Here is a 56071-nt window from a genome sequence, read left to right as displayed (position 1 = left end):
TGCTGCACGCCGCGTCCGCCATGGCCACCGGCCACCTGGACTTCGGCTACGGCGATGACCTCCCCAGCCTCACCGCCGCACTGTTGCCGCTTCCCGGCGTCGGGCCCTGGACCGTGGGGTACGCCGCCATGCGCGTCCTGGGCGCCCCGGACATATTCCTCGCCAACGACGCCGCCGTGCGGAACGGCATCCGCGCCCTCGATAATGGGACCAGCGCCCCGAGCCCCGACTTCCGCGAGGCCAGCCCCTGGCGCTCCTACGCCACCATGCACCTCTGGCGCGCTGCCGCCCGGCCCGGCACGCCAACCACCATTCCCGCGAAAGGGACGCCATGAAAGCCCAACTGCTCCAGCTGTCCACGCCGGACGGTCCGTTTACCGTCCTCGCCAGTGATGGCGTGGTCCTTGCGTCCGGCTGGACGGCGGGGCTGGCCGAGCTGACCGGCCAGGTCCACCCTGCGCTGCGGCCCGACACCGTGGAAGACGTAACGGACCTTGGTCCGATCTCAGCTGCCGTGGAGGCCTTCTACGCCGGCGACCCCGCCCCGGCCATGGCAGTGCCGGTCCGCCAGCAGTCCGGGCCGTTCCGCGCCCACGCCTGGGATGTGCTGCGGCAGGTCAAGCCCGGCTCACCCGTCACCTACTCGGAGTACGCCGCCCTGGCCGGCAACCCGCGCGCCGTCCGGGCCGCCGCCAGCGCCTGCGCTTTTAACGCCGCAGCCCTGTTCGTGCCGTGCCACCGCGTCATCAGGACCGACGGCACGTTGGGCGGGTTCCGCTGGGGCCTGCGTATCAAGGAAAGCCTGCTGGCCCGCGAGGCCGCCTGACCGCTCCCCGGGCGAATGGCTACTTGGGGTCCGGCATCGCCGACGGCCAGGGAAGCAGACCGGGAAGATCGGCGCCGTCCCCGGCGGCGGTGGCCCGCAGGCTGTCCAGCGACGGCTGCCGGCCCGCAAGCCAGGCCGCAATGTCCGTCACCATCCCGCTGACGACGACGGTGCTGCCGCCCGTTCCGAGGGTCAGCGGCGGGAGTGCCACGGGCTGCAGGACCAGCCGGGTTTGCGCCGGCACCCGGGCGGCGAGGAAGTCGAAGAGGTGGGAGCAAAATGCCAAATTCCAGGTTTCGGGTCCCGCGCCGGTGTCCAGGTCCGCGGTGTGGATGACCAGTTCGCGCCAGAGGGCCAGGCCGGCGTCGAACATCACGCCGTCGCGGAAGGCGATGCGGGTCTGCCATTCGTCATGCCCCAGCGCATCGAAGGCCGCCAGTGCCCGCTGCAGCGCGGCTGCGACGTCCTCCCGGTGCTCCTCCAGGCTGTGGCCGGCGGCAAGCTCGATGGCCCGGTTGCGGCCGTCCACGCCGCCGTCGTACAGCTCCACCGTTTCGCCCCGGCGGCCGAACTCCACCTGCCGGGCCAGCGCACTGCAGATGCCGGCGATATGGGCCAGGAGGTGGCCGCGGCTCCAGCTGGGAAGGGTTGAGGGGGCCTTTTCGCCGCCGCCCGGAATCCGGTCCACCGCAGCGGTCAGTGCGTCCGCGGCCTTGTGCAGTTCAGCGGGGAGGGCGGCAGGGGAAGGTGAGGTCATGCGGCCAGCCTAGCCGAGCGGTCAGTCCAGGGGGCTTCCGTCCGGCCCGACACGGTGGCGGACGTGCCGGCGGTCGTTGCTGGCCTGCCAGAACTCTATTTCGGCCGGCTGGAGGGCGTAGAGCTGCCAGTCCGGGTTGTCGCTGCCATCGGCCCGGGGCCGCTCATGCCAGTCGACGGCGGAGGCCTCTGCGGAAAGCTCAACCACGGTGCCCACGACCCTTACCTGCCGGCCCAGGGCCGCCCAGTAGAAATTCATCGCCGCGCGCGGTGACCCCGACAGCTCACGGCCCTTGCGGGAGGTGCGGGACGTTGCGAAGTGCCAGCCGTCGTCGTCAATGTTCTTCAGGATGAGCATCCGAGACGAAGGCTGCGGGCCGCCGCCGGCCCCCGCACCCACCGTGGCGAGGCTGAAGGCGTGCGGCTGCTGCTCCCCTGCATCCAGTGCCTCGTCCAGCCACTGCTTGAAAAGCAACGCCGGGTCCTGCGGTGCGATGGCCGGGTCGAAGCCGGGCAGGTCGGATGGAAAGTCGGGCAGTGTGCGAAGGAACTTGCGGAAGGTTTCGCTCATGGCCCCAGCCTAGCCACAGACGCCAAGGGGGCCGCGGAACTTGAACCGGAGCCAAGGGCGAGGGGTGCCGGATGGGAACGCTACAAATCACATCCAGTCGCCCAGAATTTGCCTGTTGGCCTGCCGGAGTTCGTCGAAACCGTTTTCTGGATGGAGGGTGGGAGTTGTCCACCAGTCACTGGCATTGGGCGCGGTGAACATCCGCCGGCCGGCGCCCAAGGGGGTCACGTTCCAGAAGCCTGGAGGCTGGAGGTCAGGGTGGCCGGTGCCAAGAACCTGGGCACCAAAAATCCCAGGCACAGTTGTCTTCATTGAGTGGTGGTCAGCGGAAAGATCGATGGCCTCCGGCCCGGGGATACCGTGCTGAATCATTGCGCTGCGGGGAGTGGGAATTCCAAACCAGCCGCTGGTGACAGCAGCGTAATCGACATGAGGGGCCATGTCCGTAAGCAAGCCCGTCAACGACTCCCACGCCGCTGTTTCAGAACCCTTGATCTCGATTGATGGAAGAATCCAACCCTCCCAAGAGAAGATCACATATCGGTCGCCGTCCCGTGTCGGGAAAAGCAGTTCGGCACAACCCACATCTGCACAGCACTGCATAATCACGTCTGCCACCTGGTGGGCCTCGCAGCGCGCCAGCGTGAAGTGCAAGCCGGCGAGGACCGGCCCGGTGGCGTTCGCCATCGCCCAGCGTACGAACAAGTCGACTATGTCCCTGAACGTACGGCTGTTGACCGCCCAGCGGTCCAGGTTCTTCTTGGTTTCGCGAAAGGCCAACGGAGTCTCGCGGTGATCAAGCGCGGCATCAGCAGCGCAAATGGCAGCTGTGTAGCCCATCCGGCCCGTCCGAGGCCTGGGGCCCAGCTTGTCGGCGCAGGCCGTGATGGTCCCGCTGAAGCCGACCGCAGCGATGGCACCTGCGATCACTCCTGCCACTTCCACCGCATGGCGGGGGGAATCGATCTGCCAGATATAGATGGCACTGCCTCGGCTGACCTGGACGGCGTGATAGCGCTGGTCAGGGAGCTCGTCCATCCGGATCTCGGCGATGGCGGCGTCGATCTCACGGGTTGAGGGCTGTTGCCGGTCGGGAGCGGGCACGCACAGGTATCCCTGGTAAAACATGGCGTCAGAATTCACCGTTTTGATTTTCTGTGCGTCGATCTGAATGCCCGGACTGTTGTCCACCCAGTGCCCCCTTGAACTCCCTTGTGATACCCCGGAGTCTACGACCGCGTGTCCGGCCCGAGTAGGCCCAGGCGTGCAGCCTTGGGGCTGCTGCTCACTTTTCGGGGGTGGAACTTTCAGAAACGACAGAGGTCCCCCTCCACAATGGGAAGGGGACCTCTGCGGAAAACCGCAAGCCGGCCGCCAGGGTCAACAATGCTTCCTACCCGGCGTACTCCCGCACGCCGGCAAGCTCGCCTTCCAGCGCAGCCAGCTGGCGTTCGACGGCGGCCGGTGCCGTTCCGCCCTGGGAGTTGCGGCTGTTCAGTGAACCCTCGGTGGAGAGGACGGTGCGGACCTCCGGGGTCAGGTGCTCCGAGATCGCCGCGTACTCTTCGTCCGTCAGGTCCCACAGCTCAACGCCGCGGGACTCCGCCTGCTTGACGGCGGCACCGGACAGTTCGTGGGCTTCGCGGAACGGCACGCCCTGGCGGACCAGCCATTCGGCGATGTCCGTCGCCAGGGCGAAGCCCTGCGGGGCCAGCGATTCCATCCGCTGCGTGTTGAACTTCAGCGTGGCGATCATGCCGGACACGGCCGGGAGCAGCAGCTCCAGGGTATCGGCGGCGTCGAACACCGGCTCCTTGTCCTCCTGCAGGTCGCGGTTGTACGCCAGCGGCAAGCCCTTGAGCGTGGCCAGCAGCCCGGTCAGGTTGCCGATCAGGCGCCCCGCCTTGCCACGGGCCAGCTCGGCGACGTCCGGGTTCTTCTTCTGCGGCATGATCGAGGACCCCGTGGAGTACGAATCATCAAGCGTGACGAAGGAGAACTCCTTGGTGGCCCAGAAGATGACTTCCTCGGAGATCCGGGACAGGTCCACGCCGACCATCGAGCAGACCCAGGCGAACTCGGCGAAGACATCGCGGGACGCGGTGCCGTCGATCGAGTTGTGAACGGCGGAGAAGAAACCGAGGTCCGCCGCCACCGCTTCCGGGTCCAGTCCAAGCGAGGAGCCGGCCAGGGCGCCGGAACCGTAGGGCGAAACCCCTGCCCGCTTGTCCCAGTCCTGGAGCCGCTGCACATCGCGCAGCAGGGCCCAGGCGTGGGCCAGCAGGTGGTGGCTGAGCAGGACCGGCTGGGCGTGCTGCAGGTGGGTGCGGCCCGGCATGGCGACACCGTGGTGCGCCCTGGCCTGCTCCACGAGCGCGTCCACGGTGGCCAGGACACCGCGGGCGATGATCCGGGCATGGTCGCGCAGGAACATCCGGCCCAGGGTGGCCACCTGGTCGTTGCGGGACCGGCCCGCGCGGAGCTTGCCGCCCAGCTGGGCACCGGCTCGCTCGATCAGGCCGCGCTCCAGGGAACCGTGCACGTCCTCATCCGACTCGGCGGGCAGGTAGGCACCGGATGCCACATCCTCGTCCAGCTGCGTCAGGGCCGCGAGCATGCCTTCCAGCTCGGCGTCGTCCAGTAGCCCGGCCTTGTGCAGCACGCGGGCGTGCGCCTTGGAGCCGGCTATGTCGTAGCGGGCAAGCCGCCAGTCGAAGTGCGTTGACTTGCTCAGCGCAGCCAGGGCGTCCGCGGGGCCGCCGGCGAACCGGCCGCCCCACAGGGCACCTGCGTTCGTTGCCTCGGTTTTTTGCTCAGCCACGCGGGCTACTTCCCTGCGACGCGGATGTCGCGGCCGGAGGCAACCTTGGCAGACATGCCCCACAGCTCGATGAAGCCCTTGGCCTGGGACTGGTCGAAGGTGTCGCCGGTGTCGTAGGTGGCCAGGGAGAAGTCGTACAGCGAGGTGTCGGAGCGGCGGCCGTTGACGATGGCCTGGCCGCCGTGCAGGGTCATGCGGATGTCGCCGGAGACGTACTTCTGGGTGTCCTCGATGAAGGCGTCCAGGGAGCGCTTCAGCGGGGAGAACCACTGGCCGTCGTAGACCAGCTCGGCCCAGCGCTGGCCCACGGTGGCCTTGAAGCGGGCCTGCTCGCGTTCGATGGTGATGTCCTCGAGGTGCTTGTGCGCGGTGATCAGAGCCATGGCGCCCGGGGCTTCGTAGATCTCGCGGGACTTGATGCCCACCAGGCGGTCCTCGACGACGTCGATGCGGCCGACGCCTTGTGCACCGGCGCGGCGGTTCAGTTCCTTGATGGCCTGCAGCGGGGTGACCTTGACGCCGTCGATCGCGACCGGCACGCCGGCTTCGAAGGAGATGGTGACCTCATCCGGTGCCGGCGGGAACTCCGGGGTGGCGGTGTAGTCGTAGATGTCCTTGGTGGGAGCGTTCCAGATGTCCTCGAGGTAGCCGGTCTCGACGGCGCGTCCCCAGACGTTCTGGTCGATGGAGTACGGGTTCTTCTTGGTGGTCTCGATGGGCAGGCCCTTCTCCTCGGCGAAGGCGATGGCCTTGTCGCGGGTGAGGGCGAGGTCGCGGACGGGTGCGATGCACTTCAGGTCCGGGCCGAGGGTCTGGATGCCCACTTCGAAGCGGACCTGGTCGTTGCCCTTGCCGGTGCAGCCGTGGGCCACGGTGGTGGCGCCGAATTCGCGGGCAGCCTTGACCAGGTGCTTGACGATCACCGGGCGGGAGATAGCCGACACCAGCGGATAGTGGCCCTGGTAGAGGGCGTTGGCCTTCAGGGTGGGCACGCAGTATTCGTTGGCGAACTCGTCCGAGGCGTCGGCGACGTAGGCTTCGACGGCGCCGCAGCCCAGGGCGCGCTGGCGGATGGTTTCCAGCGATTCGCCGCCCTGTCCGACGTCGACCGCCACGGCGATGACCTCGGCACCGGTGGCTTCACCGATCCAGCCGATGGCGACGGACGTGTCCAGGCCGCCGGAGTAGGCCAGCACAATGCGTTCAGTCACTTTAAATGCTCCTTGTTGGGGTTGTTGGATGATTTTCTCTTCAAGCTTATTGCCCGGCATCTTCCGCGAGCTGCAGGAAACGGGCGGCGAGGTCCGGGCCGCCCAGCGGGTCGCGGGAGACCAGCAGGACGGTATCGTCACCGGCGATGGTGCCCAGGATGGACGGCATCACCGAGTGGTCGATGGCCAGGGCCAGGAAGTTCGCAGCTCCCGGCGGCGTCCGGAGGACCGCGATGTTGGCGGATGCTTCGGCGGTAACCAGCAGTTCGCTGCACAGCCGGGCCAGCCGGGCGTCCAGGATCTCCTGGGTGACGCCGCTCTTGGCGGCCCGTTCCCCGCCCTCGCCGGGGACGGCGTACACCAGGACGCCCTCCTTCCCGCGGACGCGGACGGCGCCGAGCTCCACCAGGTCCCGGGACAGCGTGGCCTGGGTGACCTGGACGCCGTCGTCCGCCAGGAGCGCCGCCAGTTCTGCCTGGGAACGCACGGACTGCCCGGTGAGGATGGCGATGATGCGCGCCTGCCGGGCGGTCTTGGTGGCCGGGCTGGAACCCGGGGAAGACGGCTGGGCGGACACTAGAACGTGCTCTCCCCGGTGCCTTCGACGGGGGAAAGTCCGTCCACGAAGGCGAGGCCGGAGCGGTGCATCAGCCAGGCCATCAGGGCCTTCTGCGCGTGGAGCCGGTTTTCGGCTTCGTCCCAGACGATGGACTGCGGACCGTCGATGACGTCCGCGGAGATTTCGTAGCCGCGGTAGGCGGGCAGGCAGTGGAGCACGACGGCGTCATCCGCAGCGAGTGCCATGGCGTCACCGTCGACGGAGTAGTCCCGGAACAGCTGCAGCCGGGCTTCCTTTTCGGCTTCCTGGCCCATGGAGACCCAGGTGTCGGTAGCGACGACGTCTGCCCCCTGCAGGGCTTCCTTGGCATCCGTAGTGATGAGCACGGAGCCGCCGGTTTCCGCCGCGCGTTCCTCGGCTGCTGCCACGATGTCCTCCGCAGGCAGGTAGCCCGCCGGCCCGGCGATGCGGACGTGCATGCCGGCCGTGACGCCGGCCAGCAGGTAGGAGTTGGCCATGTTGTTGGCGGCATCTCCGAGGTAGCTCATGGTGAGGCCCTTGAGCTCGCCCTTGTGTTCCTTGACGGCCAGCAGGTCCGCCAGCAGCTGGCAGGGGTGGTAGTCGTCGCACAGGGCGTTGATGACCGGGACCTTCGAGTTTTCGGCCATGGCCACCAGGCCTGCATGGGCGCCGGTGCGCCACACGATGGTGGAGACCATGCGTTCGAGGACCTTGGCGGTGTCCTCCACGGATTCCTTGTGCCCGATCTGTGCTTCGCCCGGGTTGATGATCAGGGCGTTGCCGCCCATGTCGGCCACGCCGGTGGCGAAGGAGACGCGGGTGCGGGTGGAGGTCTTGTCGAAGATCACGGCGACGGTCTTGCGGCCGCTGCCTTCCGCGGCGTAGGGCTGGACGCTGTAGGGGGCCGCCTTCATGCGGGCGGCAAGTTCCAGCACCTCCGCCTGCTCGGCGGGGCTGAGGTCGGTGTCCTTGAGGAAGTGCCGGGTTGCGGTGGTCACTGGGCGTCCTTTGCTGCTTGGAGGATTGCCGGGAAAGCGGAGAGGAAGGTATCGGCCTGCGCTGCGGTGAGGATCAGCGGGGGCGCCAGGCGGATGGTGCGCGGGCCCGGGCTGTTGACGATGAAGCCGGCATCCAGGGCGGCCTGCACCACGGCGGGGGCAACATCGGCGTCGAGGTCGAAGCCGATCAGGAGCCCTTCGCCGCGGACCTCGGTGACGCCGGGGATGCCGGCCAACGCGGAGCGCAGGTGCTTCCCCACGGCGGCAACGTTCGCGAGAACGTTCTGGCTTTCCAGGGCATGGAGGGTGGCAAGGGCCGCCGCGGTGGCCACGGGGTTCCCGCCGAAAGTGGTGCCGTGCTGGCCTGCGGACAACAGCGACGACGTCTCCTCACCGAACGTGATGAGGGCACCGATCGGGAAGCCTCCGCCGAGGCCCTTGGCCAGGGTGATGGCGTCGGGAACGATGCCTGCGTCCTCGCTGGCAAACCACTTGCCGGTCCGGCCGATGCCCGTCTGGACCTCGTCCAGGATGAGCAGGGCGCCCACCTTGCTGGTGGCTTCCCGGGCTGCCTTCAGGTAGCCCGCCGGAAGGGGCCGGACGCCGGCTTCGCCCTGGATCGGTTCCAGGAAGACGGCGGCAACGGTGTCATCCACAGCGGCTTCCAGCGCGGCGATGTCCCCGAACGGGATGTGCACCACGCCGCCGGGCAGCGGCTCGAAGGGTGCACGGTAGGCTTCCTTGGCGGTAAGCGCCAGCGCGCCCATGGTCCGGCCGTGGAACGCACCCTCAAGGGCGACGATCTTCGTGCGCTTGACCTGTCCGTCCCCCGTGTTGCGGCGTGCCAGCTTGAAGGCGGCCTCATTCGCTTCGGTGCCGGAGTTGCTGAAGAACACCTTGGAGCCGGCGGGAGCGTGCGCCAGTTCCAGGAGTTTTTCGGCCAGGGCCACCTGGGTGGGGCTGGTGAAGAAGTTGGAGACGTGGCCCAGGGTGGCCAGCTGGCTGGCGATGACCGACGTGACAAACGGGTGGGCGTGGCCCAGGGCGTTGACCGCGATGCCGCCGAGCAGGTCAAGGTATTCCCTACCGTCGGCGTCCCAGACCAGGCAGCCGGCGCCGCGGACCAGGACCCGCTGCGGCGTGCCGAACACGTTCATCAGCGAGTCCGAGTAGCGGGACAGCCACTCGGAGCCGGCGTGGCCCGTGGTTTCCACTAACTCATTCACAGATGGTTTTTCCATGGTGTTCATCCGTTGATCTCCTCATCCGGGACTACCTGGGTGCCGATGCCCGCGGTCGTAAATGTTTCAAGAAGCATGGAGTGGGCCAGGCGGCCGTCCACGATGTGTGCGCGTTCCACTCCCTCGTCGACGGCCTTGAGGCAGGCGGCCATCTTGGGGATCATGCCGGACTCAAGCTTCGGCAGCATCTTCCGCAGTTCAGAAGCGGTGAGGGACGAGATCAGGGAGGACTTGTCCGGCCAGTTGGCGTAGAGGCCTTCGACGTCGGTCAGGATCACCAGCTTGGAGGCTCCAAGTGCCGAGGCCACGGCGGCCGCCGCGGTATCGGCATTGACGTTCAGGACCTGGCCGGTGGGCTGGAACCGCGCAGCCCCCGCCACGCCCTCGCCGCCGTCGATGATTTCCGGGGCCACCGTGGAAATCACGGGGATGCGGCCCGCGGCGAGGATGTCCATGATGCCTGCGGGGTCGACGCCGACCACCTCGCCGACCAGGCCCAGGTCCACTTCTTCGCCGTCCACCACGGTCCCGGTGCGGACGGCGCGGAGCAGGCCGCCGTCTTCGCCGGACATGCCGACGGCGTACGGCCCGTGGGAGTTGATCAGCCCCACCAGTTCGCGTCCCACCTGGCCGGTGAGGACCATGCGGACCACGTCCATCGCCTCAGGGGTGGTGACCCGCAGGCCGCCCTTGAATTCGGATTCGATGCCCAGCCGGCCCAGCATGGCGTTGATCTGGGGGCCGCCGCCATGGACCACCACCGGGTGGATGCCCACATGGTGCAGGAAAACGATGTCCTCGGCGAAAGCACGCCGGAGTTCGTCGTTGACCATGGCGTTGCCGCCGTATTTGATCACCATGGTGGTGCCGGCGAACCGCTGGATCCAGGGCAGGGCCTCGATCAGGGTTTCTGCCTTGTCCTGGGCAGCGGACATGCTGGTGGTTTCACGCGTCTGGGTGTTCATGGTGTCACTTTCCACGGCGGTTTGGGCCTCGCAGGTCGTTCGCCTGCTGGGATTCCTAGCTGGAGTAGGCGCTGTTTTCGTGCACGTAGTCGTGGGTGAGGTCGTTGGTCCAGATGGTGGCTTCGGCGTCGCCTGCCTGCAGGTCAATTTCCACCAGGACTTCGCGCGGCTCCAGGTCCACCAGGGAGCGGTCATCGCCGATGCTGCCGTCGCGGCAGATCTGGATGCCGTTCATGGCCACGTTGAGCTTGTCCGGTTCGAATGCGGCGTCGGTGGTGCCGACAGCGGAGAGCACGCGGCCCCAGTTAGGGTCCTTGCCGAAGATGGCGGCCTTGAACAGGTTGGAGCGGGCGACAGACCGGCTGACGGTCTCGGCGTCGGCTTCGCTGGCGGCGTTGAAGGTCCGGATGGCGATGTCGTGGCTGGCGCCCTCGGCATCGGCGATCAGTTTGCGTGCCAGCTCCGCGCAGACCTGCGTCAGTCCGGCGCCGAACGCCTCGGCGGACGGCACAGCCCCGGAAGCGCCGGAGGCCAGCAGGACCACGGTGTCGTTGGTGGACATGCAGCCGTCCGAGTCCGCCCGGTCAAACGTGACGCGCGTGGCGTCGCGCAGGACGACGTCGAGCATCTCCGGCTGCACCATGGCATCCGTGGTGAGCACCACCAGCATGGTGGCCAGGCCCGGGGCCAGCATGCCGGCGCCCTTGGCGATGCCGCCGATGCTGAATTCCTGGCCGTCGGCGTCGGTGCCGATGAAGAGGGCGGACTTGGGCACGCTGTCCGTCGTCATGATGGCGGTGCCTGCATCCGGGCCGCCGTCGGTGCTCAGCGCCGCCGCAGCGGCCTCCACCCCGGGGAGGATCTTGTCCATGGGCAACTGCTCGCCAATCAGTCCCGTGGAGCAAACGAAGACGTCAGTGGCCGAAATGCCGAGGACCTTCGCAACTTTCTCCGCCGTGCTATGGGTGTTCTGGAAGCCGGTGGGTCCGGTGCAGGCGTTGGCCCCGCCGGAGTTCAGGATGACGGCGTCCACCCGGCCGTCGGAGACCACCTGGCGGGACCAGTGCACGGGGGCGGCTGCCACGCGGTTGCTGGTGAAGACGGCGGCAGCTGCCTTGGAGGGTCCGTCGTTGACGACCAGGGCGAGGTCGGGGTTGCCGGAGGCCTTGAGTCCGGCGGTGACGCCGGCGGCCCGGAATCCCTGGGGTGCGGTGATGGTCACGGGGCTACTCCCTGCAGGTTGAGGCCGGCAGTTTCCGGCAGGCCGAGTGCGATGTTCATGGACTGGACGGCCCCGCCTGCGGTGCCCTTGGTGAGGTTGTCGATCACGCTGGTGACGACGACCCGTCCCGTGTGGGCGTCGAAGGCCAGCTGCATGACGGCGTGGTTGGAGCCCTGGACCGATTTGGTCGTCGGCCACTGGCCTTCCGGCAGCAGGTGGACGAACGGTTCGTCGTCGTACGCCTCGGCCCAGGCCAGCCGCAGCTGCGCGGCCGTGGTGCCGGCCTTGACCTTCGCAGTGGCGGTGGTCAGGATGCCGCGGCTCATGGGGGCAAGGGTGGGCGTGAACGATACGGTGACTTTTTCGCCGGCGGCGTTGGACAGGCCCTGTTCGATTTCGGGCGTGTGCCGGTGCCCGCCGCCCACGCCATAGGGGCTCATGGAGCCCATGACTTCGGAACCGATCAGGTTCACCTTGGCGGCCTTGCCCGCGCCGGAGGTGCCGGACGCTGAAACGATGACGACGTCGTCGGGCTCCAGCAGGTGCGCGGCGAAGCCCGGTGCGAGGGCCAGCAGGGACGAGGTGGGGTAGCAGCCCGGAACGGCGATGCGCTCGGCGCCCTTGAGGGCTTCGCGCTGGCCGGGCAGCTCGGGAAGTCCGTAGGGCCAGGTGCCGGCGTGGGCGGAGCCGTAAAACTTTTCCCACGCGGCAGGGTCCTCAAGCCGGTGGTCCGCGCCGGCGTCGATGACTACCGTTCCCTCCGGCAGCTGGGCGGCGATCTCCGCGGAGGCACCGTGCGGCAGGGCAAGGAACACGACGTCGTGGCCGGAGAGGTTCTCCACCGTGGTGTCCTCAAGGATGCGGCTGGCCAGTCCGTGCAGGTGGGGCTGGAGTTCACCGAGGCGGGAACCGGCGTTGCTGTGGGCTGTGATGGCTCCAATGGTCACACCGGGGTGGCCGGCGAGCAGGCGGAGGACCTCTCCCCCGGCGTAGCCGCTGGCGCCCGAAACCGCAACAGAAATAGTCATGCTTCGACTATACAACAATATTTATGCATTGCTACCGATATTTATGCATAGACGAATGGTTCTTGATGACGGGCCGGCACTTGTCCTGCCATCCCACTGTGTCCCTAGGATGGTTTCGGCAGCCGGGGCCGGAGATGCCGGGACCCGCGAAAGGAGCGCCATGACGCACGCAATCGTCGCACGGCAGGCAGGCGGACCGGAAGTCCTTGACTACGCGGAGGTGGAAATCCCCACTCCCGGTCCGGGACAGCTGCTGTTCAAGGTCGGGGCGGCCGGCGTCAACTTCATTGACACTTATAAGCGCAGCGGGATCTACAAGGTCCCTTACCCGTTCACGCCCGGGTCGGAGGCCGCCGGCACGGTAGAGGCAGTTGGCGAAGGAGTGACCGGATTCAGCGTGGGCAGCCGGGTAGCTACTGCAGAAGGCATCAACTGCTACGCGGACTATGCGCTGGTGGATGAGGACGCCGCGCTCCCGGTGCCGAAGGGGCTGGACATCTTCACCGCCGCCGCCCTCCCCCTGCAGGGCGTCACCGCCCATTACCTGATGAACTCGACGTTCAAGGTGGAGCCGGGCCACAAGGTCCTGCTGCACGCGGGCGCCGGAGGCGTGGGGCTGCTGCTGATCCAGCTGCTCAAGGCCCGTGGGGCGGAAGTCATCACCACGGTCTCCACCGACGAAAAGGAACAGCTTGCGCTCGACGCCGGCGCGGACCACGTACTGCGCTACGACGGCTTCTCCGAACGGGTCAGGGACATCACGAGCGGCACCGGAGTGGACGTGGTGTACGACGGCGTGGGGAAGGACACCTTCGACGGCTCGCTGGCGTCCCTGCGGGTCCGCGGAATGCTGGTGCTGTTCGGCGCCGCGTCCGGCCCAGTCCCCCCATTCGACCCCCAGCGCCTGAACTCCGGCGGCTCCCTGTTCCTGACGCGGCCCACCATGGGCCACTACCTGCGGGACGCCACGGAAAGGCGCTGGCGTTCGGATGAAGTTTTTGCCGCCGCCGCCGACGGCAGCCTCAAGGTCCGGATCGGTGCACGCTACCCGCTCAGCCAGGCCGGGCAGGCGCACCGCGACCTCGAGGGCCGCAGGACCACCGGGAAGGTTCTCCTGGTGCCCTAATGTCCGGCCACGTGAACGGCGCGCAAACGCCCGGACGGCCCGAAGCGGCGCCTCCGGGCGCGCCGGACACCTGTTGTTCATCTTCTCTGCGGAAAATACGGGGGTGATCCAGCAGCAGGTCCCCTCCGGGGATGCACGTTCCCGCGAGGAGCCAGCCAGCACAATGACAGACGCAGCAGCAGCCCCGGACATGTCCCGGGCGTCCTACAGCGGCGGCGGGCGCCCTGCGGCCCACCAGCCCCAGCTGCCCGGCGCCCTCGCTGCACCGCCGGCCAGGACCCTGATTGACATCCTGCAGGAGACAGCCGCCCGTTTTCCCGAGGCGTCCGCACTGGATGACGGCCGCACGTCGCTCAGCTACGCCCAGTTGCTGCAGGCCGTCCGGGCCACCGGCCGGCGGTTGCACCACGCCGGACTGGGCGCCGGCGACAGGATTGGCGTGAGGATCCCCTCCGGCACCAGCGAACTGTATGTCTCCATCCTGGCCATCCTCCTGGTGGGCGCCGCCTACGTTCCCGTGGATGCGGACGACCCCGACGAGCGGGCCACGCTGGTGTTCGGCGAAGCGGGCGTGGCGGCCGTCCTCAGGGCCGGCGGCGCCATTGAACCGGGGCCTGGCAGAACCCTGCCCGGCGGTCCCTTCAAGGGTGCCCGGCCGCCGGGTCCCGGCGACGACGCCTGGATCATCTTTACGTCGGGATCCACTGGGACGCCCAAGGGGGTGGCTGTCCAGCACCGGTCGGCGGCGGCATTCGTTGACGCGGAGGCGAGGATCTTCCTTCGCGGGGATCCGCTCGGCCCCCAGGACCGGGTCCTGGCCGGCCTGTCCGTCGCGTTCGACGCTTCCTGCGAGGAGATGTGGCTTGCGTGGCGCCACGGCGCCTGCCTGGTGCCCGCGCCACGGGCGTTGATCCGCACCGGCATGGATCTGGGGCCGTGGCTGATCAACCACGGCATCACGGCCGTTTCCACCGTGCCCACCCTCGCGGCGCTGTGGCCAGCCGAATCACTCGAAAACGTCCGCCTCCTGATCTTCGGCGGCGAGGCCTGCCCGCCGGAGCTGGCTGAACGCCTTGCCGTGGAGGGCCGGGAGGTCTGGAACACCTACGGTCCCACGGAAGCGACGGTGGTGGCCTGCGCGGCGCCCCTTGGCGGGCCCGGCCCGGTACGGATCGGGTTGCCCCTGGACGGCTGGGACCTGGCCATCGTTGACGGGAACGCGGTGCCGGTGGCCGAGGGCGCGGTGGGCGAACTCATCATCGGCGGAGTGGGCCTGGCCCGCTACCTTGATCCGGTGAAGGACGCGGAAAAGTACGCGCCGATGCCGGGCCTGGGGTGGGACCGCGCCTACAGGTCTGGCGACCTCGTACGATACGAAAAAGCGGGCCTGGTCTTCCAGGGCCGCGCCGACGACCAGGTCAAGCTGGGCGGCCGCCGGATCGAACTCGGCGAGATCGACGCGGCCATGCAGGCACTCCCAGGAGTCGCCGGCGCCGCGGCAGCCGTGCAGACCACCGCCGCGGGCAACCAGATCCTGGTGGGCTACCTTGCGCCGGTATCCGGCCAGGACCTGGACCTGGCGGCTGCACGGGAACAACTGTCCGCCAGGCTCCCGGCGGCCCTGGTGCCGTTGCTGGCGGCTGTGGAGTCGCTCCCCACCAAGACCAGCGGAAAAGTGGACCGGCACGCCCTGCCGTGGCCACTGGCCGGTGCGGGCGCCGCCGAAGCGGATGCAGCTCCGCTGAACCTCCCGGACGATGCCACGTGGATCGTGGAGCAGTGGAGCAGCGTGCTGGGCAGTCCAGTCAGCTCGCTGGATGCCGACTTCTTTGCCTACGGCGGCGGATCACTGTCCGCCGCGCAACTGGTGTCCGCGCTCAGGGTGCGCTACCCCACCATCACGGTGGCCGATGTCTATGCCACGCCCCGGGTGGGCGCACTGGTGGAGCTGGCGCGGCAGGTCCACCCGGCCGGAGACTCCGGTCCTGCGCGGGAGCGCACCGTGCGGCCCACCGCCAGGAAGTCGCAGGTCTTCCAGACGCTCATGGGGGTGCCCCTGCACGTCCTGGTGGGCATGCGCTGGCTGACCTACCTCATGGCCATCAACAACCTGTTGGCCGGCTTCGCGGGATTCACCGCGGCGCCCACCGTTTCGTGGTGGTGGGTGGCGGCTTCCTGGCTGGTCTTCGTCAGTCCGGCCGGGCGGATGCTGCTGTCCGTCGGCGCCGCCAGGATCCTCCTCCGTGGCGTGAAGCCGGGGATCTACCCCCGGTCCGGCCGGGTCCACCTCCGGTTGTGGCTCGCCGAACAGATCCAGGACCTCGCCGGTGCCATCAGCCTCGCCAGTGCGCCCTGGGTGCCGTATTACGCCAGGGCGCTGGGGGCGAAAATCGGCCGCGACGTCCAGCTCCATTCACTGCCGCCCGTTACGGGGATGCTGACGCTGGGCAGTGGAGCCAACGTGGAACCGGAGGTGGACCTGTCCGGGTGGTGGATCGACGGTGACAACGTCCACATCGGCGCTATCCGGATCGGCCGGGGCGCCAACATCGGGGCGCGGAGCACGCTGATGCCGGGGTCTTCGATCGGGGCGGGCGCACAAGTGGAAGCCGGCTCCGCGGTGCTGGGGAAGGTGAAGGCGGGCCAGCTGGCGGCGGGGTCGCCGGCCCGGCGGCAAGGCAAGGCGAAGCACACCGTGCCGGACACCCCGGTCCCGGGGAGGCTGGCCGCACGGGCGTGGTTCGCCGGCTTTGCGCTGGCCTCCGCAGTGCTGTCCACCATCCCCTACCTCTCCGCGGCCGCAGGGCTCTGGACCGCGTACGCCTTCATCCAGGGCAGCACCTCGCTGACAGGGGCCCTGCCCCGGCTCGTGGCGGCCCTGGCTCCGGCGTCCCTGGTGTGGTTCACAGCGACGGCGCTCCTGGTCCTGGCCGCCACGCGGCTCCTGTCCATCGGCATCACCGAGGGCTACCACCGGGTCCGCAGCCGCGTCGGCTGGCAGATCTGGGCCACCGAGCGGGTGCTGGATCTGGCCCGGGACCTGCTCTTCCCCATCTATGCCAGCCTCTTTACGCCGGTATGGCTGCGCCTGCTGGGTGCAAAGGTGGGCAGGAACGTGGAAGCATCCACGGTGCTGCTGATACCGAAAATGACCACCGTGGGTGAAGGGGCGTTCCTTGCTGATGACACCATGGTGGCTTCCTACGAGCTCGATGGCGGCTGGCTGCGCGTGGCTCCGGCAAAAATCGGAAAACGGTCCTTCCTGGGCAACTCCGGCATGACCGCCGCGGGCCGCAACGTCCCGAAGAATTCGCTGGTGGCCGTCCTGTCAGCCACCCCGGCAAAAGCGAAGTCCGGCACATCCTGGCTGGGAAGCCCGCCCGTCCGGCTGCGGCGGACGGCCATCGCGTCCGACGACACCCGCACCTTCCAGCCCCCGCCCAGGCTGAAGCTGGCGCGCACCCTGTGGGAGCTCGGCCGCTTCCTGCCGGTCATGCTCACCGCCGGTATCGCGGCCGCCACCATGCTGGCCTTTGACTGGATCGCGGCAGGCTTCGGCTACGCCGTGGCGGCGCTGCTCACCGGCCTGGTGATGCTGCTCGCCGGTTTCGTGGCCGCCGCAGCATCCGTGGTGGCCAAATGGGTCCTGGTGGGACGGATCCGTCCCGGCGAACACCCCCTCTGGAGCTCATTCATCTGGCGCAACGAAGTGGTGGACAGTTTCATCGAACTGGTCACGGCCCCGTGGTTCGCCCGGGCGGCCTCGGGCACCCCGGCCCTGGTGTGGTGGCTGCGCGCGCTCGGGGCGAAGATTGGCGGCGGCACGTGGTGCGAGAGCTACTGGCTGCCCGAAGCGGACCTGGTGACCCTGGGCCGGAATTCCACGGTGAACCGGGGCTGCGTGGTGCAGACCCATCTATTCCACGACCGCGTGATGAGCATCGACGCTGTTACGCTCGAGGACGGGGCCACCATGGGCCCGCACGGGGTCATCCTTCCCCAGGCCAGCATCGGCGCCGGCGGAACGGTGGGGCCGGCGTCCCTGGTGATGCGCGGCGAATCAGTGCCCGCCGCAACATACTGGATGGGTAACCCGGTCAGCCCATGGAGCGGGCCCGGATCACCGTCCGCCACCGAACCGAAGGTCCCATGAGTTCTTCAGCATCCGCCGCCCGGGGCGCACTTATCGCAGCCACCGGCGCCTCCCCCGACCCGTACCTGCCCGGCGCCGGGACGAACGCCTTCCGCGTAGGGCGGTACGAACTGGACCTGGACTACCGTGTGGCCAGCAACCGGCTCAGCGGCAAAGCGGTGCTGCACGGCGTGACCTGCGCCCCGACGTCGGCCATTGTCCTGGACCTTGTCGGCCTGCGCGCCACGAAGGTGCTGCTGGATGGCCGCAAGCCGCTCCGCTTCGCCCAGCGGGCGGGTCAGCTGGTGGTCACGGCACCGCACCCATTCGAACCGGACCAGCCCTTCACCCTGGAGGTGCGCTACGAGGGCAATCCGCGGCCACGCCGCGGCCCATGGGGCGACGTGGGCTGGGAGGAGCTGACGGACGGAGTCCTGGTGGCCGGACAACCCAACGGTGCACCCTCATGGTTCCCCTGCAACGACCACTCCGGAGACAAGGCGAGCTACCGGTTCACCGTCACCACTGAAGCGAACTACCGCGTGGTGTGCAACGGCGTACTGCAATCGCATACCGCCCGTGCCAGCCGGGAAACCTGGGTCTACGAACAGTCGGAGCCGATGGCCGCCTACCTGGCCACGGTCCAGATCGGCCGGTACGCACTGCTGGAGCTGGACAGTGGCCGGCACGGGATGCCGGTTCCGCAGTCCGTGGCGGTCTCCCCCGCCCTGGCGGAGCGAGCCGTGACGGGGTTGGCCCGGCAGACGGCGATGATGCGCACGTTCAGCAGCTGCTTCGGGCCGTATCCGTTCTCCGGGTACACCGTGGTGGTCACGGACGACGAACTGGAGATCCCGCTTGAGGCACAGTCGCTGGCCGTCCTGGGGCCGAACCATTTGGGCCTGGACTGGGAGTCCCAGCGCCTGATTGCCCACGAGCTCTCGCACCAGTGGTTTGGCAATTCCCTGACGGCGGCGGGCTGGCAGGACATCTGGCTGCATGAAGGCTTCGCCTGCTATGCAGAATGGATCTGGTCCGAGGAAGCCGGTGTCATGCCCGTGGCCGAACAGGCCGCCGCTGCCTGGCGCCGGCTGGCAGAGGAAGACCAGGACATCCTGGTGGGCGATCCCGGTCCCGGGCGGATGTTCGACGACCGGGTCTACAAGCGCGGCGCGCTGGCCGTACACGCGGTCCGGATGGCCGTGGGCGACCTCGCCTTCTTCGCTGTGCTGCAGGAATGGACCGCCGGGCACAGGCACGGGTCCGTCACCACGCAGGATTTCATCGTGGCCGTCAGCAGTGCCACGGCGGTCGATGCGGAGTCGCTGCTGCACCCCTGGCTCTACGAGGAGCCGCTGCCGCCATTACCGCTGGCCTGAGCCGGCACGGAAAGCGCGACGGCGGCCGCAAGGTGTGGAGGCAGCCCGGTTTCGTCCGGGTCCAGGTCGCGCAGGCCGGGACGGTCGAGGACGTCCAGCGAGGAGGGCGCAATGGTGAGTCCCTCCCCCGTCATCTTCAGCCAGGCTTCCTTGCGGGCCCAGAGCCGTGCCCTCGCCGCCGGCAGCAGTTCGGCCGGGACGTCCCTGAGAGTCCGCCGCTCTGCAGGCGCCAGGGAAACCTCGTCGAACCCATCAAAGCCGGTTCGCAGTGGATCCTCGATGTCCACCCCCAGGCGCATTCCCGGGGCGGCGTCCACCGCGGCGGCGAGCAGCGTCCAGTCCCCTGCCCGGGAAAGACTCAGGGCCAGCGGCAGAGTCGCGCCACGGTAGGAATAGCCCGGCCGGCCGTGGCCCAGCTCCGGTCCGGTGCCGCAGCGCGGGCAGCTGTAGGCCACTGTGAGGTCTGCGGCGGGCACGGAAAGCAGCTCCGCAGCGAACCGCCGCAGCGCCAGCCGGCCGGCCAGGAGACGGGTGCCGCCGGCCGGGGCCAACGCCTTGGCCCGCGCCAGTTCAACGCCGTCCAGGAGGTGTTCGGCTTCCCGCCGCACCGCGGTCGCTTCCCCTGGCAGCAGGAAGGGCGGGATGGCGCGCACTTCGCATTGCGCCATGACCCGCCCTTCCCGAAAAGCCTGCAGGAAACCTACCGCTGCACGGCTCCGAAGCGTTCGGCAGCCAGCGCAACTGCGCCTTCACGCGCTGCCGAGGCCTCGTCAGCGGTCAGGGTGCGGTCGGCGGCCCGGAAGCGGAGCCCGAAGGCCAGCGATTTCTTGCCGTCCTCGATGCCCTTGCCTGCGTAGACGTCGAACAGTGCCACGTCTTCCAGCAGCTCTCCGGCGCCTTCACGCAAGGCGGCAAGGACGTCGTCTGCGGGCACGTCGGCCGGGACCACGAGCGCCACGTCCTGGGTGGCCACCGGGAACGTGGAAATGTGGCGGGCCACGATCACGTCGGGCGCGGCCTCGAACAGGGCATCGGCATCGAGTTCCAGGGCCACCGAACGGGCGGGCATGTCCGAGGCAGCCAGCAGTTTGGGGTGTAGTTCGCCGGCGTAGCCAACGGTCTCCCCCGTGCGCAGCGCCAGGCGGGCGGTGCGGCCGGGGTGGAACGCCTGGTGGCTGCCTTGGCTGACCACCAGGTCCACGCCCAGTACGTCGCCGGCAAGCCGGGCCACGTCCAGGGCGTCGGCCCAGTCCCACACGCGGGGCGTGTGGGACGCGGCGGCCGGGGAATCGTGGCCGGTGAGGACCGCCGCGATGTGGAACGGCTGGTTCGGGACGCCGTCGTACAGCGCGTCCAGCACCTCGTCGGCAGGCTTGGCGCCCAGCGGCGGGATGGAGGCTGTGCCCACTGTCCCCTCGGGCAGGAACACCAGGCCGGATTCGAACAGGGCCAGGTCCCGGAAGCCACGGGAGTGGTTGCGCTTGGCCACCTCGATCAGTCCGGGCAGGATGGACGTGCGCAGGTAGCCGTGCTCCTCGCTGATCGGGTTGGCCAGCTTGAGGGCGGTCCGGGCCCCTCCTTCATCAGCGACGCCGAAGGTGTCGTTGGCAGCCTTGGACACGAACGGGTATGAGAGGACCTCGGTGAGTCCGGCGTCGGCCAGTGCCTGGATGAGCCGGCGGCGCTGCTGCTGGACACGGGTGAGGCCACGGCCCGGAGGGGCGACCGGCAGGGTGGCGGGGATCTTGTCGTAGCCCACCAGCCGGGCAATTTCCTCGGTCAGGTCTTCCTTGGTCTCCAGGTCGCTCCGCCAGCTGGGCGGCGTAACGGTCCAGCCGCCGTCGTGCTTCACCACTGCGGCGCCAAGGTCTTCAAGGGAAGTGACGATCTGTTCCTCGGTGAAGTCGATGCCGATGCGTGCGGCAGCGAAGCCGGCGGGCAGGTCGATGGTGATGGTTTCCGGAGCAGTTCCGACGTCGGTGCCGGCTTCGTCTGCCGTGCCGCCGGCCAGTTCCACCAGGAGGTCAACCACGCGCTGGGCGGCAATGCCGGCCACCTGCCAGTCAACGCCACGTTCGAAGCGCTTGGACGCCTCGGACGGCAGCTTGTGCCTGCGCCGGGACCTGCCGATGGACACGTCGTCAAAGTGCGCCGCCTCAACCAGGATGTTCGACGTCGAGTCGCCCACCTCGGTGGCCGCGCCGCCCATGACACCCGCGATGCCGATGGCTCCGGAGTCGTCGGTGATGAGCAGGTCCTCGGCGTCAAGGGTGCGTTCCTTGCCGTCCAGGGTGGTGATCTTCTCCCCTGCGGAGGCGCGGCGGACCACGATGTCGCCGGAGAGCTTGTCCAGGTCGTAGCAGTGCGTGGGCTGTCCCAGTTCGAACATGACGTAGTTGGAGATGTCCACCGGCAGCGAGATGGAGCGGACGCCGGCGAGCCGGAGCCGGGAGACCATCCATGGCGGAGTGGGCCGGGTGGCGTCCACGCCCCTGACGGTGCGGGCCACGAAGCGGTCGCAGCCGGCTTTGCCGTAGATGGGGGCGTCGTCGTTGAGCTTGACGCCGTAGCCGCCGGACAGTTCCGCCGGGGCGCTCACGCGGGATGCGGGGTCCGTGAAGGCGGTGCCGGTGGCGTGCGCGTATTCGCGGGCCACGCCGCGGATGGAGAACGCGTAGCCGCGGTCAGGGGTGACGTTGATTTCGGCCGCCTGGTCGTAGAGGCCCAGGAGTTCCATGGCGTCGGTGCCCACCTCGGGGTCCAGCCCGATGCGGGAGAGCACCAGGATGCCGTCGTGGTCCTCGCCGATGCCCAGTTCGCGGACCGAGGCGATCATGCCGGCTGACAGGTGGCCGTACGTCTTGCGGGCGGAGATGCGGAAGTCGCCGGGCAGCAGGGCCCCGGGAAGCGTGACCACTACCTTGTCGCCCTCAACGAAGTTGTGCGCGCCGCAGATGATGCCCTGGACGCCGGAGGGGTCGATGCCGTCCCCGGTGAGGGTCTGTTCCTTGCCTTCGGGGACAATCCGGACCTGGCACCAGTTGATGGTCTTGCCGTTGGTCTGCGGTTCCTTGACCAGGCTCAGGACCTGGCCCACCACCACGGGTCCCTGGAGGGTGTCAGTGGGACGGTGGACGGCTTCTTCTTCAAAGCCGACCTTGACCAGGTCTTCCATGACGTCTTCGGCCGTTGCTCCGGCCGGTACTGCTGCGAACTCCCGCAGCCAGGAAAGTGGGATACGCACTGTTAGATCTCCATCCCGAAGTGCTCGCTGAACCGTACATCGCCTTCGATCATGTCGTGCATGTCCCCCACCTCGTTGCGGAACATGAGGGCACGCTCGATGCCCATGCCGAAGGCAAAACCTGAATAGACGTCCGGGTCGATGCCCGCGGCGCGCAGGACGTTGGGGTTGACCATGCCGCAGCCGCCCCACTCGATCCAGCGCGGGCCGCCCTTGGCGCCGGGGTGGAAGATGTCCAGTTCGGCGGAGGGCTCGGTGAACGGGAAGTAGTTGGGCCGCAGGCGGACCTTTGCCTCCTCACCGAACATCTGGCGGGTGAAGTGCTCCAGGGTGCCGAGCAGGTCCGCCATGGACAGTCCCTTGTCGATGGCAAGGCCCTCGAACTGGTGGAACACCGGGGTGTGGGTGGCGTCCAGTTCATCGGTGCGGAACACCTTGCCCGGGCAGAGCACGTAGATGGGCACCTCGCGCTCGAGCATGGAACGGACCTGCACCGGGGAGGTGTGGGTCCGCATCAGCAGGTGCGCTTCGGGCGGTTCCACGAAGAAGGTGTCCTGCATTTCGCGGGCCGGGTGGTCCGGCTTGAAGTTCAGGGCATCGAAGTTGAACCATTCCGATTCCACCTCGGGGCCTTCGGCGATCTCCCAGCCCATGCCCACGAAAATGTCCGCGACGCGGTCCTGCAGGGTGGACAGCGGGTGGCGCGCACCGGCGCGGCGGCGGCGGGGGGCGGCAGTGACGTCAACGGTTTCCTCGACCAGGATCCGGGCATCGTTCTCGGCTTCGAGCACCTCGGCGCGCTCGGCGAGCGCCTTGTTGACCCGGCCGCGGGAGGCACCCATCAGCTTTCCGGCGAGCGCCTTCTGGTCCTTGGGCAACCTGCCGATTTCGCGGTTGGCAAGGCTGAGCGGGGATTTCTCGCCGCTGTGGGCAAGGCGTACCGCCTTCAGCTCGTCAAGGGTGGCCGCACCGGCGATGGCGGTGATGGCCTGGTCTACAGCGGCGTTGATGGCGGCCTCATCCGTGGGGTTCGGGATGGCGGCGCCCGGCAAAGTTTCAGTCATCTACTGTTCTTAGCTACGAGTCGTGGCTGCCGGCGGCCGGTCAGCCATGCACGGTTTCCCGCGCGGCCCGCCCGTCGCCGGCAGGTCATGGATGAATGCGCTGAACGTCAGCGTCATTCAATGACCAGGTCAGGGCTCGCCGGCAGGACCGGCGGCCACTGCCCTCCAGTCTAGTAGAACCGTCCGGCTACCATGGCCTCATGACTTTGCGGCAGCGCGCGGGTTCCCTTGCCGGCACGACGACGGCCCAGCGGCTCAGGCGGGCAGCGAACCTCCTGAACGGGAGCACCCTTGCCGGCCTCGCCGTCGCCCTCGCCGCACGGACAGACATCAGCCAGGGCCCGCGCGGACTGCTTATCGCTGCCGGTTACCGCTGGCGGTTGCCGCTGGCGCAGGCCTTCACCCTGGGCAACGTGGTGCTGTGCAGGGCTTCTGCCGCCGAGTTGTTGTCGCGGCCCGTGCTCCTGGGACACGAGGAGCGGCACTGCAGCCAGTATGCGTGGTGCCTGGGGCTTCCCTTCCTTCCCCTGTATTTGGCGGCCGCCGCCTGGTCGATGCTGCGCACCGGCAATCCGGGGACCGCGAACATCTTTGAACGGCGGGCCGGGCTGGCAGCCGGCGGCTACCCGCTCCGGGCGGGGAGGCAGGCGTGACGGCCCAGGACGTACATTCCCCTGTGGACGCCGGGACCATCACCGTCACGGGGACGGGTTGGGCGGAGGCCGCCCCGGACCTGATGCTTGTCTCCCTAGGTGTGGAGAGCCGGGCCGAATCAGTGGCTGAAGCGTTTGCAGCTGCCGGCGAGGGCCTGGCGGCTGCCACGTCGGTCTTACGGAGCCGCGGTGTTGCCCCGGGCGATATCCGTTCGACCGGCCTGGCCGTCCGGGCTGACCTCGCCTGGCGGGACGGTGAAGGCCAACGGCTGGTGGGCTACGTGGCGTCAAGCAGTGTGTCCGTCAGGCTGCGGGATCCCGGCATGGCGTCGGCCATCGTCTCCGAGGCTGTCCTCGCCGCCGGGGACGATGGCCGCCTGAACAGCCTCCAGCTGGTCCTTTCAGACGATTCCGCGGTCCGGGCACAGGCACGTGACGCCGCCTGGCAGGACGCACTCCAAACTGCCGGGCAGTATGCCGCGCTGGCCTCCGCCACGCTGGGGAAGGTCCTGGCTGTGACCGAACCGCGCCCGGCACCGGGACCCGTGCCGCTGGCAGGGATGCAACGTGCATCCGCCACGGAGGGCCCGTCGGTGGAACCAGGAGTCAACCGGGTCGAGGCGGCTGTAGCCGTCACGTGGGAGCTGCTGCAGGCCCAGCGAGGGTAGGCAACGCCGCTGCGGCGGTGCCCCGGACCGGCGGCCGGGCTGTCCGGGCGGCGCGGCACCCTTGACTTAAATTCGAACATGTTTTCGAATGGGTGTCATGAGATGGGAAGCCCAAGCACTGGTGCCCACGCCGGACGCGCCCGGCCCGGCGTTGCTGCCGCTGGCGGGCCTGGTCCGCTCCGTCACTACCCCCGAGTTCGCCGGGATCACCTTCCACGAGGTCACCGCCAAATCGGTGCTCAACAAGGTCCCGGCGGGGTCGAAGATGCCGTTCGAATGGACCGTCAATCCCTACCGCGGCTGCAGCCACGCCTGCGTCTACTGCTTTGCGCGCAAAAGCCACACGTATCTGGACTTCGACGCCGGCATGGACTTCGACAGCCAGGTGGTGGTGAAGGTCAACGCCGCCGAGGTCCTCCGGAAGGAACTGAACAAGGCTTCCTGGACCCGGCAGCAGGTGGCCCTGGGCACCAACACCGATCCCTACCAGCGGGCCGAGGGCCGGTACAAGCTCATGCCCGGGATCATCAACGCCCTGGCGGAGTCGGGAACGCCCTTGTCAATCCTCACCAAGGGGACGCTGCTGGCACGTGACATTCCCCTGCTCAAGAGCACCGCAGCCCAGGTGCCCGTGGGGCTCGGCATCTCCCTGGCCATGACCGACGAAGCCCTCTCGGAGGCCATCGAACCCGGCACCCCCGGGCCCAGGGCCCGCCTCAAGCTGGTGTCCAGGCTTCGCGAGGCCGGGCTGCCCTGCGGCGTCATGGCCATGCCCATCCTGCCGTGGCTCTCCGACAGCGATGAAGCCCTGGATGCCCTGTTCGCCTCGCTGGCGGCCGCCGGAGCCACCGGCGTCACTGCCGGTGCCCTGTACCTGAAGCCGGGCACCAGGGAGTGGTTCATGAAGTGGATTGCCGCCCACCACCCCGCACTGGCCGGGCGCTACCGGCGGCTCTACGGGACCGGTTCCTATGCGTCCAAGGAGTACCGGACGTGGCTCGCGGGCAAGGTCCGCTATTTCAAGGCCCGGTATGGCTATACGCAGGCGTCGGGTTTCAGCCACCGGGACCTTGACGATCCACGGGCCGAGGAAGCGGCGTACCCGGCGGGGAGCATTCCCGCAGCGGTCCCCGGCGGACCCGTGGCGGGCTCCCCCGCGGCAGCGTCTTCGGCGGCCGGGCCGGCTGTGCAGGATTCCCTCTTTTAGCCGGTCTAGAAGTCGGCGCCGCCCGCGGGCCGGCCGTGCGCCGGGGACTGCGGCACCAGGGCCGCCACGGAGTCCAGGAGTGCGCGCACAATCGGATAATCGGCCGGTATCCAGGGCAGGCCGAGGACAGCGGCACGGTCCTCCAGCCGGATCCAGCGCAGTTCGTCGTGGTCTTCAAGCGGCGCAGGTTCGCCGCTGGCCACCTCGGCGAACCAGACCCTCATGCTGGCCCGGTCGTTGAGCGGCCAGCCGGCCGGTGCCTCCGCGGGCAGCTCCGCTCCCAGCCGCACACCGATTCCCAGCTCCTCGGCCAGTTCCCGCACCAGCGCCGCTTCGGGAGCCTCGCCGGGTTCCACCTTGCCGCCTGGGAACTCCCACAGCCCGGCCAAATGCTCCGGAGCGCTCCGGCGTGCCACCAACAACGCCTCCGGGTCGCCCAGCTTGTCCACTATTGCTCCGCCAACCACCTGTATCAGTCCAGCCACCGGCCCATTCTATGGGCCACAATGGAACGGGCCCGGAACAGCATCCCCGCCATGGGGAATAGTGGCTGGCCGCCCAGGGTTTGCCCCACTGTCCGGACCTTCCTGCCCCATTGCCGTGGCGTCCGTCCCCTTCCCGGTTCCACCATCAGAAAAGCAGGCATATGAGCAGCGTCCTCTCCCCGTCCACGGCAGCCCGCACCAAGACCCCCAACGTCGGCATGGCCATCTTTGCCCTGGCCATGGGCGGCGTGGGCATCGGCGTCACCGAATTCACCATGATGGGCCTGCTGAAGGAGGTGGAGCAGGGCCTGGGGATCAGCACCCCCGAGGCCGGGCACCTGATCTCCGCCTATGCACTGGGAGTGGTGGTGGGGGCTCCGCTGCTGGCCGCCATCGGTGCCAAGCTGCCCCGCAAGAGGCTGGCCCTGGGCCTCCTGCTGTTCTTCACGGTGGCCAACCTGACCTCTTTCATGGCCCCCGACTACGGGTCGATGCTCGTATCGCGCTTCGCCGCCGGACTGCCCCACGGAGCGTTCTTTGGAGTCGCGGCCGTCATCGCAGCGTCCCTGGTTCCGCCCACCCGCCGGGGCTGGGCCATCTCGATGGTCATGGCCGGGCTCAGCGTCTCCAACGTGGTGGGCGTACCGTTCGCGACCTGGCTGGGCCAAACCTTCGGCTGGCGCCTGCTGTTTGTCCTGGTGGGTGCCATTGGCCTGCTGGCACTGCTCATGGTGTGGAAGTTCGTACCGTTCCAAGCCGCGCACCCGGACGCCAGCATCCGCCGTGAACTCGGCGCACTTAAGCGGCTCCAGGTCTGGCTGGCGCTCCTGGTGGGCATCGTGGGCTTCGGCGGCTTCTTCGCCACCTACACGTACATCGCGCACACCATGACGTCAGTAGCAGGCATCCCGACCGCATGGATCCCCCTGGTGGTGGCGCTGTACGGCCTCGGGATGGTCGCCGGGAACATCGTGGGCGGCAGGTTGGCCGACAAATCGGTCATGGGCACCCTCTACCGGGTCCTCCCGGCCATTGCCCTGGCCCTGGTCGTCTATGCCCTCGCCGCCCACTGGCCGTGGAGTGCCATGGTGATGGTGTTCGTGGTGGGGGCATCCGGCTCCATGCTGATCCCGGCCCTCCAGACCCGCCTCCTCGATGCCTCCCCCGATGCACCGTCGCTGGCATCCTCCCTCAACCATGCCGCGCTGAATGTCGCCAACGCACTCGGCGCCTTCCTCGGGGGCGTGGTCATCGCGCTGGGGTGGGGCTTCGTCGCCCCCGCGCTGGTGGGCGCTGTCCTCGCGGTCCTCGGCCTCGGCGTCGCCCTGCTCAGTGGACTGCTGGAGCGCAAGAGGCCCCTTGCGGCCTGAGCCGGGGCGGTCCCGGTGCCGGCGGTCCCATTGCCGGTGCGGCATTGGACAGACCGCCTGTGACGGGTCCTAACGATGCGGCAACGCCCGCTTTGGGGCTACTGACTTTGCCGGGTGCGTATGTTAGCTTGAGCCTCATCGGGACTATTAATCCCGGTCACAATAAGGAGGAGACATGGGTTTTCTTGCTTGGATTATTTTGGGCCTGATTGTCGGGGCCATCGTTAAGGCCGTTATGCCCGGACGGGTCGGCGGCGGCTGGGTCACCAGCCTTATCCTGGGTGTCGTTGGAGCCATCGTTGGCGGCTGGATTGGCAGCCTCCTGTTCAACAAGGGCGATCTTGCCTTCTTCGACCTCGGCACCTGGATTCTCGCTATCGTCGGCGGCCTGGTTGTCGCCGGCATCTACGGAGCCGTCACCGGACGCGGAAAAGCCACCCGCGCACCCTGATTAATCCGTCCAGCAACACTCAACGGGCCCCGGATTTCCGGGGCCTTTCTTTGTGCCCGGGCGCACTCTCCGAGTCAGTCCCGGGCCGGCGGTGCGGGGCGGCGCTGGGAACGGGCGCTGGCGTAGAGGCATACGGTGGCCGCCGTTCCAAGGTTGAGGCTTTCGGCCGCGCCGTACACCGGAACCGCCACCCGGTGGTCTGCCAGTCCAAGCTCCTCTTCGGAGAGTCCCTGGGCCTCATTCCCAAAGAACCAGGCGGTCGGTGCAGCGAGGTCGTATTCAGAGGCGGGGCCGGCTCCGGTGAGCCTGCGGCGGGCGTTCTCGTCCTGCAGGACGTCGAGGTCCAACTGCCCGTATCCGTCGGCCGCCAGGATGCCGATGCCGCGGGCCTTGCATTCCGCGGCCAGTTCCGCCGGGTCCGCGGCAAGGACCACGGGAAGGTGGAAGAGCGACCCCGCGGTGGAGCGGACGGCCTTGGGATTGTAGATATCGACGCTGGAGGTGGTGAAAACCACGGCGTCGGCGCCTGCCGAATCGGCTGCGCGCAGGACCGTGCCGGCGTTCCCGGGGTCCCTGACCTGGCACAGCACGGCAATCAGGCGTGGAGCGGCGTCGAGCACGTCCGTCAGGCCGACGTCCACGAACCGGCAGACGGCGACGATGCCCTGCGGATTGACGGTGTCCGCCATCGCCGCCAGGACCTCGTCGGTGGCCAGCCGGGCGTTGGTGCCTTCGGCAAGTTCTTCGAATTCGGGGAAACGGTCAAGGCAGCTTTCGCTGGCGAAGACCTCGGTGACAATCCCCTCGGCACCGGCTGCAAGGCGCTGCTGGTGGAGTTTGAGGGCTTCCCGGACCGCCTGCGGCCCCTCGGCAAGGAACTGGCCACGCTTTAAACGGGCCGGGCGCCCTGCAAGCTTTGACACGTCCCTGACCCGATCGGCTCGGGGGTTGGACAGTGGAAGATCTTGCGGGCGCCCGGATTCGTTCATACAAGAACTGTAGTAGCTGACGCTTCCAGTTCCTGAACTGGCCCCTCAGGCGAGGGGCGGCAGCGGCTGCTAGGCTGCGGCAACCTTCTTGGCGGAGGTGTCTGCCGGCAGGGAGTCCTTGGCCACCTGGACCAGTGCGGCGAAGGCGTTGGCGTCAGAGACGGCAAGCTCGGCCAGCATGCGGCGGTCAACCTCGACCTCGGCGGCCTTCAGGCCCTGGATGAGGCGGTTGTAGGTGAGGCCATTGGCGCGGGAGGCAGCGTTGATGCGCTGGATCCACAGGCGGCGGAAGTCGCCCTTCTTCTTCTTGCGGTCACCGTAGCTGTACACAAACGAGTGCAGCAGCTGCTCTTTGGCCTTGCGGTACAGGCGCGAACGCTGTCCGCGGTAACCCTTCGCCCGTTCAAGAACAACCCGGCGCTTCTTGTGGGCGTTGACCGCCCTCTTCACACGTGCCACGTGCGTACTCCTTCGAAAATCTGATCCCAAGCATCTGTTGCCGGTGTTCCGGCGGCCTGAGAAGGCTGTTTGGCAGGTGACGGACCACCGGCGGGCGGTCCATCAATAAACTTGGAAACTAGATGCCGAGCATCTTCCGGATGACCTTGGCGTCGCCCTTGAAGACGATCTTGTCGCCGGCGAGGCGGCGGGTCAGGCGGCTGGACTTGTGCTCCAGGTAGTGGCGGCGGTTGGCCTGCTGGCGGCGCAGCTTGCCGCTGCCGGTCAGCTTGAAGCGCTTCTTAGCACCACTGTGGGTCTTCATCTTCGGCATGGGAACCGATCTCCTTACGTTTCTGCGGGCCCGGGGGCCGGCAGTTCTATCGCGCAGCCACCCCCGCGGGCAGCATGCTGGTTGCTGACTGCCGGAGCATGCCCGGCAGCTGTGAACTAGTTGGTCTTCTTACCGGCCGGCTTCGGCACTGCCTTGGGGGCAGGGCGTGCAGCAGGCTTCGGTGCAGCCGGCCTGGCCACCGGCTTGGGCGGCGCAGGGACACCGGCCGGCTTCGGCGCAGCCGCTTCCGGCTTGGCCGCAGCTGCAGGCTTGGGCGCAGGCGCGGCGGCCTTCGGTGCAGCAGGAGCCTTCGGCGCTTCCTGCTTGGGAGCCGGAGCCTTGGGGGCTTCCTGCTTCGGAGCCTCCTGCTTCGGCGCTTCCTGCTCAGGAGCGGCAGCAGGCACTTCAGCCGGTGCCTTCTCCGCGGCAGTTGCCTCCGGCTCGGTGGAAACGGTGAAGCCTTCCGGCAGGAGGTCCGCCAGTGACTGCGTCATGGGGGTCTGGTCCTGGCCGGAGGTATCAACGCGTCCTGCAGCCTTGGCTTCGTTCTGGGCCTTGGCCTCGGCCCGCTGGGTTGCCCGGCGCGCCTCCGCCTTGGCCTCAGCCTTGTTCTTCAGCGGGCCAACCACCATGACCATGTTGCGGCCGTCGATGCGGGGGCTGGACTCCACCACGCCGACTTCGGCGACGTCATCCGCGAAGCGCTGGAGCAGGCGGATGCCCATCTCCGGACGCTGCTGCTCGCGGCCACGGAACTGGATCATGGCCTTGACCTTGTCCCCGGCACCGAGGAAGCGCAGGGCGTGGCCGCGCTTGGTCTCGTAGTCGTGGGTGTCGATCTTCAGGCGGAAGCGGATTTCCTTCAGAACAGTGTTCGTCTGGTTCTTCCGAGCCTCACGTGCCTTGACCGCGGCCTCGTACTTGTACTTGCCGAAGTCCATCAGCTTGCACACCGGAGGCTTCGCCTGAGGTGCAACTTCAACGAGATCAAGGTCGGACTCGGCAGCCAGGCGCAGGGCATCCTCAATACGGACGATTCCTACCTGTTCACCTGCAGGGCCGACCAGCCGCACCTCGGGGACGCGGATACGCTCATTGATTCTTGGCTCGCTAATGTTAAAGCTCCTGTGTTTGTTGTTGAGTCCGGCAAATGAAGAAGGCCCCCAATTGCCGGAGCAATCGAAGGCCTCAAAGAGGTTGGACCGGCAACCCGCAAAGGGCTGCACGTGCACAGTCCCGGCAAAATGCCAGCCCATGCCCAACCAGGTACCCGGCAACCTTGCGTCCGCGCGGGTTCCAGAGGAACGGGCGGGACAACGGCTGACGCGGGTGGGAGAGAACTCCGCTTGCAAACTGGATGCCATTCTACAGAGAAAATTCCCGCCAACGCCGCGAAGCGCTGCTGGGAACCTGGCCGTTGAGGACAATCCCTGAAATAACGAGATCCAGTCGGTCTGTGTCAAGCTTACCAGTATGAGCACCCCAGACAGTAATTCATACGTCTTCGAGCCCGGCGACGCAGGCGCAGACGTTTCACAGCAGATCCGCGACATCTCCGAAGTTCCCGCCATCGAGGTCATCACCACGGCGGCCGTGCACCTGATGAGCGCCGCAGCGGTGAAGCTTGGCCTGGCCGCGGAGGACAACGCAGCCGAACTCAAGGACCTCGACGAGGCCCGGAAGCTGATCACGGCACTGGCCGGCCTCGTGACCGCGGCTGCCCCGGAGATCGGATCCCAGCACGCCGGACCCTTGCGCGACGGCCTGCGGTCCCTGCAGTTGGCCTTCCGCGAAGAGTCGCTGATTCCGGATGCACCGGGCAAGGGCCCGGGCGAAAAGTACACCGGGGCAGTGAACTAAAGCCCAACTCCCCCAAGCACCGCCCGACGGCGGGACGTTTCCTTTGCGGGCCGTCCCGCCGTCGTGCGTTAACCCCCATCCATTGCTCCGTACCTGCCGTTTTGCGGGGCCAAAACGGCAGGTACGGAGCACTCGATGAAGGGGCTCGTATCAGTACGCGGTTTTGCGGCGGCGCTGCTGGAGCGCAAGGCCAACGAGGCAGAGCACCACGCCCGCGGCTCCGACGGACACGAAACCGCCCGAAGGGCCCATGACGTCGATGAAGATCCCGGCCAGCGGCGAGCCGAACGCTACTCCGGCGGTCAGCGCGGAGCCGTACCAGCCCATCGCCTCCCCGCGCCGCTCCTCGGACACCAGGTCGGCCACTTTCTCGGAGGCGGCGGACAGCACGGGGGCGCACAGCAGTCCGGGCAGGATGGAGACGAGGGCCAGCGTCCAGGTGTCGTGGGCGAAGGCCATGGGCAGGGTCAGGGCGGCCATGCCGAGCAGCAGAAAGATCGGCGGGATGGGCCGGTGCATGGCCCCGTAGATCAGGCCGCCCACCACGGAGGCGGCGCACCAGAAGACGAAGACGATCCCGATCTCGCCCTGGTGGCCGCCGATTTCCAGTGCGGCGACGATGCCGACGTCGGTGCCGCTGAGGACCATTCCGGCGCCCGCGGCTACGGCGAAGAGGGCTGCGACTGTTGCGGTGAACCAGGAGAAGCCGCCGGCCAGCTTTCCCCGGAGGCCCTGCGCGGTGCTGGTGGCAGCCCCGGCGGGCGCCAGTTCGGCAGCAGCTTCCTGCACATGCGCCGGGGCCGTGGACAGCACCGCGGCCTCGGCGGCATGCTGCTCATCTTCCGCGCATTCCAGGCTCAGGGCCTCGCTGCGGGTGGGCGGGTTGAACCACATGAGGAACAGGCCGGCCAGTGATGTTGAAACGCCCACCACAGTGAGTCCTGCGGTGGTGTAGCCACTGGTGGCCACAACGGCGCCTGCGGCCGGGCCGATCATGAAGACCACTTCCGTGGTGATGGCGTCGAGGGCGAACGCGGTGCGGCGCTGCTCGCCCTCCGCCAGGACGCCCAGGGATTGCCGGACCACGCTGAAGATGGGGAGCGTGAGCAGGCCGCCTACAAAGACCAGCGGAAGGAGCCACTGGTAGGACACGTGCGGCACAACCGACCAGATCACCGTCTCGGAGATCACCGATGGGATGAGCGCGGTCCGCAGCCCCACGGTGTCCACGCGCCTGCCACGCCACGGTGCACCGAGTGCAATGCCGATGGTCATGACGGCAGCGGCGGCTCCGGCGGCTGCGTATCCCTGGCCCAGGGTGAGGACGATGTGCAGGGTGAGCAGAACGCCGGCAGCCGAGTGCGGGATACGGGCCACCATGCCCACCAGCAGCAGCCGGCGGATGGGCCGGACGGCAAGCAACTCCCGGTAGAGAGCGAAATTCACGAAAGCGGTCCTTCAGGATGCGCCGCAGCCCCGGCGGGGATCACCCATCAGGCTGGCGGCTGGTCGGGAGCGCGCCTCAGTTTGATTTCAAGGGAATCGACGCGCTCCCCAAACAATACATTCCGGGACCACTCCGCCTGCAGGCCTGCTACCAGTTCCTGAACACCGGCCGCGTCCAGGCCGTCCTCGAGGTACAGCACCACCTGCAATTCCGGCCCAGTACCGCCACCGGGGACGATGGTCCCGTCGGCAGCCAGGGTGGCCACTCCCCTGCCAGGCAGCAGCTCGACGCCGCGGACGGCCGCGAAACCAGAAGCGGCACTGCCCATTTCGGCGGCCAGATCCCTGTCACCGTAGGAGGGGGTCCAGCCGTGCTGCTTGGCGAGGGCCCAGACGCCGGGCCGGCGCACCACGAACGTCACATCCGCGCCCGGGTCCAGCACCAGGAGTTCCGCCCCTTCGGCGACCGCGGAGAGCGCCGCCCGGGCGGCATAGACGGCTACCGGGCGGGCGTCTGGATGCCATGCGGCCAGCGCGGCCGCTGACGTGAATGCCGGCAGTGCGGTCCTGCCGTCGGCGGCCTTGAGCGTCACCAATGCCATGTCCGCCTGCTTGTCCGCGTGCAGCCCATGTTCGGTGGCGGCCTCTTCGGCCAACTGGGCCACGATGGGAATGAAGACGCGGGCCGTGGCCAGTGCGGCAACGACGTCCGCCTCGTCGCCCCGCCCCTCCCGGAGGGCGGCAATTGCGGCGAGATAGCCGGCGTCGGCCGTTCCGTCGTCGTCCTCGAAGTTGTGGATTTTCGCATCATCCCCGGCGAGGCTGCGGCCGGCCCATGGCTGGCCCGCGGAATCCGTGGCACCGCCGGCGCCGGCCAGCGCCGCCGCGATGTGGCCGGGCAGTTGGCGGGCGGGAGGGCTTTGCGGTTCTTCGGAGCTGGGCATGGCCGGGCTGCTTCCCCGGGCCTAGCGGCGGCCGGCGACGTCGAGGGCTTCGGGCAGCGTGAAGGCACCGGCATAGAGTGCCTTGCCCACAATGGCGCCTTCGACGCCGAGGGGGACAAGCGAGCGGAGGACCTTGAGGTCGTCGAGGCTGGAAATGCCGCCGGACGCCACCACGGGCTTACCGGTCTTCTCCACCATCTGGCGCAGCAGTTCAACGTTGGGGCCCTGCAAAGTGCCGTCCTTGGTCACATCCGTGACCACGTAGCGGGCACAGCCGGCCTCCTCCAGGCGGCCCAGGACGTCCCACAGGTCCCCGCCTTCCTTCGTCCAGCCTCGGCCGGCCAGGGTGGTGCCCCGGACGTCAAGGCCGACGGCGATCTTGTCGCCGAAGCGCTCGATGGCCCGTGCGGTCCAGTCGGGGTTTTCCAGTGCCGCGGTCCCCAGGTTGACCCGGGCGACGCCCAGGTCAAGCGCTGCCTCCAGGGTTTCGTCGTCGCGGAGGCCGCCCGAGAGCTCCACCTTGATGTCCAGCCTGCCCACCACCTCGCGGAGCAGGTCGGCGTTGGAACCGCGTCCGAAGGCTGCGTCCAGGTCAACCAGGTGGACCCATTCGGCACCCTGCTGCTGCCAGTTCAACGCAGCCTCGAGCGGTGTTCCGTAACTGGTTTCGCTGCCCGCCTCGCCCTGGACCAGCCGGACGGCCTGGCCGTTGACGACGTCGACGGCGGGCAGGAGTTCAAGTACCGGCAGGTCATGTGCGGTGGTCATACTCATCCTCGGTGTTGGTTCTTCGGTTAGGACTAAAACGGGGCCGCCCGGTGGCGTCAATGCTCCGTGCCGCCCCTGGACGGTCAATTACCCGGCAGCGTGAGCAGGTAGGCGGCAACCAGTGCCATGGCAGCCAGGACATAGAACGACACCTGGAGCCACAGGGGCCTGGCCTGCTGCCGGAACGAAATGCCGCCGCCAATCAGCAGGCCGGCGAGGCCCATCAGGAGTACGGACCACATCTAGGCGACACTGCCGGCGTTCGCCGGGGCACCGGAACCAGCGGCGTCCGGCCTGCGCAGGCCCTCCACCCAGTTGCGCAGGAGCCGCGCGCCGGCATCTCCGGATTTTTCGGGGTGGAACTGGGTTGCGCAGAGCGGGCCGTTTTCGACGGCGGCGATGAACGGGCCGCCGTGCTCGGACCAGGTCACCAGGGGCGGTGCCATCCGCGGCTGGATGACGTCGAAGTTCCACTCCTGCACGCCGTAGGAGTGCACGAAATAGAACCGTTCGTTTTCGACGCCGGCAAAGAGCTTTGAGCCTTCAGGGACCTTGACGGTGTTCCAGCCCATGTGCGGTACGACCTCAGCCGGAAGTGCCTCCACCTTTCCGGGCCATTCACCGATGCCCTGGGCTTCGGTGCCGTGTTCCACGCCGGCTTCGAACAGGACCTGCAGGCCAACGCAGATGCCAAGCACCGGACGTCCGCCGGCCACGCGCCGGCCGATGAGCCGGATGCCGTCCACGGCTTTGAGTTCGCGCATCACGGTTTCGAACGCGCCGACGCCGGGCACCACCAGGCCGTCCGCGTTCAGGACATCCTCCGGTTTGGCGCTCAGGATCACTTCCGCGCCGGCGCGCTCGAGGGCGCGTACCGCGGACCTGACGTTCCCGGAACCGTAGTCAAGCACCGTGACGGTGGGCTTGCCCTCGGGTGACGGCAGCCTGCGCGACGCCGAGGGGTCGATGATTGCCCCGTCCCTCAGTTCCTGGCCACTCACAGCGCACCCTTGGTGGAGGGAATGCCCTCAACCCTGGGGTCGGGTTCGACGGCGGCGCGGAGGGCGCGGGCAAAGGCTTTGAATTGGGCTTCAACGATGTGGTGGGGGTCCCGGCCGGCCAGCACGTTCATGTGCAGACAGATGCCGGCGTGCAGCGTGATGGCTTCAAACACATGCCGGGTCAGGGAGCCGGTGAAGTGGCCGCCAATGAGGTGGTATTCCTGGCCGGCGGGCTCACCGCCGTGCACCAGGTAGGGGCGGCCGGAAACGTCCACCACTGCGTTCGCCAGGGCCTCGTCCAGCGGCACCGTGGCCTCACCGAACCGGCGAATGCCCGCTTTGTTGCCGAGGGCGGTCCGCAGGACTTCACCGAAGGTGATGGCGACGTCCTCAACGGTGTGGTGGACGTCGATGTGGGTGTCCCCGGTGGCCTTGACCGTCATGTCGATCAACGAGTGCTTGCACAGGGCCGTCAGCATGTGGTCGTAGAACGGCACCGAGGTGTCGATGTCCGAGACTCCCGTGCCGTCCAGGTTGATCTCCACGAGTACGGAGGACTCGCTGGTGGCACGCTCCATGCGGGCGGTCCGGGCTGCAGCCGTATTCGATCCGGTTGAACTCATGGTGAAGGGATCCTTTGTGGGAGAAGAAGTGGTTCAAGGCGTCCAGCGCCGCAATATCCAGTCTAGGCGTGAAGCGCGGCGTGGCCGGCAAGGATGCGTTCCAGGGAGGCCAGGAACGCTGTGGTTTCCGCCTCAGTGCCCGCCGTAACCCGGAGGTGGCCGGGGATGCCCACATCCCGGATGAGCACGCCGGCGTCAAGGAGTTCCTGCCAAACCTGGTGCGGGTTTTCCAGGCCGCCGAAAAACACGTAGTTGGAGTCCGACGCTGCGGGCTTAAGTCCCATCCGGATCAGCTCGGCCACGATGCGGTCCCGCTGCTTCTTGATGTCCTGGACGTCGGCCATCAGCGCTTCGCGGTGTTCAAGGGCCGCAAGGGCGGTGGCCTGGGTGATGGCGGACAGGTGGTACGGCAGGCGCACCAGCCGCAGGGCATCGGCCACCTCGGGGGCGGCGGCCATATAGCCGAGCCGTGCACCGGCCAGGGCGAAGGCCTTGCTCATGGTGCGGGAGACGATGAGCCGCTCACGGCCGGGCAGGAGCGTCAGTGCGCTGGGCGTTCCGTCGTGTGCGAACTCGTGATAGGCCTCATCGACGATGACGATGGCCTGGCTGTCCGCGCCGGCGTCGTAGACAGCTTCCACGACGTCCAGTCCGAGCCCGGTCCCGGTGGGATTGTTGGGCGAGCAGAGGAACACGATGTTCGGCTGGAGTTCCTTGACCTGGCGCGCGGCGGACTCGGCGCTGAGGTCATAGCCTTCCGCGCGTTCCCCGGTGATGTACTGCGTGTCCGTTCCGCTGGCCAGCAACGGGTACATGGAGTACGTGGGCGGGAAACCGAGGGCGGTGCGGCCCGGGCCGCCAAACGCCTGGAGGATCTGCTGCAGGACCTCATTCGAACCGTTCGCTGCCCACAGGTTGGTTTCGTCGAGCCCATGCCCGAGGTATTCCGCCAGGGCCTTACGCAGCGCCGTGAACTCGCGGTCCGGGTAGCGATTGAGGCCCGCGGCGGCTTCCGTAACGGCAGCGCTAATGGCTGCCCGCACATCGGCGGGAACACCATGGGTGTTTTCGTTGACGTTCAGCAGGATGGGGACGTCCAGCTGGGGGGCCCCATAGGGAGTCAGGCCGCGAAGGTTGCTGCGGAGGGGAAGCCGGTTCAGACGTTCTAGCTGCTGGTTCACCTGAACAGTTTAGTTGCCGCGGCAACCGCCGGAAAATGTGACGGTTGCCGCCCAGCCCCGGCAGCCCACTCAGTGCGTGGGAACGAACAGCTGCTGGCCCGGAAGGACGGTGCCGGCGTCGAGGTTGTTGAGCTGGACGATGTCTGCCACGACGTCGCGGGCGTCCCGGTCCGGCGCAACCGTACCGGCAATGGCCCACAAAGACTGTCCGGGCTGTACCGTCACCGTAACGGTGGGGGTCACTGCGAGGTCCGCGGCCGAGTCCGAGGCCTTGGCCGGGGAATGGAAAAACCCGGCGAGTGACAGCAGGAGAACAGCCAGGACTACGAGCGGAACCCCGATCAGGACGATCCTCCCCCGGCGGGTCAGCCGCAGGGGTGCAGACGAAGGTGAAACCTGGTGAAGTGATAAAGCTGACATGAACTAAGCCCTCCTGGACTTGCCGTGCTGCCCGGGTGTCCGCCCGCCAACGCCCTTGCCGTTCCATACCGCCGCCGCGCAATCTTCCGGCCGCGTATTCGAAGGAGGCATCTACTGGTTAGAACACATATTCGAACTTTGCTGATTTAGTTTTAGCACCTATCAACGAACATTGTCGAGACTCGCTAGAACAAATGTTTGAAAAAGCACTATGGCTGGCCTAGTTTTGGAACCAGGAACAACCACTCCTGAAGTTGATCAGCAGGGTCTGACAATGGCAGCGGGAGTCCTTCCACCGGAACCGCGGAACAGCGCCCGGCGGAAGGTTTGGCGGCAAGCGAAAGGCAATGGCGAATATGGCAGCAGCAGCCGCCGGGGGCAGGACCGCCCCGCAATCCAAGAGGACCACCAAGGGGCTGACTCCCCGGCAGAAGAAGATCCTCGAGACCATCCAGCGCTCCGTTAACGAGAACGGGTATCCGCCGTCCATGCGGGAAATCGGCGACACGGTGGGCCTTGCCAGCCTGTCAAGCGTGACCCACCAGCTCTCGCAGCTGGAAAAGCTGGGCTACCTTCGGCGCGACCCCAAGCGGCCGCGTGCCATGGAAGTGTTGATGCCGCTCACGCTCGATGGCGGGGGCAAAGGTGGGGGCACGCCTGCCGCGCCCCAGGCCGCAGGAGGCGGCGCCACAGTCACGGAGCTGCCCACCGCACTGGACACAGCCATGGTTCCGCTGGTCGGCCGGATTGCCGCCGGTGGCCCCATCCTTGCCGAACAACTCGTCGAAGACGTCATGCCGCTGCCCCGCCAGCTGGTTGGCCAGGGTGAACTTTTCATGCTCAAGGTGGCCGGCGATTCCATGGTGGATGCCGCCATTTGCGACGGCGACTGGGTAGTGGTGCGGCGCCAGGCCGACGCCGCCAATGGTGACATTGTCGCTGCTCTGCTGGATGACGAGGCCACCGTAAAGACCTTCCGCCAGCGCGATGGCCACACCTGGCTGCTGCCGCAGAACACCCAGTACGAACCGATCCTGGGTGACCATGCCACCATCATGGGCAAGGTCGTCTCGGTCCTGCGTTCGCTCTAGCCCCCGAACGCCTGCGCGGCATCCGCGCAGGCGCTGTCCGGCGGTTCCCAGGACGCGCCGGATCTCAGGACGCGTGGGCGCCCAGCCTGCTGAGGGCTGCCAGCGCCTTGGCGCGGTCAGTGGTGGCCCAGAACGGCGGGAGGGCGCCGCGCAGGAATCCCGCATAGCGTTCGGTGGCCAACCGCGAGTCCAGGACTGCCACCACGCCTTTGTCGCCGGTTGACCTGATCAGGCGGCCGGCCCCTTGGGCGAGCCGTATGGCAGCATGTGTGGCGGAAACAGACATGAAACCGTTTCCGCCTGCGTGCGCCACGGCACGCGAACGCGCCGTCATGAGTGGGTCGTCCGGCCGCGGGAAGGGGATGCGGTCAATCACGACCAGCCGGCAGGATCCACCGGGAACATCAACGCCCTGCCACAGGGACATGGTTCCGAAGAGGCAGGTGTCCGGTTCGTCCGCGAATTGTTTGACCAAGGCGGTCATGGTCGACTCCCCCTGGCAGAGGACAGTCATGCCGAGCTTCGGGCGGAGGGCATCGGCAGCTTCCTCAGCCGCCCGCCGCGACGAGAACAGGCAGAGCGCTCCCCCGTTGGAGGCCTTGATGAGCGCTTCGAGTTCGGCCAGGGCCTCCGGGGAGACACCCCGGCCAGGCTTGGGCAGGTGGCCGGCAACGTAAAGAATGCCCTGTTTCGGGTAGTCAAAGGGCGATCCAACATCCACGCCCGTCCAGCTGGGCGCGCCGTCACCAAGCAGGCCCAGGCCTCCTGCGGCCGGTTCGAACGCGGAACCGATCGCCAGGGTGGCAGAGGTCAGCACGACGGTATGGTCGGCGAAGAGCCCTTCCCGGAGCCGCCCGGCGACGGAAAGCGGTGCAATGTTGACCAGGACCGGAGCACTGTCATCGGGCTGCGAATAGCCTTGGCCCGGATCGAAGGTGCTCGCGCGGGAGAACCACACCACCTCCCGGTTTTCCCGGGCGGCGATCAGCCGCTCGCAAAGTTCCAGGATGAGCATTAGCCGGGAACGCGCCAGCTGCCGCCCGCCGTCGGCCGTGGTGTTGCTGTCCCCTTTGGAATCGGACAACGCAGCCCGGCACGCTTCACGCAACTGGTCCACGCAGTCGAGTTGCTCATCGTTCAGGCCGTTGGGGAGCAGCCCGTTGGGCGCGCCCGCGAGGGCCATTTCCAGGTTGGCAGCTGCGGCGTTCAGCGCATCAACGGTAATGGCGGTATGTTTCCGCGCGCCGGAAGCGGCGGCGTGCACCATGGCGACGGACAGCTGCCCGGACACGGCACCGGTCACCCTGTCCTGCAGTTCGTGGGCTTCGTCCACCACCACGACGTCGTATTCGGGCAGGACTGCCAGTCCCTCAAACGCGCTCACGGCCAGCATGGCGTGGTTGGTCACCACCACGTCGGCCTCGGCGGCATCCTGCCGGGCAAGCTCGCTGAAGCATTCGGCGGCCATCGGGCATTTTTGGGCCCCGAGGCATTCCATCGAGGTAACGGAAACCTGCCGCCATGCACGGTCGGTCACGCCAGGCAGCAGCTCGTCGCGGTCGCCGGTGGCCGTCTTCTCCGCCCACTCGCGCAACCGCACAACTTCCTTGCCCAGCTGCGACGACGGTCCGCCCACCGAGGCAGCAAAGTGCGGAACACTGGTGTCCTCCCCCAGGGAGAACAGCTGCCCTTCCGACGGTTCCTCGGACGGGAACCCGCCTTCAAGCTTGTGGCGGCACACGTAGTTGGACCTGCCCTTGACCAGGGCCACCTTGACCGGCCGGTCCAGCGCCGGCGTGATGTTCTTCAGTAGCCGGGGCAGGTCCCGCCCCACAATCTGGGTCTGGAGCGCCAGGGTCGCCGTGGAGACCAGCGCGGGCTTGTTGCTTTCCAGGGCATGGGCGATCAGCGGTACCAGGTAGGCCAGCGATTTGCCGGTGCCGGTGCCGGCCTGGACCAGGAGGTGGTTTCCGGTTTCGATGGCCCGGGCCACCTGGCGGGCCATTTCGTGTTGTCCGGTGCGGCTTTGTCCGCCCATGCCGGCGACGGCGCGGTCGAGCAGTTCGATAACGAACTGCTCGCCGGCCGTCTGCGCAGCTTCGCCGGCAGCGGGATCAGTCATTGACGACGAATTGTTCCAGTTCGGACGCGAGGCCCTCCCGGACCATCACCGCAGCCCTGGTCCCGGCTTCGATGTGGTCCAGGCTGAGGATCTCGGCGTCTGACTCGTGGAGCTTGCTGATCAGGTCTCCGCGGTCGTAGGGAATAAGCAGCTCCATCTTGACCGATGGCCGGGGAATGGATTCGCTGATGGCCTTCAGCAGTTCCGGGATGCCCTCCCCGGTCCTGGCCGAGACCACCACGTGCCGCGGCTCGCGCTGTTTCAGCCGCTCCACCACGAAAGGGTCCGCCGCATCGGCCTTGTTCAGGACGATGATCTCAGGGACCTTGCGCGCGTCGACTTCGCTGAAGACCTTCCGGACCGCAGCGATCTGACCTTCGGGATCGGGGTGCGAAACGTCCACCACATGCAGGATCAGGTCCGAGTCCGCCACCTCTTCCAGGGTGGAGCGGAAGGCTTCCACGAGCTGGGTGGGCAGCGAGCGGACGAATCCGACGGTGTCGGCCAGGGTGTACCCCAGGCCGTCAGCGGTTTCGGCCTTGCGGACAGTGGGATCCAGCGTGGCGAACAGGGCGTTCTCCACGAGGACTCCTGCGTCCGTGAGCCGGTTGAGCAGCGAGGACTTGCCGGCGTTGGTATACCCGGCGATGGCCACGGAGGGTACTTCATTACGACGGCGGTTGGCCCGTTTGGTCTCGCGTGCCGGCTTCATTGCGGCGATTTCGCGCCGCAGCTTGGCCATGCGGGTACGGATCCGGCGCCGGTCCAGTTCGATCTTGGTCTCACCGGGACCACGCGAGCCCATGCCGGCGGCGGCGCCACCCACCTGGCCGCCGGCCTGGCGGGACATCGACTCGCCCCAGCCGCGCAGGCGGGGAAGCAGGTATTCCAGCTGCGCCAGTTCCACCTGTGCCTTGCCTTCGCGGCTCTTGGCATGCTGGGCGAAGATGTCCAGGATCAGGGCTGTCCGGTCGATGACCTTGACCTTGACGATGTCTTCGAGGCCGCGGCGCTGGGAAGGTGCCAGTTCGGCGTCCACCACCACGGTGTCCGCGCCGGTGGCCATGACGATGTCCTTCAGTTCCTGGGCCTTGCCGGAACCCAGGAACGTCCCGGGGTCCGGCTTGTCGCGGCGCTGCACCAACCCGTCGAGGACCTCCGAACCGGCGGTCTCGGCCAGGGCGGCCAGCTCGCGCAGTGAGTTTTCGGCGTCGGCCAGCGTCCCCTCGGACCAAAGCCCGGCCAGGACCACGCGTTCCAGGCGCAGCTGCCGGTATTCAACCTCGGTGACGTCCTCAAGCTCGGTGGACAGACCCGCCCTGCGGCGCAGTGCACGCCGTTCCTCGAGGTCCTGTTGGTCGCCGTCGTACGTTGAATGTTCTTCGTCGAGCCGGGAAATGGCTTGGGCCTTGCCAAACACGGCCTTTCCGCTGCCGCCTTCACCGCCGGACGTGCCGGCATTCCTGGCGGGGACGTCCTTGGCGAGGATCCGGTCGATGACAGCCTGGATCTCCTGCGGACTCATGTCCTGGGTGGCTGGATCGGAACCGGAATTGGGCTGGCTGGTCATGGTCTCCTTTGAAGATTCGGCAGTTCCAGAATAGTGCTGATTGGCTCGATGTTGATAAGTATTCGCGCTGGGCTGACGGCCTGCGGTCATTCAGTTCTCCTGGTTGTTTCGCCGCCGGCTGCGATGCCGGGGCTTGAGGGCCGCGTCAGGACGGCGGCAGGGCTGGAAAAGCCGGACCAAGGGCGCGAAGTGCAGCAGGGGGCTGACTTTCGAGTTGTGTCCGGCGGCCGGGCGGGCGGAAAAGCCTGGCCGGTGCGCAAAGCGGAAGGTACGGAAACCTGCGTCGCTGCGGGACGGACTGTCGCGGGAGGACAGTGTGCGGGACGGGCGCGGCCCGTACCAGCTACTCGAAGATCAGGAACATGTACGCCAGCGTAGCAGAGCGGCTGCGGGCCGGTTTCCCATTACGCTGCAGGGGGAACTACTCTGGCCAGTTATGGAGTCCGCACACTATTTCAGCCCGTCACCTGCCGGCCCCTTTACCAGGAAGCCCCTGACGGTGGAATTGGCCGGTGAGGCGCGGCGGCTCCAGACCTCCCAGGGGATCTTCAGTCCCGACGGCATCGACAAAGGCACCGCGGTGCTCCTGGCCGGCGTCCCGGCGCCGCATCCCAAGGGAAACCTGCTGGACATCGGATGCGGCTGGGGACCCGTGGCGCTCACCATGGCGCTGCTGGCACCCGCTTCCAGGGTCTACGCCGTGGACGTCAACGAACGCTGCATCACCTTGACCAACGAGAACGCTGCCGCACTGGGGCTGGCCAACGTCGTCGCCAGCACCCCCGGGTCCGTGGATCCGGAGATCCGCTTCGACACCATCTGGTCCAACCCGCCCATCAGGATCGGCAAGGACGAACTGCATGCCCTGCTCAAAATGTGGCTGCCGCGCCTGGCAGAGGGCGGGACGGCATGGCTGGTGGTGCAGAAGAACCTGGGCTCCGATTCGCTTCAGCGCTGGCTGGCGGCCGAACTGGACAGCTCCTTCACCGTGACCCGCGAGTCGACGGCAAAGTCCTTCCGGATCCTGGCGGTCAGGAAAGCGTCCCACTCGCCACGATGACGGCGGGGCCGCTGAGCTCCACATGCTCGTGCCCGCCGGGGCCGGCAAAGAACTTCACGCCCACCACTCCGCCGGGAACGTGGACCCGCCAGGCGTCCGGGGCTTCCGCGCCGGCCCAGTGCCTGATGGCGACGGCGGCAGCGCAGGCACCGGTCCCGCAGGACTGGGTCTCCCCCACGCCGCGCTCGTGCACCCGCATGGTCACGGATCCCACTCCGTCATGGACCAGCGGTTCGGCCGGCACCACGAATTCCACGTTGGTCCCGTTCGCCGGAACCGGCTCAACCTTGGGGGCGGTGAAGAGCCGGGTGCCCGTGAGCTCCGAGAGTTCGGCAAGCGCCACCACCGTGTGCGGGTTGCCCATGCTCACGGAGAGGGCCGGCCGGGCAACCTCCAGCCCGTCGGCGGTGACCAAGGAATCCATGGCCTTCGCGCTGGCGTCACCGGGGAAGATGAACTCCCAGGGTCCCATGTCCACCGCGTAGCCGTCTCCGGTCCGGACCACGGTCTTGACGCCGCCCCGGGTGCCGATGGTGAGCGATCCGCCGTCGGGCAGGTCGATCAGTCCCTCGGTCCGGAGGAAGTGGACGAAGACCCTTACCCCATTGCCGCACATCTCTGACAGGGAGCCGTCGGCGTTGCGGTAATCCATGAACCATTCCGCGTCCGGGGCGCCGGCGAGCAATTCCTGGCCCTCTGGCAGGAAGCGGGACGGGACGGCCCTGATCAGGCCGTCCGCGCCGATCCCGCGGTGCCGGTCGCACAGGGCGGCAGCCTGGCCCGCGCCGATCTCGTGCATCCCCTCAGGGTCGGCCACCAGGACGAAATCGTTGCCGGTGCCGTGCCCCTTGGAGAAGCGGAGGCCGCTCAGGGTGCGCAGGGCAGGTCCGGTGGTTTCCGCGGGGGTAGCATTCATGATTCCAAGCGTAGCGGCGGAAGCTGTCCGTCCTGAAACCGCCGCTACCGGGACAGTTCCAGGGCCTTGCCCAGGAGCCCGGGGTCCTGCCAGTCGAGCCAGACGATGCGTGGATCGGCACGGAACCACGTCAGCTGGCGCCGGGCGAACTGCCGGGTGGCCACGATGGTCTCCTCCGCGGCGGCCTGTACTGTGGATTCACCGTCCAGGGCCCGCAGGAACTGTGCATAGCCCAGCGCACGGGACGCGGTTTTGCCGCGGCGCAGGCCGTTGGCATCGAGCATCCGGATTTCGTCCAGCAGGCCCGCGTCCACCATCCGGTGCACACGTGCGGCCAACCTGTCCCGGAGCACCTCGCGGTCCACGCTGAGGCCCAGCTGGATGGCGGGCCGGTGATACTCCCGCCGGGGCATGAAGGAGCTGAAGGGCCGTCCGGTAAGTTCGTGCACCTCGAGGGCACGGATGATCCGCCGGGCATCGGAGACCCGGGCGGCGGAGGCAGGATCGACGGTCCGGAGCCTGGCAAGGAGTGCTTCGGTACCGAGTTCGGCGTGCTCCACTTCAAGCCGGGCACGCAGCGCCGGATCGGTCCCGGGGAACTCCAGTACGTCCAGCGCGGCCCGGACGTACAGCCCGGAGCCACCGGCCAGGATGGCGCGCTTGCCGCGCGCATGGATGGCGTCGATGGCGCCGCGGGCATCGCGTTGGAAGTCGGAAACGCTGGCTTCCTGGGTTACGTCCAGGGTATCCAGGAGGTGGTGCGGCACTCCCCTGCGCTCGGCCATGGTGATCTTGGCGGTGCCGATGTCCATGCCGCGGTAGAACTGCATGGCATCTGCGTTGATGACCTCGCCGTCCAGGGCGAGGGCAAGGTTGACGGCGAGGTCGGACTTGCCTGAGCCGGTGGGACCGACGACGGCGATGACAGGCGGGGCAGCCACCTGTCAGCGGGTGCGCAGCGGCAGTGCGGGCATGCCGAGGGAGACGCCCTTGCGTTCCCCGGGTAAAGCCGGGGATGGTGCCCCGCAGGAGTCGGCCTGGGACCTGTCCCACGCGTCCCCTGCCCGTGACCGGCGCAGGCTGTAGTCCTCAAGCGTCGGATCAGACACGAGGTGGAAGGCAGCGGCTTCGGTAATGGTGACGGTGACCAGGTCTCCGGGCCTGGGGGCGGGTGCACCCTCCGGGACCGAGAAGTGGACCAGCCGCTGGTCCTGCGACCGGCCGGAGAGCCGGTGGGTTTCCTCCGACTTCCGCCCGGACTGGGCGGTGACCATGACTTCGAGCCGGCGGCCTAGCTGCTTCCGGTTTTCTTCCGCGGCGATTCGGTCCTGGAGGGCGGTGAGGCGTTCAAAGCGTTCCTGGACCACGGCTTTGGGGAGCTGGTCGGGCAGGTCGGCCGCCGGTGTGCCGGGACGCTTCGAATACTGGAAGGTGAAGGCGGTGGCGAAGCGGGACTTTTCGACCACGTCCAGGGTTGCCTGGAAGTCCTCTTCCGTTTCGCCGGGGAAGCCGACGATGATGTCGGTGGAGATGGCGGCGTGCGGGATCCTTTCGCGGACCTTGTCAAGGATGCCCAGGAACTTGGTGGACCGGTAGGAACGCTTCATGGCCCGGAGGATGCTGTCCGAGCCGGACTGCAGCGGCATGTGCAGCTGCGGCATCACGTTGGGCGTCTCTGCCATGGCGTCGATGACGTCATCGGTGAAGGCGGCCGGGTGCGGGCTGGTGAAGCGGACGCGCTCGAGCCCCTCGATCTCTCCGCAGGCCCGCAGCAGCTTGGAGAACGCCTGCCGGTCCCCGAATTCCACCCCGTAGGAGTTGACGTTCTGGCCGAGCAAGGTGACTTCGATGGCCCCGTCGTCCACGAGAGCCTGGATCTCCGCAAGGATCTCTCCGGGCCGGCGGTCCTTTTCCTTGCCGCGCAGTGCCGGGACGATGCAGAAAGTACAGGTGTTGTTGCAGCCAACGGAGATGGACACCCAGCCCGAATAAACAGAGTCACGTTTAGTGGGGAGCGTTGACGGGAAGACGTCCAGGGACTCCAGGATCTCCAGCTGCGCTTCATTGTTGTGCCGGGCCCGGTCCAGGAGGGCCGGAAGGGCCCCGACGTTGTGGGTACCGAACACGGCGTCCACCCATGGCGCCTTCTTGAGGATGCTCTCGCGGTCTTTTTGCGCCAGGCAACCGCCCACGGCGATCTGCATGCCGGGGTTGGCCACCTTCACGGGGGCCAAAATGCCCAAGTTGCCGTAGAGCTTGTTGTCCGCGTTTTCCCGGACTGCACACGTGTTGAACACCACGACATCGGCATGCTCACCCTCGGCCGGGACGTAGCCGGCGGCCTCAAGCAGGCCGGACATCCGTTCGGAATCGTGGACGTTCATCTGGCAGCCGAAGGTGCGCACCTGGTAGGTGCGGGGCTGGGCTCCGGATTGCGGGACCGTCCCTGCTTCGACGGAAGGGGTGGCGCCGGGTTGGGGGGAAGGAATGGTCAAACTCACCCGTTAAGGGTACCGGCTCTGGAGTGGGTCGCTGTCGCTGTCCTGCCGCGAATTGAGGACATCGTTGACGATCCGGAACGCCTGGGAGGGTTGATAGCCCTTGCGGGCCAGCATGGAGGCCAACCGCCGCACCGCTTTGTCCCGTTCGCCGGGACCGGCGAGGTCTGTCCCGGGGCGGAGCTTGCGTTCCACCAGGGCGCGGGCCGCGGCTTCCTCATCGGCGTCGGTCAGCTGTTCCAGGGCCGAAGCAGCTGTTTCCTGGTCGATGCCCTTCTCGGCGAGCTCCCGCCGGAGCGCGCCTTTGGCCAGCTTCCGGGACTGGGCCCGGCTCCTGACCCACATGTCGGCAAATTCGGCATCGTTGATCAGCCGGACGTCCTGGAACTTGTCCAGTACGGCCTCGGCGACGTGTTCCGGGATGTTCCGCTCCGCCAGTTTCCGGGCAAGCTGCAGCCGGCTTTTGGGAGCCGCTGTCAGCTGCCGGTAGACGATGGCCTGCGCCACCGAGAACGGGTCCGGTTCGGCGTCCGCCTCCTGCGGGTCCTCAGGGACGGCAAACCCGTCCGGCGCCCCTGTCGAGGGGCTGCCGGAACGGGTCCGCCGTGTTCGTGGGCCGGTCAAGGGCTAGAACCCGTCGACGGCTTTCAGCTTTGGTGCGTCCTTGGACTCATCCTCGGCAGGCTTGACGCCGACACCCAGCTTTTCCTTGATGAGGCGCTCCAGCTCGGCGGCCAGCTCCGGGTTGTCACGGAGGAAACGGCGCGAGTTTTCCATGCCCTGGCCGAGCTGGTCACCATCATAGGTGAACCAGGAACCCGACTTCTTGATGATGCCGTGCTCCACGCCCATGTCGATGATGCCGCCCTCGCGGGAGATGCCCTGGCCGTAGATGATGTCGAACTCGGCAACCTTGAAGGGCGGAGCCATCTTGTTCTTGACGATCTTGGCCTTGGTCCGGTTGCCGACGGAGTCCGCGCCTTCCTTCAGGGTCTGGATCCGGCGGACGTCGATGCGGACCGACGCGTAGAACTTCAGGGCCTTACCGCCGGTGGTGGTTTCGGGGGAACCGAAGAAGACGCCGATCTTTTCGCGGAGCTGGTTGATGAAGATGGCGGTGGTCTTGGTCTGGCTCAGGCGGCCGGTGATCTTACGCAGGGCCTGGCTCATGAGGCGCGCCTGGAGGCCGACATGGCTGTCGCCCATGTCGCCTTCGATTTCTGCGCGCGGCACCAGAGCGGCAACGGAGTCGATGACGATGACATCCAGCGAACCGGAGCCGACCAGCATGTCCATGATTTCCAGGGCCTGCTCGCCGGTGTCCGGCTGTGAGACCAGGAGGGCATCGGTGTCCACGCCCAGCTTGGCGGCGTAGTCAGGGTCCAGGGCGTGCTCGGCGTCGATGAAGGCTGCGATCCCGCCCGCGCGCTGGGCGTTCGCCACCGCGTGCAGGGCAACGGTGGTCTTACCTGAGGATTCAGGACCGTAGATTTCGATGACGCGGCCGCGCGGGAGCCCGCCGATGCCCAGGGCGACATCCAGGGCGATGGAGCCGGTGGGGATGACTTCGATCGGAGCGCGGACTTCGTCGCCCAGGCGCATGACCGAGCCCTTGCCGAACTGCTTGTCAATCTGGGCAAGCGCTGCTTCCAGCGCTTTTGCACGATCCGGGGCTGCCGCCATGGTTGACACCTCTAATGCTTTCTCGATGGTGGCCTTCGCGGCCGTTGTGTTGGTCATCTCTGACGCTAGGGGGACCCACTGACATTCCGGCCGGAGGACAACGGCTATGTGGATAAACCCGATGAAAAAATCATAGCCTTATCCGAACAGGTATTCGAAGAGTGGAGCTCTTGCGGCGTGTCCGCCGGCAGGACTCCGGCCGCCGGACAGCGCCCATCCCCTCCGCTAGTCGCGGCGCGGGGCGATGTCGCGGCCAAGCCGCCGTTCCGTCGGGACATCCTGGACGTCGCAGACCGCAAGCCAGACCCGGCGCGGCTCAACCCCGGCCGCCAGGGCCTGGTCAGCGGTGCGCCCGCCAACGCCGGCAAGGACCAGGGTGCTGCTCAGCACGCGGGAGTATCCCGCACCGAACTCGTCATCCATCAGGCGCCAGTACTCGCTGATTCGCATCGGTAAATCCTCTCATGATTGTGGACCCTAGAATTGTTGCCATGAGCAACTCCCCGGACCCGCCGCGGCACGACACAGGCAACGACGCCGCCGACACCGCGCTGCAGAATGTTGAACACCAGATCAGCCTTTTTTGGCGGCGGGCGCGGGCCATCTCCAACCAGCTTTCGCGCGAGGTCCACCCGGACATGGAGCCGGCGGCGTACGGGCTGTTGACGATTATCCGCCGGGAAGGACCCATCCGGCTCACCGAGCTGGCCATGAACATCGGGGTGGGCAAGCCGTCGGTCAGCCGGCAGATCGCGTTCCTGGAAAGCCTTGGCTTGGTGTCCAAGGAGGCGGACCCCCTGGACCGCCGGGCGCAGTCGATCCGGCTGACGCCGAAGGGCGAAGAGAAGATGCACCAGGTCCAGGACGCCAGGCGCCAGGTCTTCCAGGAGCGGCTGCGCGAGTGGCCGGTGGAGGACCTGGAGGAATTGGCCCGCTGCATGGCAAGGTTGAACTCCACCTATGAGCGCGACGGGTTCCCCAAGGAAGCCGCCGATGGGCCGCCCTCACCGGAGCGGGCGCACGAGGATTGACGACAGCAGGAAGCCCCCGGCATGGCCGGGGGCTTCCTGCTGTCCGGCGCCCACCCTGGGGTGGGCCGCCTTACCGGGCTCCGGAGAGGAGGCCCGTGGAGAGTTCGTCGTTCAGTTCAGTGTTGAGGTCGCGTTCCAGGTCACGGCCGTAACGCTGGGAGAATTCCTGCGGAACGGTGTCCGGAACTGCGACGCCTTCGGCTACTGCCACGCGGTCGCTGACCTCACGGAGCATGCTTGACAGCGGAACATCCAGTGCCGAGCAGATCGAGGACAGAAGCTCTGACGATGCTTCCTTCTGGCCGCGCTCCACTTCGCTGAGGTATCCCAGGGAGACACGGGCGCTGTGCGAAACTTCACGGAGCGTGCGCCCCTGACGCTGGCGGACATCGCGCAGGACATCACCGATTTCGTGACGAAGTACTACCATCTTGCGCTCCTTCTGTTCGCTCTTAGCCTGTTCGGCGAGGCCCACATCCTTCCAGCGGACAACGCCGTTTACGGATACGGGCTGCTTTACCATCTGTATCGCCTTGCTCCCTCATTGGTCAGGTCCGCCGCCGGCGAACCTGTCTTGGTCATTTCATCCTAGGCGCCTCCGCTCTCCGGAAGCGACACAATGTAGTAACTAATCGGTAGTGGCTTTTGTTCCCGGCAACTTTACGCGCGGTAACTTGGCGGCCGGCAGGGCTCAGCCGGCGAGGGCCTCGAGGAGTCGTTCGAGGGCGGAGGCGCAGGCCGCGGCGCGGATGTCCGGCCTGCTTCCGGTGAAGGAGTACTCGAAACCGGCGGTGCCTGCGGCGGTGGCAATGCCGATGTAGACCCGGCCGACGGGCTTGCCGTCATGGGCTTCCGGACCGGCGACGCCGGTGGTGGAAACCCCGACGTCGGCGCCCAGGACAGTGCGCGCCCCGTCCGCCATGGCGCGGGCGACGTCGGGGTCGACGGAGCCGGCTCGGGCCAGCAGGTCGGTGGGCACGTGCAGCACCGCATCCTTCACGGAGTTTTGGTACGCCACCACCCCGCCCTGCAGCATGCCGGAGGCACCTGGGGTGTCAGCCAGGACAGCGGACACCATCCCGGCCGTCAATGACTCTGCGGTGGCAACGGTCCGTCCGGACTCAAGTGCCTGCCGGACAGCCTGGGCCGCCAGCTGGTGAAGGTTGCTCATGCCTGCTCCCGCCCCTCGGCTCCTGCCTGGCGCTTGCCCCTGGCACGCAGGCGCAGGGCCTCAACCACGTACTCAACGCCGGTCCACAGCGTGATCGCCACGGCTGCCATCATGACCGCAAACGCCACCCAGGACATCCAGGGCGCGAACGCCCCGAGCGGCAGCAGGTACAGGAAGATCGCCGCGGTCTGGACCACCGTTTTGAGCTTGCCGCCGCGGGAGGCGGGGATGACGCCGTAGCGGATCACGAAGAACCTCAGGGCGGTAATGCCCCATTCCCGGACCAGGATCACCACAGTGGCCCACCAGGGGAGCTCACCCAGCAGGGACAGCATCACCAGCGCGGAGCCGATGAGCAGCTTGTCGGCGATGGGGTCGGCGATCTTGCCGAAGTCCGTGACCAGGTTCCGGCTCCTGGCGATGTCGCCGTCGAGTTTGTCCGTGTAGATGGCGACGGCGAACGCAGCCACGGCTGCCCAGCGCCACGGTCCGGAGGTGCCGTGCAGCCCGGGGGCGTCCGCCACGAGGAACCACACGAAGAACGGGACCAGCGCGATGCGGATCATGGTCAGGACGTTGGGAAGGTTCCAGACCCCGGCACGGCCCTGGCCGGCGGCGGTTGCATCGGTGCTAGTCACGTTTCTAGGCTACCGGCCTAGCGCCCGGTGAGGGACCAGGCGTCCTCGGAGCCGTCGTCGTCATCGCCGTAGCCGCCTGGTGCGGAGTCGGAGCCGTCGTAATATTCGACGTTCTGCTTCCGCTGGTCCAGGTCCGCGGCCACCAGGTCCTCGGCGTAGCCGCCCTGGGCGATGTTGGCGTTGGCGTTGTCGCTGAGCGCGGCCGTCTGGGAATCGGCAGCTGCCGGCGGTTCCTGGCCCTTCATGGCGGCCAGGACGGCAGCGAGGTCGTCGGGTTTGACCAGGACGTCGCGGGCCTTGGAACCCTCGGAGGGGCCCACCACTCCCCTGGACTCAAGGAGGTCCATGAGCCGGCCGGCCTTGGCGAACCCGACCCGGAGCTTGCGCTGCAGCATGGAGGTGGAGCCGAACTGCGTGGTGACCACCAGCTCGGTGGCCTGCAGCAGCACCTCGAGGTCGTCCCCGATGTCGTCGTCAATTTGCTTCTTTTCCGCTTCGGGGGCGACGTCGTCACGGTAGACGGCCTGCAGCTGACCCTTGACGTGCTCCACCACCTTGTGGATCTCCGATTCGGTGACCCAGGCTCCCTGGACACGCATGGCCTTGGAGGCGCCCATGGGCAGGAAGAGGGCGTCACCCTGGCCGATCAGCTTCTCGGCGCCGGGCTGGTCCAGGACCACGCGGGAGTCGGTGACGGAGGACGTCGCGAAGGCCATGCGTGAGGGCACGTTGGCCTTGATGAGGCCGGTGACCACGTCCACGGACGGGCGCTGGGTGGCCAGGACCAGGTGGATGCCGGCCGCGCGGGCCAGCTGGGTGATGCGGACGATCGAGTCTTCGACGTCGCGCGGCGCCACCATCATAAGGTCGGCGAGTTCGTCCACGATCACCAGCAGGTACGGGTAGGGCCGGATGACGCGCTTGGAATCCACCGGCGGCTGGACCTTGCCTGCACGGACGGCCTTGTTGAAGTCGTCGATGTGCTTGAAGCCGTAGTTGGCGAGGTCGTCGTACCGGGCGTCCATTTCGCGTACCACCCACTGCAGCGCCTCGGCGGCCTTTTTGGGGTTGGTGATGATGGGCGTGATGAGGTGCGGGACGCCCTCGTAAGCGGTCAGTTCCACGCGCTTGGGGTCCACCATGACCATGCGGACCTCGTCCGGTGTGGCCCGCATCAGGATGGACGTGATCATCGAGTTCACGAAGGACGACTTACCGGCGCCGGTGGCACCGGCCACCAGGAGGTGGGGCATCTTGGCCAGGTTGGCCACCACGTAGCCGCCCTCCACGTCCTTGCCGACGCCCATCACCATGGGGTGGTCCGTGCGGCGTGCGTTCTGGCTGCGGAGGACATCGCCCAGGGAGACCGTTTCGCGGTCCGTGTTGGGGATCTCGATGCCGATGGCGGACTTGCCCGGGATGGGGCTGAGGATGCGCACGTCGCTGGAGGCCACGGCGTAGGAGATGTTCTTGGACAGGGCGGTGACGCGCTCCACCTTCGTGCCGGGCGAGAGTTCGATTTCGTACCGGGTGACGGTGGGGCCGCGGCTGAAGCCGGTGACGGTGGCATCGACGTTGAACTGGGTCAGGGTGTCGGTGAGGGCGGCGACGACGGCGTCGTTGGCTTCCGTGCGCTCCTTGGGGATGGACCCGGGGGTCAGGAAGTCCGAGGCCGGGAGGGTGTAGGTCACGTCGCCGGCGAGCGAGAGCTGCTCGGTCCGCTGCGGGATGGGAACGGGCGGCGGCGCGGGCGCCACCGGGTTCGAGGGCACCGTGGGCGCGGCGGCGGGCTTGCCGGGGGCCGCGGCACCGGGAATGACCAGGGGGATGGCTTCGGTGGCGTTTTCCGGCGGGGCCGCCTGCGAACCGGCGCCCAGGCCCTGGGCGGCCTTGATCTTCTCGACGGCGATCTCCGCCTGGGTGGGCCGCCGCACTCCGGGCGCGGGCCGCGCCGGTTCGCCCTCGTCGTCGTCAATGACGGCGTGCTCGAAGGCTTCGTCACCGACGTAGCCCTCGAGGCCTGGCTCGGCCTCCTGGTCCTTGCCAAAGAGCTTCCGCTTCTTCTTTTTGGGTGCGGCGGGTGCCGTCCGCTCGAGGTAGCTCCGGTCGTGGACGTCGGCGCGTTCCTGGTCCATCAGGTCGATGCCCATGAGGTGCTCGTACGCACCACGGATGCGGCGTGGAATGGCAGTGAACGGGGTGGCCGTGATGATCAGCACGGATACGAAGGCGAGCACGCCGTAGAGGGCCACGGGCACGGCGGGATGGATGGCGGCCAGCGGTGTGGCGGCCAGGAAGCCGAGCATGCCGCCCGCTGTGCGGAGCCCGTCGAAGCCGTCGGCCACCGTGGGCTGGCCGCCCAGGATGTGCGCCAGGCCGCAGCCGGCGAATGTCATGATCAGGAAGCCGATGCCCACCCTGTTGTTGCCCCGGCCGTCGGAGGGCTGCCGAAACAGCCGGAAGGCGCAGACGAAGAGCATGAGCGGGAGCAGCAGCGAAATCCAGCCGAACGTGCCGTTCACCACGGCGTAGACGGCGTCCGGGAACCAGCCCGTCAGTCCCCACCAGGCGAACGTGGCGATGAAGACGCCGAGCGCCAGGTTGAACAGGGCGGCGCCGTCGCGGCGGTCCTCGGCCGGAAGGTCGCTGACGTCGTGGCCGATGCGGCGCACTCCACCGCCCACCAGGTGGCCCACGCCAAGCCATGCGCCCCCCACCACGCGCAGCAGCCACGGCTGGTGGTGTTCGACGGCGGGAAGCTGGCGGGTGCGTGCGGTGCTGGATGAGCCGCCACGCCCCGCCCTGCCGGCGGCGGAGCCGGTTCCGCGGCCTGTGGAGCTCCCGGATTTGCTGCCGGAGCTGCCCCTGCCGGTACCTTTGGGCGCGGAAGTAGTACGTGTGGCCATAGTAGTTACGCTACCGGAAGCATGCTGTGATTCCGGGGATATCGGGGCCGGGAGCACCCCCGCTGCCGGCAGTTAAAGGCCTCCGGCCCGCACTCCTGCCGGTGGCGGGGAGGGCGGGCCGGAGCCGGCGGCATGGACTATCAGGCCTCGAGGACCACCGGGATGATCATGGGCTTGCGGCGCAGCTTGCGGTTGACCCAGGTGCCTACGACGCGGCGCACCACCTGCTGGAGCTGGTGGCTGGTGTGGTCGGCATTGTTCTGGACCGCTTCTTCCAGGGCCGCGTTGATCTTGGGGATGATGTCGTCGAAGACAGAGTCGTCTTCGGCAACGCCGCGGGCATGGATCTCCGGGCCGGACACCACCTTGCCGGTGGCGCGGTGGATCACCGTGATGATCGAGATGAACCCTTCGTCGCCCAGGATCCGGCGGTCCTTGAGGTCGGCGTCCGTGATCTCGCCAACGCTGGAGCCGTCCACGTAGACAAAGCCCACTTCCACCTGGCCCACGATGTCTGCCTGGTGGTCGCGGAGGTCGATGACCGTGCCGTTATCCGCGAGGATGACGCTGGCTTCCGGGACGCCGGACTCGATGGCGATCTTGCCGTTGGCGATCAGGTGGCGGGTTTCGCCGTGCACCGGCATCGCATTGAGCGGCTCGAGGATGTTGTAGCAGTAGAGCAGTTCGCCGGCAGCGGCGTGGCCGGAGACGTGCACCTTGGCGTTGCCCTTGTGGATCACGTCGGCGCCCAGCTTGAGGAGGCCGTTGATGATCCGGAAGACGGCGTTTTCGTTGCCGGGGATGAGGCTGGAGGCCAGGATGACGGTATCACCGTCCCCCACCACCACCCGGTGGTCGCCGTTTGCCATCCGGGACAGGGCCGCCATGGGCTCGCCCTGGGAACCGGTGGACATCAGGACCACCCGGTTGTCCGGCAGGTTGTCGATGTTCTTGATGTCGACGATCAGCCCGGCAGGGACGTCCAGGTAGCCCAGCTTCTCGGCAATGGCCATGTTGCGGACCATGGAGCGGCCCACGAAGGCCACCTTGCGGTTGTGCTTGGCGGCAGCGTCAAGGACCTGCTGCACGCGGTGCACGTGGGAGGAGAAGGACGCCACGATGATGCGCTTGGTGGCCTGGCCGAAAAGCCGCTCCAGGGTCGGCCCAATTTCCTTCTCGGCCGTGGTGAATCCGGGGACGTCTGCGTTCGTGGAGTCGGACATGAAGAGGTCAACGCCCTCTTCGCCCAGCTTGGCGAAGTGGCGCAGGTCGGTGATGCGTCCGTCCAGCGGAAGCTGGTCCATCTTGAAGTCACCGGTGTGCAGGACAGTGCCGCCGGCGGTGCGGATAAACACCGCGAGGGCATCCGGGATGGAGTGGTTG

Annotated in this window: 54 protein-coding genes (2 of these 54 cut by a window edge); 14 read left to right on the top strand and 40 right to left on the bottom strand. The window is 67.7% G+C overall.

Annotated elements, in window-relative coordinates; all coding sequences use genetic code 11:
- On the top strand, positions 1-335 hold the final stretch of the coding sequence (locus ACFVTD_RS07840) for an AlkA N-terminal domain-containing protein (protein ID WP_387560491.1). Its footprint begins 1159 nt before the window's first position; 335 of the gene's 1494 nt are visible here — the last part of the coding sequence; its start codon lies off the left edge, out of view; its stop codon occupies positions 333-335.
- Positions 332-826, top strand: a complete 495-nt coding sequence (locus tag ACFVTD_RS07835; RefSeq protein ID WP_387560488.1) for a methylated-DNA--[protein]-cysteine S-methyltransferase — start codon at positions 332-334, stop codon at positions 824-826. Before ACFVTD_RS07840 ends, ACFVTD_RS07835 begins: the two co-directional genes overlap by 4 nt.
- Before the next feature lie 19 nt (positions 827-845).
- Here ACFVTD_RS07835 and ACFVTD_RS07830 read toward each other — a convergent pair whose 3' ends face one another.
- The 11 genes from ACFVTD_RS07830 to argC form a co-directional block, all read right to left on the bottom strand.
- Positions 846-1583 carry a maleylpyruvate isomerase family mycothiol-dependent enzyme gene (locus ACFVTD_RS07830; RefSeq protein WP_387560485.1) on the bottom strand — a complete coding sequence of 246 codons (738 nt, stop codon included), beginning with the start codon at positions 1581-1583 and terminating at the stop codon, positions 846-848.
- Positions 1584-1604: 21 nt separating this feature from the next.
- Positions 1605-2153 carry a pyridoxal 5'-phosphate synthase gene (locus ACFVTD_RS07825; RefSeq protein ID WP_387560483.1) on the bottom strand — a complete coding sequence of 183 codons (549 nt, stop codon included), beginning with the start codon at positions 2151-2153 and terminating at the stop codon, positions 1605-1607.
- An 87-nt stretch (positions 2154-2240) separates the two neighbouring features.
- Complete coding sequence (locus ACFVTD_RS07820; RefSeq protein ID WP_387560480.1) at positions 2241-3344, bottom strand: hypothetical protein; 1104 nt, start codon at positions 3342-3344, stop codon at positions 2241-2243.
- Positions 3345-3546: 202 nt separating this feature from the next.
- A complete protein-coding gene (gene argH, locus ACFVTD_RS07815; RefSeq protein WP_387560477.1) occupies positions 3547-4974 on the bottom strand; it encodes an argininosuccinate lyase in 1428 nt (475 codons plus the stop codon).
- A gap of 5 nt (positions 4975-4979) precedes the next feature.
- On the bottom strand, positions 4980-6185 hold the full coding sequence (locus ACFVTD_RS07810; RefSeq protein WP_018763590.1) for an argininosuccinate synthase: 1206 nt from the start codon (positions 6183-6185) through the stop codon (positions 4980-4982).
- Positions 6186-6231: 46 nt separating this feature from the next.
- Positions 6232-6762: an arginine repressor gene (locus tag ACFVTD_RS07805; RefSeq protein ID WP_387560474.1), complete on the bottom strand. Its 531-nt coding sequence runs from the start codon at positions 6760-6762 to the stop codon at positions 6232-6234.
- Positions 6762-7763: an ornithine carbamoyltransferase gene (gene argF / locus ACFVTD_RS07800; protein WP_387560471.1), complete on the bottom strand. Its 1002-nt coding sequence runs from the start codon at positions 7761-7763 to the stop codon at positions 6762-6764. The genes ACFVTD_RS07805 and argF overlap by 1 nt, the downstream gene beginning before the upstream one ends.
- A complete protein-coding gene (locus ACFVTD_RS07795) occupies positions 7760-9013 on the bottom strand; it encodes an acetylornithine transaminase (protein ID WP_387560468.1) in 1254 nt (417 codons plus the stop codon). The genes argF and ACFVTD_RS07795 overlap by 4 nt, the downstream gene beginning before the upstream one ends.
- Complete coding sequence (argB, locus tag ACFVTD_RS07790) at positions 9010-9969, bottom strand: acetylglutamate kinase (protein ID WP_387560465.1); 960 nt, start codon at positions 9967-9969, stop codon at positions 9010-9012. The genes ACFVTD_RS07795 and argB overlap by 4 nt, the downstream gene beginning before the upstream one ends.
- A gap of 55 nt (positions 9970-10024) precedes the next feature.
- On the bottom strand, positions 10025-11191 hold the full coding sequence (gene argJ / locus ACFVTD_RS07785) for a bifunctional glutamate N-acetyltransferase/amino-acid acetyltransferase ArgJ (protein ID WP_387560462.1): 1167 nt from the start codon (positions 11189-11191) through the stop codon (positions 10025-10027).
- The gene (gene argC / locus ACFVTD_RS07780) at positions 11188-12219 is read right to left on the bottom strand and encodes an N-acetyl-gamma-glutamyl-phosphate reductase (protein WP_387560459.1); all 1032 of its coding nucleotides are present in this window, start codon (positions 12217-12219) and stop codon (positions 11188-11190) included. Before argC ends, argJ begins: the two co-directional genes overlap by 4 nt.
- A 160-nt stretch (positions 12220-12379) precedes the next feature.
- Here argC and ACFVTD_RS07775 point away from each other — a divergent pair, with 160 nt between their 5' ends.
- The 3 genes from ACFVTD_RS07775 to ACFVTD_RS07765 all read left to right on the top strand — a co-directional run bounded on the left by ACFVTD_RS07775 (position 12380) and on the right by ACFVTD_RS07765 (position 18856).
- A complete protein-coding gene (locus ACFVTD_RS07775; RefSeq protein WP_387560456.1) occupies positions 12380-13345 on the top strand; it encodes a quinone oxidoreductase family protein in 966 nt (321 codons plus the stop codon).
- 190 nt (positions 13346-13535) lie between these two features.
- Positions 13536-17498, top strand: coding sequence for a Pls/PosA family non-ribosomal peptide synthetase (locus ACFVTD_RS07770; protein WP_387560543.1), 3963 nt, complete (start codon positions 13536-13538; stop codon positions 17496-17498).
- Positions 17495-18856, top strand: a complete 1362-nt coding sequence (locus ACFVTD_RS07765) for a M1 family metallopeptidase (RefSeq protein ID WP_387560454.1) — start codon at positions 17495-17497, stop codon at positions 18854-18856. The genes ACFVTD_RS07770 and ACFVTD_RS07765 overlap by 4 nt, the downstream gene beginning before the upstream one ends.
- Here the strand turns inward: ACFVTD_RS07765 and ACFVTD_RS07760 are convergent.
- Genes ACFVTD_RS07760 through pheS form a run of 3 tightly spaced genes read right to left on the bottom strand, consistent with a single transcriptional unit; the run spans position 18820 to position 23164 of the window.
- Complete coding sequence (locus tag ACFVTD_RS07760) at positions 18820-19524, bottom strand: 4'-phosphopantetheinyl transferase family protein (protein ID WP_387560451.1); 705 nt, start codon at positions 19522-19524, stop codon at positions 18820-18822. The genes ACFVTD_RS07765 and ACFVTD_RS07760 overlap by 37 nt on opposite strands.
- 32 nt (positions 19525-19556) lie before the next feature.
- A complete protein-coding gene (gene pheT / locus ACFVTD_RS07755; protein ID WP_387560449.1) occupies positions 19557-22100 on the bottom strand; it encodes a phenylalanine--tRNA ligase subunit beta in 2544 nt (847 codons plus the stop codon).
- Positions 22101-22102: 2 nt separating this feature from the next.
- Positions 22103-23164, bottom strand: coding sequence for a phenylalanine--tRNA ligase subunit alpha (gene pheS, locus ACFVTD_RS07750; RefSeq protein ID WP_387560446.1), 1062 nt, complete (start codon positions 23162-23164; stop codon positions 22103-22105).
- Positions 23165-23364: 200 nt separating this feature from the next.
- Between pheS and ACFVTD_RS07745 the strand changes: the two genes are divergently transcribed.
- The 3 genes from ACFVTD_RS07745 (at position 23365) to ACFVTD_RS07735 (ending at position 25692) form a co-directional block, all read left to right on the top strand.
- Positions 23365-23817 (top strand): hypothetical protein, encoded by a 453-nt coding sequence (locus ACFVTD_RS07745; RefSeq protein ID WP_387560443.1) that lies wholly within the window; start codon positions 23365-23367, stop codon positions 23815-23817.
- Positions 23814-24485, top strand: coding sequence for an SIMPL domain-containing protein (locus ACFVTD_RS07740; protein WP_387560440.1), 672 nt, complete (start codon positions 23814-23816; stop codon positions 24483-24485). Before ACFVTD_RS07745 ends, ACFVTD_RS07740 begins: the two co-directional genes overlap by 4 nt.
- A gap of 97 nt (positions 24486-24582) precedes the next feature.
- Positions 24583-25692, top strand: coding sequence for an Rv2578c family radical SAM protein (locus tag ACFVTD_RS07735; protein WP_387560437.1), 1110 nt, complete (start codon positions 24583-24585; stop codon positions 25690-25692).
- 5 nt (positions 25693-25697) lie between these two features.
- On the opposite strand, the gene ACFVTD_RS07730 is transcribed toward ACFVTD_RS07735, so the two are convergent.
- On the bottom strand, positions 25698-26177 hold the full coding sequence (locus ACFVTD_RS07730) for a (deoxy)nucleoside triphosphate pyrophosphohydrolase (RefSeq protein WP_387560434.1): 480 nt from the start codon (positions 26175-26177) through the stop codon (positions 25698-25700).
- A 161-nt stretch (positions 26178-26338) separates the two neighbouring features.
- Here ACFVTD_RS07730 and ACFVTD_RS07725 point away from each other — a divergent pair, with 161 nt between their 5' ends.
- The gene (locus ACFVTD_RS07725) at positions 26339-27547 is read left to right on the top strand and encodes an MFS transporter (RefSeq protein WP_387560431.1); all 1209 of its coding nucleotides are present in this window, start codon (positions 26339-26341) and stop codon (positions 27545-27547) included.
- A 175-nt stretch (positions 27548-27722) separates the two neighbouring features.
- Positions 27723-27998 (top strand): GlsB/YeaQ/YmgE family stress response membrane protein, encoded by a 276-nt coding sequence (locus ACFVTD_RS07720; RefSeq protein ID WP_141160945.1) that lies wholly within the window; start codon positions 27723-27725, stop codon positions 27996-27998.
- A gap of 74 nt (positions 27999-28072) precedes the next feature.
- Here the strand turns inward: ACFVTD_RS07720 and ACFVTD_RS07715 are convergent, their stop codons facing one another.
- The 4 genes from ACFVTD_RS07715 to infC form a co-directional block, all read right to left on the bottom strand.
- Positions 28073-28987 carry a TrmH family RNA methyltransferase gene (locus ACFVTD_RS07715; protein WP_387560428.1) on the bottom strand — a complete coding sequence of 305 codons (915 nt, stop codon included), beginning with the start codon at positions 28985-28987 and terminating at the stop codon, positions 28073-28075.
- A 69-nt stretch (positions 28988-29056) separates the two neighbouring features.
- Complete coding sequence (gene rplT / locus ACFVTD_RS07710) at positions 29057-29446, bottom strand: 50S ribosomal protein L20 (protein WP_018763610.1); 390 nt, start codon at positions 29444-29446, stop codon at positions 29057-29059.
- A 118-nt stretch (positions 29447-29564) separates the two neighbouring features.
- Positions 29565-29759 (bottom strand): 50S ribosomal protein L35, encoded by a 195-nt coding sequence (gene rpmI / locus ACFVTD_RS07705; RefSeq protein WP_009358635.1) that lies wholly within the window; start codon positions 29757-29759, stop codon positions 29565-29567.
- Between the two features lie 116 nt (positions 29760-29875).
- Entirely contained in the window at positions 29876-30832 is a 957-nt protein-coding gene (gene infC / locus ACFVTD_RS07700) for a translation initiation factor IF-3 (RefSeq protein ID WP_387560425.1), read from the bottom strand.
- Between the two features lie 400 nt (positions 30833-31232).
- Between infC and ACFVTD_RS07695 the strand changes: the two genes are divergently transcribed.
- Positions 31233-31619 carry a DUF1844 domain-containing protein gene (locus ACFVTD_RS07695; protein WP_056338291.1) on the top strand — a complete coding sequence of 129 codons (387 nt, stop codon included), beginning with the start codon at positions 31233-31235 and terminating at the stop codon, positions 31617-31619.
- A gap of 150 nt (positions 31620-31769) precedes the next feature.
- Here the strand turns inward: ACFVTD_RS07695 and ACFVTD_RS07690 are convergent, their stop codons facing one another.
- From ACFVTD_RS07690 to ACFVTD_RS07655, 8 genes are all read right to left on the bottom strand, one after another.
- Entirely contained in the window at positions 31770-33065 is a 1296-nt protein-coding gene (locus ACFVTD_RS07690; protein ID WP_387560421.1) for an MFS transporter, read from the bottom strand.
- 47 nt (positions 33066-33112) lie between these two features.
- Positions 33113-34009, bottom strand: coding sequence for an SseB family protein (locus ACFVTD_RS07685; protein WP_387560418.1), 897 nt, complete (start codon positions 34007-34009; stop codon positions 33113-33115).
- A gap of 21 nt (positions 34010-34030) precedes the next feature.
- Complete coding sequence (gene priA, locus ACFVTD_RS07680; protein WP_141160950.1) at positions 34031-34777, bottom strand: bifunctional 1-(5-phosphoribosyl)-5-((5-phosphoribosylamino)methylideneamino)imidazole-4-carboxamide isomerase/phosphoribosylanthranilate isomerase PriA; 747 nt, start codon at positions 34775-34777, stop codon at positions 34031-34033.
- 83 nt (positions 34778-34860) lie between these two features.
- The gene (locus tag ACFVTD_RS07675) at positions 34861-35019 is read right to left on the bottom strand and encodes a hypothetical protein (protein WP_387560416.1); all 159 of its coding nucleotides are present in this window, start codon (positions 35017-35019) and stop codon (positions 34861-34863) included.
- Positions 35020-35778 (bottom strand): imidazole glycerol phosphate synthase subunit HisH, encoded by a 759-nt coding sequence (hisH, locus tag ACFVTD_RS07670; RefSeq protein ID WP_387560414.1) that lies wholly within the window; start codon positions 35776-35778, stop codon positions 35020-35022.
- Positions 35775-36401 (bottom strand): imidazoleglycerol-phosphate dehydratase HisB, encoded by a 627-nt coding sequence (hisB, locus tag ACFVTD_RS07665; RefSeq protein ID WP_141160952.1) that lies wholly within the window; start codon positions 36399-36401, stop codon positions 35775-35777. The genes hisH and hisB overlap by 4 nt, the downstream gene beginning before the upstream one ends.
- 62 nt (positions 36402-36463) lie before the next feature.
- Entirely contained in the window at positions 36464-37582 is a 1119-nt protein-coding gene (locus ACFVTD_RS07660; protein WP_387560411.1) for a histidinol-phosphate transaminase, read from the bottom strand.
- Positions 37583-37651: 69 nt separating this feature from the next.
- Positions 37652-38002, bottom strand: a complete 351-nt coding sequence (locus tag ACFVTD_RS07655; protein ID WP_307492918.1) for a LysM peptidoglycan-binding domain-containing protein — start codon at positions 38000-38002, stop codon at positions 37652-37654.
- 356 nt (positions 38003-38358) lie between these two features.
- Between ACFVTD_RS07655 and lexA the strand changes: the two genes are divergently transcribed.
- A complete protein-coding gene (lexA, locus tag ACFVTD_RS07650; RefSeq protein WP_387560407.1) occupies positions 38359-39093 on the top strand; it encodes a transcriptional repressor LexA in 735 nt (244 codons plus the stop codon).
- Positions 39094-39157: 64 nt separating this feature from the next.
- Here lexA and ACFVTD_RS07645 read toward each other — a convergent pair whose 3' ends face one another.
- Together ACFVTD_RS07645 and hflX are read right to left on the bottom strand one after the other, a co-directional pair.
- Positions 39158-41215 (bottom strand): ATP-dependent DNA helicase, encoded by a 2058-nt coding sequence (locus ACFVTD_RS07645; protein WP_387560404.1) that lies wholly within the window; start codon positions 41213-41215, stop codon positions 39158-39160.
- Positions 41208-42785, bottom strand: coding sequence for a GTPase HflX (gene hflX / locus ACFVTD_RS07640; protein WP_307492924.1), 1578 nt, complete (start codon positions 42783-42785; stop codon positions 41208-41210). Before hflX ends, ACFVTD_RS07645 begins: the two co-directional genes overlap by 8 nt.
- A gap of 436 nt (positions 42786-43221) precedes the next feature.
- Here hflX and ACFVTD_RS07635 point away from each other — a divergent pair, with 436 nt between their 5' ends.
- Positions 43222-43845 (top strand): class I SAM-dependent methyltransferase, encoded by a 624-nt coding sequence (locus ACFVTD_RS07635; RefSeq protein WP_387560401.1) that lies wholly within the window; start codon positions 43222-43224, stop codon positions 43843-43845.
- Here the strand turns inward: ACFVTD_RS07635 and dapF are convergent.
- The 6 genes from dapF to ACFVTD_RS07605 form a co-directional block, all read right to left on the bottom strand.
- Positions 43817-44761 carry a diaminopimelate epimerase gene (gene dapF / locus ACFVTD_RS07630; protein WP_387560398.1) on the bottom strand — a complete coding sequence of 315 codons (945 nt, stop codon included), beginning with the start codon at positions 44759-44761 and terminating at the stop codon, positions 43817-43819. The genes ACFVTD_RS07635 and dapF overlap by 29 nt on opposite strands.
- A gap of 44 nt (positions 44762-44805) precedes the next feature.
- A complete protein-coding gene (miaA, locus tag ACFVTD_RS07625) occupies positions 44806-45702 on the bottom strand; it encodes a tRNA (adenosine(37)-N6)-dimethylallyltransferase MiaA (protein ID WP_387560395.1) in 897 nt (298 codons plus the stop codon).
- A gap of 3 nt (positions 45703-45705) precedes the next feature.
- Positions 45706-47262: a tRNA (N6-isopentenyl adenosine(37)-C2)-methylthiotransferase MiaB gene (gene miaB, locus ACFVTD_RS07620; protein ID WP_387560392.1), complete on the bottom strand. Its 1557-nt coding sequence runs from the start codon at positions 47260-47262 to the stop codon at positions 45706-45708.
- Between the two features lie 3 nt (positions 47263-47265).
- A complete protein-coding gene (locus ACFVTD_RS07615; protein WP_387560541.1) occupies positions 47266-47766 on the bottom strand; it encodes a regulatory protein RecX in 501 nt (166 codons plus the stop codon).
- A 120-nt stretch (positions 47767-47886) separates the two neighbouring features.
- On the bottom strand, positions 47887-48942 hold the full coding sequence (gene recA, locus ACFVTD_RS07610; protein WP_056338727.1) for a recombinase RecA: 1056 nt from the start codon (positions 48940-48942) through the stop codon (positions 47887-47889).
- Between the two features lie 225 nt (positions 48943-49167).
- On the bottom strand, positions 49168-49392 hold the full coding sequence (locus ACFVTD_RS07605; RefSeq protein WP_307492932.1) for a DUF3046 domain-containing protein: 225 nt from the start codon (positions 49390-49392) through the stop codon (positions 49168-49170).
- Positions 49393-49433: 41 nt separating this feature from the next.
- Here ACFVTD_RS07605 and ACFVTD_RS07600 point away from each other — a divergent pair, with 41 nt between their 5' ends.
- On the top strand, positions 49434-49973 hold the full coding sequence (locus ACFVTD_RS07600) for a MarR family winged helix-turn-helix transcriptional regulator (protein ID WP_387560388.1): 540 nt from the start codon (positions 49434-49436) through the stop codon (positions 49971-49973).
- Positions 49974-50043: 70 nt separating this feature from the next.
- On the opposite strand, the gene ACFVTD_RS07595 is transcribed toward ACFVTD_RS07600, so the two are convergent.
- The 5 genes from ACFVTD_RS07595 to ACFVTD_RS07575 form a co-directional block, all read right to left on the bottom strand.
- On the bottom strand, positions 50044-50496 hold the full coding sequence (locus ACFVTD_RS07595) for a helix-turn-helix domain-containing protein (protein WP_018771597.1): 453 nt from the start codon (positions 50494-50496) through the stop codon (positions 50044-50046).
- Positions 50497-50664: 168 nt separating this feature from the next.
- A complete protein-coding gene (locus ACFVTD_RS07590; RefSeq protein ID WP_387560385.1) occupies positions 50665-51144 on the bottom strand; it encodes a CinA family protein in 480 nt (159 codons plus the stop codon).
- Positions 51141-51782: a CDP-diacylglycerol--glycerol-3-phosphate 3-phosphatidyltransferase gene (gene pgsA / locus ACFVTD_RS07585; RefSeq protein WP_387560382.1), complete on the bottom strand. Its 642-nt coding sequence runs from the start codon at positions 51780-51782 to the stop codon at positions 51141-51143. Before pgsA ends, ACFVTD_RS07590 begins: the two co-directional genes overlap by 4 nt.
- Before the next feature lie 17 nt (positions 51783-51799).
- A complete protein-coding gene (locus ACFVTD_RS07580; RefSeq protein WP_387560379.1) occupies positions 51800-54688 on the bottom strand; it encodes a DNA translocase FtsK in 2889 nt (962 codons plus the stop codon).
- 140 nt (positions 54689-54828) lie between these two features.
- On the bottom strand, positions 54829-56071 hold the 3' portion of the coding sequence (locus ACFVTD_RS07575) for a ribonuclease J (protein WP_387560376.1). The gene runs 449 nt beyond the window's last position; 1243 of the gene's 1692 nt are visible here — the last part of the coding sequence; the start codon falls outside the window, past its right edge; the stop codon is at positions 54829-54831.

Origin of the sequence: Pseudarthrobacter sp. NPDC058119 (assembly GCF_042884655.1) — a bacterium.
Classification (GTDB): domain Bacteria; phylum Actinomycetota; class Actinomycetes; order Actinomycetales; family Micrococcaceae; genus Arthrobacter.
Note: the sequence above shows the minus strand (reverse complement) of the source record. Positions and strands in the feature narration are given on the sequence as shown.

Excerpts from the sequence above, each read along its gene's own strand:
- ACFVTD_RS07835 (WP_387560488.1), top strand. The coding sequence starts at position 332 with ATGAAAGCCCAACTGCTCCAGCTGTCCACGCCGGACGGTCCGTTTACC.
- ACFVTD_RS07830 (WP_387560485.1), bottom strand. The coding sequence starts at position 1,583 with ATGACCTCACCTTCCCCTGCCGCCCTCCCCGCTGAACTGCACAAGGCC.
- ACFVTD_RS07825 (WP_387560483.1), bottom strand. The coding sequence starts at position 2,153 with ATGAGCGAAACCTTCCGCAAGTTCCTTCGCACACTGCCCGACTTTCCA.
- ACFVTD_RS07795 (WP_387560468.1), bottom strand. The coding sequence starts at position 9,013 with ATGAACACCATGGAAAAACCATCTGTGAATGAGTTAGTGGAAACCACG.
- argB (WP_387560465.1), bottom strand. The coding sequence starts at position 9,969 with ATGAACACCCAGACGCGTGAAACCACCAGCATGTCCGCTGCCCAGGAC.
- argC (WP_387560459.1), bottom strand. The coding sequence starts at position 12,219 with ATGACTATTTCTGTTGCGGTTTCGGGCGCCAGCGGCTACGCCGGGGGA.
- ACFVTD_RS07775 (WP_387560456.1), top strand. The coding sequence starts at position 12,380 with ATGACGCACGCAATCGTCGCACGGCAGGCAGGCGGACCGGAAGTCCTT.
- ACFVTD_RS07770 (WP_387560543.1), top strand. The coding sequence starts at position 13,536 with ATGTCCCGGGCGTCCTACAGCGGCGGCGGGCGCCCTGCGGCCCACCAG.
- ACFVTD_RS07765 (WP_387560454.1), top strand. The coding sequence starts at position 17,495 with ATGAGTTCTTCAGCATCCGCCGCCCGGGGCGCACTTATCGCAGCCACC.
- ACFVTD_RS07760 (WP_387560451.1), bottom strand. The coding sequence starts at position 19,524 with ATGGCGCAATGCGAAGTGCGCGCCATCCCGCCCTTCCTGCTGCCAGGG.
- pheS (WP_387560446.1), bottom strand. The coding sequence starts at position 23,164 with ATGACTGAAACTTTGCCGGGCGCCGCCATCCCGAACCCCACGGATGAG.
- ACFVTD_RS07745 (WP_387560443.1), top strand. The coding sequence starts at position 23,365 with ATGACTTTGCGGCAGCGCGCGGGTTCCCTTGCCGGCACGACGACGGCC.
- ACFVTD_RS07735 (WP_387560437.1), top strand. The coding sequence starts at position 24,583 with ATGAGATGGGAAGCCCAAGCACTGGTGCCCACGCCGGACGCGCCCGGC.
- ACFVTD_RS07725 (WP_387560431.1), top strand. The coding sequence starts at position 26,339 with ATGAGCAGCGTCCTCTCCCCGTCCACGGCAGCCCGCACCAAGACCCCC.
- ACFVTD_RS07720 (WP_141160945.1), top strand. The coding sequence starts at position 27,723 with ATGGGTTTTCTTGCTTGGATTATTTTGGGCCTGATTGTCGGGGCCATC.
- ACFVTD_RS07715 (WP_387560428.1), bottom strand. The coding sequence starts at position 28,987 with ATGAACGAATCCGGGCGCCCGCAAGATCTTCCACTGTCCAACCCCCGA.
- rpmI (WP_009358635.1), bottom strand. The coding sequence starts at position 29,759 with ATGCCGAAGATGAAGACCCACAGTGGTGCTAAGAAGCGCTTCAAGCTG.
- ACFVTD_RS07695 (WP_056338291.1), top strand. The coding sequence starts at position 31,233 with ATGAGCACCCCAGACAGTAATTCATACGTCTTCGAGCCCGGCGACGCA.
- ACFVTD_RS07685 (WP_387560418.1), bottom strand. The coding sequence starts at position 34,009 with ATGCCCAGCTCCGAAGAACCGCAAAGCCCTCCCGCCCGCCAACTGCCC.
- priA (WP_141160950.1), bottom strand. The coding sequence starts at position 34,777 with ATGACCACCGCACATGACCTGCCGGTACTTGAACTCCTGCCCGCCGTC.
- ACFVTD_RS07675 (WP_387560416.1), bottom strand. The coding sequence starts at position 35,019 with ATGTGGTCCGTACTCCTGATGGGCCTCGCCGGCCTGCTGATTGGCGGC.
- hisB (WP_141160952.1), bottom strand. The coding sequence starts at position 36,401 with ATGAGTTCAACCGGATCGAATACGGCTGCAGCCCGGACCGCCCGCATG.
- ACFVTD_RS07655 (WP_307492918.1), bottom strand. The coding sequence starts at position 38,002 with ATGTCAGCTTTATCACTTCACCAGGTTTCACCTTCGTCTGCACCCCTG.
- lexA (WP_387560407.1), top strand. The coding sequence starts at position 38,359 with ATGGCAGCAGCAGCCGCCGGGGGCAGGACCGCCCCGCAATCCAAGAGG.
- ACFVTD_RS07645 (WP_387560404.1), bottom strand. The coding sequence starts at position 41,215 with ATGACTGATCCCGCTGCCGGCGAAGCTGCGCAGACGGCCGGCGAGCAG.
- hflX (WP_307492924.1), bottom strand. The coding sequence starts at position 42,785 with ATGACCAGCCAGCCCAATTCCGGTTCCGATCCAGCCACCCAGGACATG.
- ACFVTD_RS07635 (WP_387560401.1), top strand. The coding sequence starts at position 43,222 with ATGGAGTCCGCACACTATTTCAGCCCGTCACCTGCCGGCCCCTTTACC.
- dapF (WP_387560398.1), bottom strand. The coding sequence starts at position 44,761 with ATGAATGCTACCCCCGCGGAAACCACCGGACCTGCCCTGCGCACCCTG.
- recA (WP_056338727.1), bottom strand. The coding sequence starts at position 48,942 with ATGGCGGCAGCCCCGGATCGTGCAAAAGCGCTGGAAGCAGCGCTTGCC.
- ACFVTD_RS07605 (WP_307492932.1), bottom strand. The coding sequence starts at position 49,392 with ATGCGAATCAGCGAGTACTGGCGCCTGATGGATGACGAGTTCGGTGCG.
- ACFVTD_RS07600 (WP_387560388.1), top strand. The coding sequence starts at position 49,434 with ATGAGCAACTCCCCGGACCCGCCGCGGCACGACACAGGCAACGACGCC.
- ACFVTD_RS07595 (WP_018771597.1), bottom strand. The coding sequence starts at position 50,496 with ATGGTAAAGCAGCCCGTATCCGTAAACGGCGTTGTCCGCTGGAAGGAT.
- ACFVTD_RS07590 (WP_387560385.1), bottom strand. The coding sequence starts at position 51,144 with ATGAGCAACCTTCACCAGCTGGCGGCCCAGGCTGTCCGGCAGGCACTT.
- ACFVTD_RS07580 (WP_387560379.1), bottom strand. The coding sequence starts at position 54,688 with ATGGCCACACGTACTACTTCCGCGCCCAAAGGTACCGGCAGGGGCAGC.